Raw genomic sequence first — 57,671 nt, forward strand, 5'->3', positions numbered from 1 at the left:
ACTCTTAAGGGAGGGCGGGACCGTCGGGGGGCCGTCGGGGCCTTGGAAGGGGTCTCGGTGAGCGGTCGAGAAGGACCGTTCGCCGAATATGCGCACACGCCTCCTTCATTTGGGGAAGCCAAACCACAAGGGTCCGCAGGTCAGGACCCGGTGCCCGTCAGGCCCCCTAAAATCCTCCCTTGAATCTGGCAAAAAGTGTGCTTATATATCGAGTAACAAACGATTTGTTTGGCTTTCAAACAAAAAGTCGAATCCGCGTCAGAAAGACGCGGTGGATAGCGCGAAAGCGCGGAGGGGAGTCCTTCAGTGAGCGAGAAGATCCAGTGGGCCATCAACCAGATGCCCAAGAGCGATGATGCCCACCTCGGCATCATGTCCCTGGATAACGTTTCCAAGGCGCGTGCTTTCCACAAGAGCTTCCCCCAGTACTCCGTGACCCCGCTTGCCCGTCTTGACGGCCAGGCGGCTCGCCTGGGTCTGGGCAACCTCTGCGTCAAGGACGAGAGCTACCGCTTTGGCCTCAACGCGTTCAAGGTCCTGGGCGGCTCCTTCGCCATGGCCAACTACATTGCCGACGAGACCGGCAAGGACGTTGCCGACTGCACCTACGACTACCTGACCTCCGACGAGCTCGCCTCCGACTTTGGCCAGGCCACCTTCTTCACCGCCACCGACGGCAACCACGGCCGCGGCGTGGCATGGGCCGCCAACAAGCTCGGCCAGAAGGCCGTCGTGCACATGCCCAAGGGTTCCACCAAGCCCCGCTTCGACAACATCGCCGCCGAGGGCGCCACGGTGACCATCGAGGAGGTCAACTACGACGAGTGCGTCCGCATGGCGGCCGCCGAGGCCGACGCCTGCGAGCGCGGCGTCATCGTCCAGGACACCGCCTGGGAGGGCTACGAGAAGATCCCGTCCTGGATCATGGAGGGCTACGGCACCATGGCCTCCGAGGCTGCCGAGCAGCTCCGCGAGATGGCCATCAACCGCCCGACGCACGTCTTCGTGCAGGCTGGCGTGGGCTCGCTCGCCGGCGCCGTGGTCGGCTACTTCACCAACCTCTACCCCGACAACCCGCCCACCTTCGTCGTGGCCGAGTGCGCCCCTGCCGCCTGCCTCTACAAGGGCGCCGCTGCCGGTGACGGCGAGCCGCGCATCGTCGACGGCGACATGCCCTCCATCATGGCCGGCCTCTGCTGCGGCGAGCCCAACATCCTGGGCTGGGACATCCTGCGCAACCACGTGACCGCCTTCGTGTCCTGCCCGGACTGGGTCACCGCCCGCGGCATGCGCACCCTCGGCGCCCCCGAGAAGGGCGACCCGCGCGTCATCTCCGGCGAGTCCGGCGCCGTCACCACGGGCCTCGTCGAGACCCTCATGATGGACCCGGAGTACGCCGAGCTCAAGGAGGCCATCGGCCTGGACAAGACCAGCTCCGTGCTGTGCTTCTCCACCGAGGGCGACACCGACCCGGAGCAGTACCGCCGCATCGTGTGGGAGGGCGAGTACCCCACCTGCTAGCTACCTGCTGGGGGCGACAAGAACCTCTCGCCGCCGGAGAGGCAGTTGGGATAGTGCCGCCTGTAATGCCAAAATGTGTGTAAGAGTGGCCATCGAGAACAGAAAGGTTCAACAAAATGGCTAAGGATCTGGATTTCGAGCTCATCAAGAAGACCGCCCAGGACTATGGCAAGGACATGACCGCGTTCCTGCGCGCCATGATCTCCCACCCGTCCGAGTCCTGCGAGGAGGGCGAGGTCGTCGCCTGCATCAAGGCCGAGATGGAGAAGCTCGGCTTTGACGAGGTCAAGGTTGACGGCCTGGGCAACGTCATGGGCTTCATGGGCGACGGCGACAAGATCATCGCCATCGACTCCCACATCGACACCGTGGGCATCGGCAACCGCGACAACTGGGACTTCGACCCCTACGAGGGCTTTGAGGACGACCAGCTGATCGGCGGCCGCGGCGGCTCCGACCAGGAGGGCGGCATGGCCTCCGCCACCTACGCTGCCAAGATGATGAAGGACATGGACCTCATCCCCGAGGGTTACAAGGTCATGGTCGTCGGCACGGTCCAGGAGGAGGACTGCGACGGCATGTGCTGGCAGTACATCTACAACGTCGACGGCATCAAGCCCGAGTTCGTCATCTCCACCGAGCCCACCGACGGCGGCATCTATCGTGGCCACCGCGGCCGCATGGAGATCCGCGTTGACGTCCACGGCACCTCCTGCCACGGCTCCGCTCCCGAGCGCGGCGACAACGCCATCTACAAGATGGCTGACATCATCGCCGACGTCCGCTCCCTCAACAACAACGGCTGCGACGAGTCCACCGACATCAAGGGCCTCGTCAAGATGCTCGACCCCAAGTACAACCCCGAGCACTACGAGGACGCCCGCTTCCTGGGCCGCGGCACCTGCACCGTCTCCCAGATCTTCTACACCTCCCCGTCCCGCTGCGCCGTCGCTGACTCCTGCGCCATCTCCATCGACCGCCGCATGACCGCCGGCGAGACCTACAAGTCCTGCCTGGCCGAGGTCGAGAACCTGCCGTCCGTCAAGAAGTACGGCGACGACGTCAAGGTCTCCATGTACATGTACGACCGTCCGTCCTGGACCGGCGAGGTCTACGAGACCGAGGCCTACTTCCCGACGTGGATCAACAAGGAGTCCGCTCCTCACGTCAAAGCCCTCGTGGACGCCCACAAGGCCCTCTTCGGCGACGAGCGCATCGGCTGCGAGAAGTCCATGGACAAGCGCGCCGGCCGCCCGCTGTGCGACAAGTGGACCTTCTCCACTAACTGCGTCTCCATCCAGGGCCGCTACGGCATCCCCTGCGTCGGCTTTGGCCCCGGCGCCGAGTCCCAGGCCCACGCCCCCAACGAGGTGACCTACAAGCAGGACCTGCCGACCTGCGCCGCCCTCTACGTGGCCGCCCTCAACCTCTACGATCCCTCCCAGGCTGACGGCAACGCCACCACGTATCGTGCCGAGCTCACGGACAACGACATCCGCTAGCGTCACAATGAGGTTTGGCGGGGCCCGCACGGGCTGCGGGTCCCGCACCATCCGCAATTCCAACAAGGAGAGGAACAACATGAGCGAGATCCAGCAGTACATCGACGTGCTGAACGGCCTTGACTTCAAGGGCATGTACGGCAGCGACTTCCTGCACACCTGGGACAAGACCACCGACGAGCTGAAGGCCCTCTACGCCACCGCCGCTGCCCTGCGCAACCTGCGCGAGCGCAACATCTCCTCCAAGATCTTCGACTCCGGCCTGGCTGTGTCGCTCTTCCGCGACAACTCCACCCGCACCCGCTTCTCCTTCTCCAAGGCCTCCAACCTGCTCGGCCTCGAGCTTCAGGACCTGGACGAGAAGAAGTCCCAGATCGCCCACGGCGAGACCGTCCGCGAGACCGCTACCATGATCTCCTTCATGGCTGACGTCATCGGCATCCGCGACGACATGTACATCGGCAAGGGCGACGCCTACATGGCCGAGGTCTCCGAGTCCGTGCAGCAGGCCTACAACGACGGCGTTCTCGATCACCGTCCGACCCTGATCTCCCTGCAGTCCGACTCCGACCACCCCACCCAGTCCTCCGCCGACATGCTCTACCTCATCGAGGAGTTCGGTGGCCTGGAGAACCTCAAGGGCAAGAAGGTCGCCGTCACCTGGGCCTACTCTCCCTCCTACGGCAAGCCGCTGTCCTGCCCGCAGTCCCTCATCTCCCTGCTGCCACGCTTTGGCATGGACGTGACCCTGGCTCACCCCGAGGGCTACGACCTCATGCCCGAGGTCGTCGAGCGCGCCAAGGGCTACGCCGCCGAGAACGGCACCACCTTCAAGCAGGTCAGCACCATGGCCGAGGCCTTCGAGGGCGCTGACATCGTCATCCCCAAGTCCTGGGCTCCCTACGCCGCCATGGAGAAGCGCACCAACCTGTACGCCGAGGGCGACGACGCCGGCATCGCCGCTCTTGAGAAGGAGCTGCTCGCCCAGAACGCCACCCACAAGGACTGGTGCTCCACGACCGAGCTCATGGCCAAGACCGCCAAGGGCCAGCAGACCATCTTCATGCACCCGCTGCCTGCCGACATCTCCGGCGTCTCCTGCGAGCACGGCGAGGTCATGGCTGACGTCTTTGACATGCACCGCGACGGCATGTACAAGGAGGCCAGCTACAAGCCCTACGCCATTGCTGCCATGATGTTCCTCCAGAAGGTCGCCGATCCGGCCGCCACGCTGAAGGCCCTCGAGGAGCGCGCCACCGCTCGCTGGTACCAGGCCTAGTTCCAACGGGGCCTAGGGCCCAAAGAGATGGCTCCGCGGGCCCGTCCAAAAGCTCTTGCTTAGGGGCGGGCCCGCGTGTTTTTCCGGCGAGAAGAACGTGTTTCTCGCTGAACATCAATTGTTGAAGTAAAAGCGCCGCCACGGGGGAGGCTGGCGCGAGAGGAGAGATGGCCCCATGGGCAAGCGCATCGTCATCGCCCTCGGCGGAAACGCCCTCGGCAAGAACCTTCCTGAGCAGATGGAGGCGGTCCAGCACACCGCCCGCGCCATCGTTGACCTCATCGAGCAGGGCAACGAGGTCATCGTCGTCCACGGCAACGGCCCGCAGGTGGGCATGATCGCCAACGCCATGACCGAGCTCACCCGCTCCGACCCTCAGAAGTACATTCCGTGCCCGCTGTCCGTCTGCGGCGCCATGAGCCAGGGCTACATTGGCTACGACCTGCAGAACGCCCTGCGTGAGGAGATGGAGCGCCGCAACATCACGCGTGGCGTCGCCACCGTCCTGACGCAGGTCGAGGTCGACCCCGCCGACCCCGCCTTCCAGAACCCCACCAAGCCCATCGGCTCCTTCATGACCGAGGACGAGGCCGAGCAGCTCAAGCGCGACCGCGGCTATGACTTCGTCGAGGACTCCGGGCGCGGCTACCGCCGCGTCGTTGCCTCCCCCAAGCCTCGCCGCATCGTCGAGCTGGACACCATCTCCTCCCTCGTCGCGGCCGACCACGTGGTCATCGCCTGCGGTGGCGGCGGCATCCCGGTGCTGCCCACCGGCAACCACCACCTCAAGGGCGCCGCTGCCGTCATCGACAAGGACTTTGCCGCTGAGCTTTTGGCCGAGTCCTTGGACGCCGACTACCTCGTGATCCTCACCGCCGTGGAGAAGGTCGCCGTCAACTTTGGCAAGCCCGACCAGCAGTGGCTCGACGAGCTCACGCCCGAGACTGCCGGCAAGTACGTGGACGAGGGCCAGTTTGCCCCCGGCTCCATGCGGCCCAAGGTCCAGGCTGCCGTGAAGTTTGCCGAGTCCAAGCCCGGCCGCAGCGCGCTCATCACGCTTCTTGACCGCGCCGCCGACGGAATCGCCGGCAAGACGGGTACCATCGTTCGTGCGTAGCGTTTGCATGCCAGTTTGATCGAAAGGGGGCCGAGTCCTTTGAAGCCAGACCTGAGAGCGTACCTTCTGGGGTTCGAGGGTGCGCGCGTCTTTGGACCCGGCCCTCGCGAGCTCCTTGAGCGCGTGGAGTCCGAAGGCAGCCTTCGAGCTGCCGCCATCAGCATGGGCATGGCCTACACCAAGGCCAGCCGCATGGTGAAGGCGGCGGAGGCTTCCTTCGGATTTCCGCTTACGGAGCGCACCATCGGCGGCGTCGGCGGCGGCGGGAGCCGCCTGACCACCGAGGCGCGCGATCTTCTCGACCGCTACGAGGCCTTCGAGGCCGCTTGCGAGGACGACCTGCGCCGTAACTTCTCGGAGTGCTTCTCGGGCTTTGCCGACGTGCCGCGCATCGGCTGCGTGGTCATGGCCTCCGGCCTGGGGCGCCGCTTCAGGCATGCCGCCGGCGCCGCCCAGACCGATGCCCTGCCGGGCGCCGACGAGGACAAGCTCCTGCAGCCGCTCCTGGGCGTGCCGGTGCTGCAGCACACGCTCTCCTCGCTTCCCGAGAACATCCTCAACATCGTGGTGGTCACTCGCTCCGAGGCCGTCGAGGGCCTCTGCGAGGACCTTGGCGTGCGCTGTGTCCGCCACGCGGGCGCCTACCAGAGCGACACCATCCGCCAGGGCCTCCGTGCCCTCTCCGGCGTGCCCGGGTGCCTCTTCGTCCCCGGCGACCAGCCCATGGTCACCGAGGCCAGCGTGCGCGCCCTGGTGGGGGAGTACCAGCTTCACCCCGGCAGCATCGTCCGCCTGGCCTGGCGCGGCGTCCCGGCAAGCCCCATACTGTGGCCAAGCGAGGACCTGCCGGCCCTTGCCGCCCTGGAGGGTGACGCCGGCGGAAGCGCGCTTCTCGCCCGCCGAGAGGAGCTCGGGAGGAGGGTGCGCCTGGTCGAGGCTACCCACGAGCTGGAGGTTGCCGACGTCGACACCCCCGACGACCTGGAACGGATTGAGACACTGGTCCGAGATTGGGAGGAGCTGGTATGAGGATTCTTGCCAACGGAACGCTTGTCACGCCGGAGGGGCTGCGCCACGGCGACGTTGCCCTGGACGGCGACAAGATCGCCCGCATTGCCGCGCACATCGAGCCGGCCGACGGCGACGAGGTGGAGGACGTCCGCGGCTGCTGGGTGTTTCCCGGCTTCATCGACGGTCACACGCACATGCAGTGCTGGACCGGAATAGACTGGACGGCCGACAGCTTCGAGACGGGCACGCGTGCCGCCGCCTGCGGCGGAACTACGACCATCGTTGACTACGCCACGGCCGACCGCGGCGTGACCATGCCCGATGCCCTTGACGAGTGGCACCGCCGCGCGGACGGCACCTGCACGGCAAACTATGCCTTCCACATGGCCCTGGCCGAGTGGAACGAGCGCAACCGCGAGGACCTGGCCGTCATGCGCGAGCGTGGCGTCTGCTCCTTCAAGACCTACTTTGCCTACGACCACCTGCGCCTCGACGACGCCGAGACCCTGGCCGTCATGGAGAGCCTGGAGCCCCTGGGCGGCACGCTCTGCGTCCACTGCGAGAACGGCACCCTCGTCAACGAGCTGCAGCGCCGCGTGTACGACGAGGGCATCCACGGGCCTGAGGGCCACCCCCTGAGCCGCCCCGTCGAGTGCGAGGCCGAGGCCATTAGCCGCCTGCTCTACCTGGCGCACCTGGCCGGCGACGCCCGCGTGAACGTGGTGCACCTCTCCACCAAGATGGGGCTGGACGCCATCCGCGCCGCCAAGGCCCGCGGCCAGCGCAACATCTTCGTGGAGACCTGCCCGCAGTACCTGCTGCTTGACGACACCTGCTTCCTTGAGCAGGGGGAGGACGGCCTTGCGGGCCTGGCCTACGTCATGAGTCCGCCGCCGCGCAAGCCCGTCGACCGCGCCGCCCTGCGCGAGGCGCTCCTGGCCGGCGAGATTGACACCATCGCCACCGACCACTGCTCCTTCAACATCCACGGCCAGAAGGACCGCGGCGCCGAGGACTTCCGCAAGGTGCCCAATGGCGGCGCCGGCGTGGAGCACCGTCCCGCCCTGGTGGCCACCACCTTCGAGGGCCAGCTTGGCCCGGAGGACCTGTGCCGCCTCATGAGCGAGAACCCCGCGCGCGTCTTTGGGATGTTCCCGCGCAAGGGCGCGCTCGTCGAGGGCGCCGACGCCGACGTCTGCGTCTGGGACCCCAAGGCAACCTGGACCATCAGCGCCGCCACCCAGCACCAGAACGTCGACCACACTCCCTACGAGGGCTTCGAGTGCCACGGCCGCGCGCACTTGGTCTACGTCAATGGCGATCTTGCCGCCCGTGACGGCGAGCCCACCGGTGCCATGCCCGGCCGCTATGTGGCAAGATAGGTTCCACGCGCCCGCCGGCACGTGCCCGCGGGCGTCAAGATACGACTTCGCAAAGGAGAACAGCATGTCCAACAAGGCCATCGTCACCGAGAAGGCCCCCGCCGCCGTCGGTCCCTACTCCGCCGCCATCCAGGCCGGCAACTGCATCCACGTCTCTGGTCAGCTGCCCATCGACCCCGCCACCGGCGCCTTCGCCGGCGAGGACATCGCCAGCCAGACCCGCCAGAGCCTGACCAACATCAAGAACATCCTCGAGGCCGCCGGCGCCTCCATGGCCAACGTCGCCGAGGTCACCGTCCTTCTCGACGACATCAACGACTTCGGCGCCATGAACGAGGTCTACGGCGAGTTCTTCTCCGAGCCGTACCCCTCCCGCGCCGCCTTCGAGGTTGCCGCCCTCCCCAAGGCCGCCAAGGTCGAGATCAAGGCCGTCGCCTACCTGTAAGGGCAAGGCCTCACCTATCCGGGTCTCATCCGGGCTCCTGCGACACCTATGCGCCCCTCGCGGCCATAGGTGTCGCTTTTTGTTGGGTGAGCTGAATAATGGTGTCTGGAGCTACTCCTGTGGGAGCTCGCTTCCGCAGTGCGGGCAGCGGGTGGCGCCGGGCTTGTGCTCCTCCAGGCAGAAGGGGCAGACGGGCACGGGCTCCTCGGCGGCCTGCTCGGCTGCGGCCCCGGTGAGCTTCTCGCTGAGGTCCTTTGCCTTGTTGAGAGCCTTGACCAGGCAGAACACCACAAACGCAACAATCAGGAAGTTGATGCAGGCACTGATGAACGCGCCGAAGTCGATGTCGGTGCCGGGAACCACCAGTCCCGAGATCTCTCCCGCGCCGCCGCCCGCCACCACGCTGATCAGCGGGTTGATGATGTTGTTGGTGAGCGCCGTCACGATGGACGTGAACGCGCCGCCGATGATGACGCCGACGGCCATGTCCATGACGTTGCCGCGGTTGATGAACTCCTTGAACTCGTTGATGAACTTGCGCACGGGCGCTCCTCTCCCCATCCGGTGACCAAACCCCTCAAGTTTACGTCGCCCTCAACCCCGCCGCCTGGCGAGAAGCGCGCGCTTCTCGCCGCCCGAATCCCACCGCTCGCCCGAGCGTTGGGTCAATGCGGATATAACGCCAAACAAAAAGTATGGTCAAATCAAACCCAGTCTTGAAGCACGGTCGAGAGTGGAGGCGCAGACGTGCGCTTCTCGGCGCGGCTAGGGAAAGGAGAGGTATGGACCTCAAGAAGGAGAGGGTCGCCATCGTTGCCGCCGGCGCGGTCATCGGTGTCATTGCGGCCATGCTGGTGTTCTTCGGGAACCCGGCCAACATGGGCTTCTGCATAGCCTGCTTCATCCGCGACACGGTGGGTGGCCTGGGCCTTCACCGCGCCGAGGCCGTGCAGTACATCAGGCCCGAGATCGTGGGCCTCGTGCTGGGCAGCTTCCTCATCGCCATCGGAAAGGGCGAGTGGCAGGCCCGCGGCGGCTCCGCCCCGCTCACCCGCTTCGTGCTGGGCTTCTGCGTCATGGTGGGCTGCCTCATGTTCCTGGGCTGCCCCTTCCGCATGATCTTGCGCATCGCCGGCGGAGACCTCAACGCCGTCGTTGGCCTCGTGGGCTTTGCCTGCGGCATCCTGACCGGCACCTGGTTCCTCAACCACGGCTACTCGCTCGGCCGCACCTACAGGCTTCCCGCCTCCGAGGGCGCCGCGTGGCCCATCATCCAGGTCGCCATCCTGGTGCTGCTCGTCGTGGCCCCCGCGTTCATCTTCTTTAGCCCCGAGGGCTCCGGCCCCGGAGCCAAGCACGCCGCCATCGCCATCTCCCTGGCTGCCGGCGTCATCGTGGGCGCCCTGGCCCAGCGCACCCGCCTCTGCATGGTCGGCGGCATCCGCGACATGATCCTCTTCCGCGAGCCCAAGCTCCTCATGGGCTTCGGCGCCATTCTCGTTGGTGCCCTGGTGACCAACCTCGTGCTCACCGCCACCACCGGCAACGCCTACTTCAACCTGGGCTTCGAGGGCCAGCCCGTGGCCCACAACGACGCCGTCTGGAACTTCCTCGGCATGGCCCTGGCCGGCCTCGGCTGCGTCCTTCTGGGCGGCTGTCCGCTGCGTCAGCTCGTCCTTTCCGGCGAGGGCAACGGCGACTCCGCCATGGCCATCCTCGGCCTTGCCGTGGGCGCCGCGTTCTGCCACAACTTTGGCCTGGCTTCCAGCGCCAAGGGCGCCACGCCCGCCGGCCAGGTGGCCGTCGTCATCGGCCTCGTGGTGGTCGTCGCCATCGCCTGCGCCAACAGCATCTGCAAGAAGAAGGCCTAGGGGAGAAGAACATGGAGACTTTGGATGCACGTGGGCTTTCCTGCCCGGAGCCGGTTGTCATGATGCGCCAGGCGCTCTTCGAGAAGCCGGCGGCCGCCCGCATGATCGTGGACGCCGTCGCCGCGCGCGAGAACGTCACTCGCTACGCAAAGAGTCAGGGCTACGACGTCGCCGTCACCGAGGGCGACGGCGAGTGGACCCTCGACGTCACCCGCGTCTAGGACGGTTCCCTCACATGGCCAGGATAGCGACGTTCTTCTCGCACTTTGGCGCCGTGAGATTCCGGCGGCTGTGCCGGGCCCGTGGCGTCGAGGTGGAGCTCATGCCCGTGCCGAGGTCCCTCTCAAGCAGCTGCGGGACGTGTGCCCGCTTTGAGGGAGACCCACTCGCGCCGGGGGAGGCTTGGCCCGAGGAGGTCGAGCTCGTGGCGGAGGAGACCGGCTCCGCCGCGCTACCCTATGAGGTGACCTGGCGCGCTGAGGGCGCGTAACGCAAACAGACAAGTACCCAGCGGGGCGTCCGTCCAGGTGACGGGCGCCCCAAGCCAAAAAGGGAGAAAGACATGGACATGACGGGCGTGCGTCTGACCGAGCTGGTGGAGGCCGCCGGCTGCGCGGCAAAGATCGCGCCGGGCGCGCTGGCAAAGGTGCTGGGGGACCTTCCCCGCACGGAGGACCCCAACCTGCTCGTGGGCTTCGACGCCTCCGACGATGCGTGCGTCTATGACCTGGGCGACGGTCGCGGCCTGGTGCAGACCTGCGACTTTTTCCCGCCCATGGTGGACGACCCCTTCCTGTTTGGCCAGGTGGCGGCCGCAAACGCGCTTTCTGACGTCTATGCCATGGGCGGCGAGCCCAAGCTGGCGCTCAACCTGCTGTGCTTTCCCAACTGCCTGGGCATAGAGGTCGCGGGGCAGATCCTGGCCGGCGGCGCCGACCGCTGCCAGCTGGCGGGCTGCGTGGTCGCCGGCGGCCACTCCATCAACGACCACGAGCCCAAGTACGGCCTCTCCGTCACGGGCTTCGTCCAGCTTGACGGGCTTCTCGCCAACGCGGGGGCCAAGGTGGGGGACGCCCTGGTGCTCACCAAGGCCCTGGGCACGGGCGTCATCACCACGGCGTACAAGGGCGGCCTGCTTGACGAGGCCGGCGTCCGCGTGGCGACGGACTCCATGATCCGCCTGAACGACACGGTCGGCCGCGTGGGCGGAGACATCGTCCGCCACGCCTGCACCGACGTCACGGGCTTCTCGCTCATGGGCCACTCCTGCGAGATGGCCGAGGCCTCGGGCGTCACGCTCCAGATCGACGCCGACGCGGTGCCCATGCTTGACGGTGCGCGCGAGATGGCCCGCATGGGCATGCTGCCTGCGGGCGCCTACCGCAACCGCGACTTCTTTGGGCCGCGCGTTCAGATGGGTCCCGACGTGCCGCTTGACCTGGCGGACGTCCTGTTTGACCCCCAGACCTCCGGCGGCCTGCTGGTGAGCGTCGACGCCTCGCAGGCAGACGCGCTCGTCTCTCGCCTGCGCGACGAGGGCCTGCCTGCGGCCGTCATCGGCCAGGTGGCCGAGCGCGGTCAGAAGAGCGTCGAGGTCAGGTAGCCCATCTGGCCTGGCACGGCACCCGCGTCAGGTCAGCTTTTGCACAGAAATCCCCTTCGTGTGAGCATTTCGGAAAACTCTGTGCAGAAGCCCCCTTCGTGTGAGCCTGTTTTCGGCCTCGGTTGAGTAGCTCAAATTTGCCAACTGGCCTTTTGTCGGCGATTGGGTCTCAAAACCAGCAAAACCGGCAAAAATGGGCTCACACGAAGGGGGCTTCTGCACAAGATTTTCCGAAACACTCACACGAAGGGTGGTTCTGCGCAAGACGTGCGGCCCCAACGGGCCTGGGGCCGCCTCCAACCCCTTCTTGCTAGACTACTGGCGAGACAAAACACGCCCGCCATGCCTTGGCGGAGCCGAATGGGGGACCAATGGCCCAGAACGCAAACGACCTTCCCGAGCAGGCGACGCTCTTTGGAGGCGCCGCTCCCGCCGTGCCGGCAAAGAGCCCGCGCGCCCGCGCCGCGGAGCTCAACCGCCTGCTCAACACCTATGCCTACCAGTACTATGCCCTGGATGACCCGCAGGTCACGGATGCCGAGTTCGATCGTCTGCTCCGCGAGCTGCAGGCCATCGAGGAGGTCCATCCGGAGCTCGTGACCCCAGACTCCTACACGCAGCGAGTCGGCGGCTACGTCTCCGAGCAGTTCGAGCCCGTCCGCCACGCCCAGCGCATGTACTCCATCGACGACGCCATGAACCTCGAGGAGCTTGACGAGTGGCTCGCCCGCACGGACGAGCTCCTCGGCTCCACGCCGGAGCATCCCGTCGCCTACACCTGCGAGCTCAAGATCGACGGCCTGGGCGTTGCCCTCACCTACCGCGACGCCCAGTTCGTGCGCGCCGCGACGCGCGGCGACGGCACCACCGGAGAAAACGTCACCGCCAACGTCCTCACCATCGGCGACATCCCCCATGCCCTCGCGCAGGCGGGTCTCGCGCGCGTGGCCGACGGAGGCCTCGGCCAGTCCGTGGAGGTCCGCGGCGAGGTCTACATGCCCAAGCACAGCTTCGTCCGCCTGAACGAGGACGCAGACGCCGCCGGCCGCGAGCCCTTCGCCAACCCCAGAAACGCCGCCGCGGGAAGCCTTCGCCAGAAGGATCCCAAGGTCACGGCCGTGAGGGACCTGGAGACCTTCATCTACGCCGTGGCCGACGAGGCGCCCCTCGCCGTCACCACCCAGTGGCAGTTCCTCCAGTGGCTGCGCGACTGCGGCTTCAACGTCAACCCCAACGCCGCCCGCTGCACGAGTGCTCGCGAGGTCCACGAGTTCTGCGCCAACGCCCTTGCCCACCGCGAGGACCTCGACTACGACATCGACGGCGTCGTGGTGAAGGTCGACTCCTTCGACGGCCAGGCTGCCCTGGGCTTCACCGCCCGCGCCCCGCGCTGGGCCATTGCGTTCAAGTTCCCCCCAGAGGAGAAGCGCACGGTCCTTCGGGAGATTCGCGTCCAGGTCGGCCGTACCGGCGTGCTCACCCCGGTCGCGGAGTTCGATCCGGTGCTGGTCGCGGGCTCGACCATCGCCCGCGCCACGCTGCACAACATCGACGAGGTGCGCCGCAAGAACGTCCGCGTGGGTGATACCATCGTCGTCCACAAGGCCGGCGACGTCATCCCCGAGGTCGTGGGCCCCGTGCTTGAGCTGCGGCCCGAGGGCTCCGTTGACTGGGAGATGCCCTCTGCCTGCCCGTCTTGCGGGTCCCCCGTCATTCGCGAGGAGGGCGAGGTCGCCTATCGCTGCGTCTCCATCGACTGCCCCGCCCAGGCAACCGAGCGCCTCATCCACTGGGGCAGCCGCAACGCCATGGACATTGACGGCCTGGGAGACGAGATAGTCTCCCGTATGGTCGAGCAGGGCCTGCTCACCGACGTCGCCGACTTTTACGACAAGCTCACCGAGGAGGCCCTGTCCGAGGTGTCCTGCGGCCGGCAGACCGTGGACGGCGATGACATCGTGGTGGGCAAGACCATCGCCGCCAAGGTCATGGCCCAGGTCAACGAGTCGCGCGGCCGCGGCCTGGCCAGGGTCCTCTTCGGCCTGGGCATCCGTCACGTCGGCGCCAACGTGGCCCGCGCCCTGGCAACGCACTTCCGCAGCATGCAGGCCCTCATGACCGCCGCTCCCGAGGACATCGCCGCCATCGACGGCGTCGGTCCCAAGATCGCCGCCTCGGTCCACGAGTTCTTCTCCGTAAAGAAGAACGTCGCCGTCGTGGAGCGCCTGCGCGAGGCGGGCGTCGTCCTTGAGGAGGAGGTCGAGGAGCCCGACGCTCCCCAGACCCTTGCGGGGCTCACCTTCGTCCTCACCGGCACGCTCCAGAACTACAAGCGCACCGAGGCGGCCAAGCTCCTCGAGGCCATGGGCGCCAAGTGCACCGGCTCGGTCTCCAAGAAGACCAGCTACGTCATCGCCGGCGAGGCCGCCGGCTCCAAGCTCGCCAAGGCCGAGCAGCTGGGCGTCCCCGTCCTCGACGAGTCCGCCTTGGAGCAGATCCTTACCACGGGCCAGGTCCCCGCCCTTTAGCCAGGCGGCAAAGCCGATGGACAAAAGCAAGCCCCCTGGGTCTCTCGCCGGCAACATCCTCAGCCGCGCAAAGAGCGTCGAGGACTGAGTCGGCGAGAGGCTCAGGGGGGCAAGCCTCGCTATTTGCTGGTTACTAGTTGACGCTCACGCCGCCGTCGACCTTGACGCATGCACCCGTCATGAAGGACGCCTCGTCGCTGGCCACAAAGAGAACCGCCGCGGCGAGCTCCTCCGGCTTGCCGGTGCGAATCTCCTTGTCCAGGCCGGCCATGGCGCGGCCCATGCCAAACTGGTTGATGCCGCTGCCGGACATCATGGAGCCGCTGATCTCGGTCTCGACGCCGCCCGGGCAGATGGCGTTGCAGCGAATGCCCTCGTGCGCATACATGTAGCCGGTGTTCTCCGTCATGCCAACGAGCGCGTGCTTGGAGGCGGTGTACGCCGCGCCGGCGCGGGCTCCGTTGGTGCCGCCGATCGAGGCCACGTTGACGATGTTTCCGCGGGTCTTCTGGCCAAGCATCACCTGGACGGCCTTGCGCATGGCAAACATGGGGCCCTTGACGTTGACCGCAAAGACCTGGTCCCAGCGCTCGTCGGAGATGTCGCCGATGGCCTCAAAGCCGTCCATGATGCCGGCGTTGTTGACAAGGACGTCCAGCTTGCCGCACTTCTCCACGGCAAAGTCGATCATGCCCTCGTTGACCTCGCGGTTGCAGACGTCGCCCACGTAGGGGAGGACCTTGCCGGGGAGGCCGTCGGACTCGACCTGGCCCGCAAGCTCCTCGAGGCGCTCGGCGCGACGCGCCACGGCCACGACCGTCGCGCCCTCCTTGGCAAAGTCGTACGCAATCTGGCGACCCATGCCCGAGCTCGCACCGGTGACCACGACGCTCTTTCCCTCAAACCTCATGCAAATCTCCTCTCTGGTCAAAACTCAGCCCATACCCTCACGTATCCCCGCCAGCCTCGCCTCTTACCCAAGCCCCTCGGCTGGCGGCTCCCTTTCAACCCCAAACGGCCTTGCGCCCCCGTGACTTTTTGTCTTCACATCTTCTGCGCAACCCAAACTGGGATATTCGGAACCGGAATCTACAGTTCAGGCCATGGATGTGGAGACCAACAAAGCCATCGGCCGGTGCCTGCGCAACGAGCGCAAAGCGCGCAAGCTGCAGCAGCAGGACGTGGCTGCCGCCATGGGCCGCCCGCAGTCCTTTGTATCCAAGCTCGAGAACGGCGAGCGCAAGTTCGTCCTCGCCGAGATCTTTGCCTACGCCCGTGCCCTTGGCATGTCAGCGCACGATCTCCTCGACGACGTAGAGGGTGCCCTCACCCTGCCCGAGCCGTCCTCCAAGGTTTCCCCTGGCGGCGAGAAGGACCAGCGCTAGCATCTGGATCCCAAAGCAAAAAAGGCGGCACCGACCTGGGAATCACCCAAGGTCGGTGCCGCCTTCTTCGTGGCGTGACCAATGCCGTCCTCCTACGCGAGGTCAAGCTCCATCAGGCGCGCGATGGTCACGATGTAGATCTTGAGCGCACGCTTGAGGTCGTTCTCGGAGATGCCCTCGTCGGGACCGTGCTCCATGCCCACCCAGGCGGGCTCGTCCTCGTGCTCCTCGTGGGGACCAAAGGCGCAGGCGCGCTTAAAGTGGCGGGCGTAGGTGCCGCCGCCGATGCAGAACGCCTCGGCCCTCTTGCCGGTGTACTCGCCGTAGGTGTCGAGCAGGGTGCGAATCTCCGGGGAGGTCGGCTCGATGTAGAAGGGCACGGCGTCGCCCAGAAGGCGATAAGAGCATGCGTGCTCGGCGCCGATCTGCGTCATGCGCGCGGTGATAGCCTCGCCGGTCGTGGTGGTGGGGTAGCGGGAGTCCACGGTCTGCACGAAGCGGCCGTCCTTGGTGCGGACGGTGCCCGCAATGCAGGTGAGCGGACCAAACTTGTCGTCGGCGCTCTCGATGCCCGTGGCCTTTCCGCATGTGTCCTCGGTGAGAAGCGCCTGCAGCTCCAGGAACCGGCGCTGCTCGGGCGCGCAGAGGCCGTCCACCCCAAGCAGATAGCGGGCCAGGATGCCGATGGCGTTCACGGTGCCTGCGGGAAGGGACGCATGGCCTCCCTTGCCGTGCGCGCTCACGCGGACAAGGCCCTCACCGGCGTCCTCGAGGGTGATGCCCTCGCCGCAGGGCAGCTCGGAGGCTTCCGCCTTCACGAGTGCGCAGGCCAGGCCGGGGATGGCGTTGGCAACGGTGCCGCCGTCAAGCTCGACGAGCCTTCCGCCGGCAAGCGGCTCGGAGCAGAACTCGCCGTGATAGACGCCCTTCTCGCCGCAGATGACCGGGAAGTCGGCGTCGGGAGAGAAGCAGAACGCGGGCTCGGGGTAGCGGTCCAGGTAGTAGGGCACGTCACCCATGCCCGTCTCCTCGTTGTTGCCAATGATGCAGCGGAGGGTGTACGGGAGCTTCTCGCCCGTCTCCTCAACCTGACGGCGGAAGAAGTTGGCCGCGTAGAGGGAGAGGACGAAGGGGCCTTTGTCGTCCAGGACGCCACGGCCGATGAGGTAGCCGTCCTTGCGGGTGACGTCCAGCGCGGGGAAGGTCCAGCCCAGGCCAAGCGGCACGATGTCGGTGTGGGCGATGGTGGCTATATATGTGTCGGATTTGCCGGGCACGTCTCCAAAGCCGATGTAGCCGTCAAGGTCGGTGACCTCAAGGCCAAGACGGGAGGCAATGCCCTCGGCGGTAACGAGGGCCTCGTTTGCCTTGGGACCAAAGGGCTTGCCGGGCTCGGCCGCCTCGAGGTCCTCGACGGACTCGATCTTGACCAGGGAGCGGATATCCTCGACGACGTCCTCCCAGACCTCCTCGACATATTGGTCAACCTGCTGCTTTAGCTGCTCGTCAGCCATGCGCGTCCTCCTAGCGAAAATCCGGTAACTGCAGATCTCGCCAATCTTACCGCGCATCCACTACATATATGCCCACGCGGACCTGCTCCCACGGGTCCTTCTCGGGAGCCACCTGAAGCACGCGGCACTCAAAGACGCCCGTGTGCCCAAAGAAGGCGAGCGTGGAGATGAGCCCGTTCTTGTCGGCGGGAACGTAGCCGATCTTGACCCCATCTATATATAGAGCGATGGCCTCTGGGTCGTGGGGGTTGTCAAACTCGGGGACAAGGTCCAGCTGGCATCCGGGGGAGAGCTTGGAAAGGACGGTCGCTCCGTCCCAGTGCTGGAAGCCCGCAACATGGAAGGAGATGAGGTGGCGCGAGGGCTCGTAGGACTTCATGACAGCCTGCCTTTCAACGGTTGCTTCTCTATGGAAGAGACCCTAGCCCCGCCACCGGACAATAATCGGAGCCCTCCCCAGCCGAGAAGTGCATTGCGTCCCCGAGTTGTGTAGGAACCGTGAACCCGCCGATTCCCGCCCCGGCCCGGCGGGAGGGAGCGTATATTAACTCCTCGCGCGGCGGCGGGGCACAGAGCCCGGCACGAGCGCGGCGAACCTTGAAAACCGGATACCGCGGCCCGAGAGGGCCGACAACCAGGACAGACTATAGGACAGGTTCTTGATACATGAGTGGAGTGTCATATCACTCCCGTCGAGTTCCTTGTCCCAAGGGATCCGAGTTAAACGACATGGCGCTCACCGGCCGGGACGGCTCGAAGCGAAAACTTATCCAGGCCCTAGGCCTGGTTCTTTGAACGGAGAGTTCGATCCTGGCTCAGGATGAACGCTGGCGGCGCGCCTAACACATGCAAGTCGAACGGTTAAGGCGCCCTTCGGGGCGCGAATAGAGTGGCGAACGGCTGAGTAACACGTGGGCAACCTGCCCCCCGCACCGGGACAGCCTCGGGAAACCGTGGGTAATACCGGGTACTCCGCCACCCCCGCATGGGGGAGGCGGGAGAGCGTATGCGGCGGGGGATGGGCCCGCGGCCTGTTAGCTAGTTGGCGGGGCAACGGCCCACCAAGGCGATTATGGGTAGCTGGGTTGAGAGACCGACCAGCCAGATTGGGACTGAGACACGGCCCAGACTCCTACGGGAGGCAGCAGTGGGGAATCTTGCGCAATGGGGGCAACCCTGACGCAGCGACGCCGCGTGCGGGACGAAGGCCTTCGGGTCGTAAACCGCTTTCAGCAGGGACGAGGCCGCGAGGTGACGGTACCTGCAGAAGAAGCCCCGGCTAACTACGTGCCAGCAGCCGCGGTAATACGTAGGGGGCGAGCGTTATCCGGATTCATTGGGCGTAAAGCGCTCGTAGGCTGCCCGCTAGGTCCGGGGTCAAATCCGGGGGCTCAACCCCCGCACGCCCCGGATACCGGCGGGCTTGAGTCGGGTAGGGGAAGGCGGAATTCCAGGTGTAGCGGTGGAATGCGCAGATATCTGGAAGAACACCGGTGGCGAAGGCGGCCTTCTGGGCCTCGACTGACGCTGAGGAGCGAAAGCTGGGGGAGCGAACAGGATTAGATACCCTGGTAGTCCCAGCCGTAAACGATGGACGCTAGGTGTGGGGGGAGATGCCCTCCGTGCCGCAGCCAACGCATTAAGCGTCCCGCCTGGGGAGTACGGCCGCAAGGCTAAAACTCAAAGGAATTGACGGGGGCCCGCACAAGCAGCGGAGCATGTGGCTTAATTCGAAGCAACGCGAAGAACCTTACCAGCGCTTGACATTATGGTGAAGCCGGGGAGACCCGGTGGCCGAGAGGAGCCATAACAGGTGGTGCATGGCTGTCGTCAGCTCGTGTCGTGAGATGTTGGGTTAAGTCCCGCAACGAGCGCAACCCCCGTCGCGTGTTGCCAGCGGTTCAGCCGGGCACCCGCGCGAGACCGCCGGCGTCAAGCCGGAGGAGGGTGGGGACGACGTCAAGTCATCATGCCCCTTATGCGCTGGGCCGCACACGTGCTACAATGGCCGGCACAACGGGCTGCCACGCCGCAAGGCGGAGCGAATCCCCAAAGCCGGCCCCAGTTCGGACCGGGGGCTGCAACCCGCCCCCGCGAAGTCGGAGTTGCTAGTAATCGCGGATCAGCACGCCGCGGTGAATGCGTTCCCGGGCCTTGTACACACCGCCCGTCACACCACCCGAGTCGCCTGCACCCGAAGTCGCCGGCCCAACCCGCAAGGGGGGGAGGTGCCGAAGGTGTGGCTGGTAAGGGGGGTGAAGTCGTAACAAGGTAGCCGTACCGGAAGGTGCGGCTGGATCACCTCCTTTCTAGGGAGAGACAAGTCTCATCTAGAGAATCGATTATGACGACGGGCCGTCCCGTCAGGCCGAGGCGCCATGCCTCGGGTCCCTTCCGTCCCCTGGTTGCTCGCGGGCCTGCGCCCGCGCGGTGTCCGGTCCCCGGGGCTCGCCCTGGCCGTACCTTGAGAGCTGCATAGCGTGACCAACGAAGATTTTCTTCTAGAAGATCGCATCTCATGCAATATGACACCCAAGGCCCCACCAAGTGGGGCCGTATGAGTCGTTTAACCATACCGTCTGAGATAGAAGGAAGATGGTAAGGGCAGGCGGCGGATGCCTTGGCACAGGAAGCCGACGAAGGACGCGGCAAGCTGCGATAATCCGCGGTGAGGGGCACACGCCCTTTGACCCGCGGGTCTCCGAATGGGAAAACCCGGCGCGCCGTCGAGGCGCGTCGCCCTCCCCCCGAACACATAGGGGGGAGGGGGGCAACCCGGGGAACTGAAACATCTAAGTACCCGGAGGAAGAGAAATCAATCGAGATTCCCCCAGTAGTGGCGAGCGAACGGGGAAGAGGCCAAACCGGCCCGAGCGAAAGCCGGGCCGGGGTCGTGGGGCCGTCTACAGTGCGGTTACAAAGCGACGCGCGAGCGGAACCGGATGGGAAGCCGGGCCGAAGGGGGTTAGAGCCCCGTACGCGAAGCGCGACGCCCGCCTGACGGTGCCCGAGTACCGCCGGACACGTGAAACCCGGTGGGAAGCAGGGGGGTCCACCCTCCAAGCCTAAATACTCTCCTGTGACCGATAGCGCACTAGTACCGCGAGGGAAAGGTGAAAAGCACCCCGGGAGGGGAGTGAAACAGCACCTGAAACCGCCTGCCCACAAGCAGTCGGAGCATCGCCTTCGGGCGGTGTGACGGCGTGCCTTTTGTAGAATGAGCCAGCGAGTTGCGGCGCGTGGCGAGGCCAAGCCACGAAGCGAGCCGTAGCGACAGCGAGTCCGAACAGGGCGCTAAGTCGCGCGCCGCAGACGCGAAGCCGGGTGAGCTATCCATGGGCAGGCTGAAGCGGGGGTAAGACCCCGTGGAGGGCCGAACCCACCTAGGTTGAAAACTGGGGGGATGACCCGTGGATAGGAGTGAAAGGCCTATCAAACCCGGAGATATCTCGTTCTCCCCGAAATAGCTTTAGGGCTAGCCTCGGGCGTTTACCATGGGGGGTAGAGCACTGGACTGCCGCGGGGGCCTCACCGCCTACCAACGCAGACCAAACTCCGAATACCCATGGTCCACAGCCCGGGAGTCAGAACATGTGGGCTAAGCTGTGTGTTCGAAAGGGAAACAGCCCAGACCGCCCGCTAAGGCCCCCAAGTCGATGTTGAGTGGCAAAGGATGTGCGTCCGCCCAGACAACCAGGATGTTGGCTTAGAAGCAGCCACCCATTCAAAGAGTGCGTAATAGCTCACTGGTCGAGTGGACATGCGCCGACAATACACGGGGCTAAGCATCGCGCCGAAGCGGCGGACCGGAACCATGCGTTCCGGTGGTAGGGGAGCTTCCCGTGCGCGGGGAAGCCGGGGGACGACCCCCGGTGGAGCGCCCGGGAGTGAGAATGCTGGCATGAGTAACGAGAGCGGGGTGGAAAACCCCGCCGCCGTAAACCCAAGGTTTCCTGGGCGAGGCTAATCCTCCCAGGGTCAGTCGGGGGCTAAGGCGAGGCCGGAAGGCGTAGCCGATGCACAGCGGGCCGACATTCCCGCACCCCCGGAAGGGCGCTATAACCGATGGGGCGACGCAGGAGGGTAGCTGGACGGGGTTCTGGACGTCCCCGCGATGGCGCGTAGGGCGGCTCCCAGTGAAACGCGGGAGCCACGTGAGCCTGAGGCGCCGGACGAAGCCTTGTGGCGAAGCCAGTGAGCCCATGCTGCCGAGAAAAACCCCTAGGGAGCCCGACGGGGCCCGTACCGCAAACCGACACAGGTGGGTGGGTAGAGAATACCAAGGCGATCGGGAGAACTATGGTCAAGGAACTCGGCAAAATCGCCCCGTAACCTCGGGAGAAGGGGCGCCGGCCTGGGTGGGGGGACACGCTCCCCGAGCCCGGTCCGGCCGCAGCGAAAAGGTCCAAGCGACTGTTTACCAAAAACACAGGACTCTGCTGAAGTCGTAAGACGACGTATAGGGTCTGACGCCTGCCCGGTGCCGGAAGGTCACGAGGAGCCGTCAGCGCAAGCGAAGCGGCGAATCCAAGCCCCGGTAAACGGCGGCCGTAACTATAACGGTCCTAAGGTAGCGAAATTCCTTGTCGGGTAAGTTCCGACCTGCACGAAAGGCGTAACGATTTGGACGCTGTCTCGACCATAGGCCCGGTGAAATTGCACTAGTCGTGAAGATGCGACTTACCCGCGGAAGGACGGAAAGACCCCGTGAACCTTTACTGCAGCTTGGCATTGGCTGCCGGGGCGCCGTGTAGAGGATAGGTGGGAGACTTCGAACCCGGGACGCCAGTCCCGGGGGAGTCGCCCTTGGAATACCACCCTCGGCGCCTTGGCATCCTAACCTGCGGCCGTTATCCGGCGCAGGGACCGTGCCAGGTGGGTAGTTTGACTGGGGCGGTCGCCTCCTAAAAGGTAACGGAGGCGCACGTAAGGTCTGCTCGGGACGGTCGGCAACCGTCCTTGAGAGTGCAAGAGCGCAAGCAGGCTTGACTGCGAGACGGACAGGTCGAGCAGGTGGGAAACCAGGTTCTAGTGATCCGGCGGCTCAGAGTGGTATGGCCGTCGCTCAACGGATAAAAGGTACTCCGGGGATAACAGGCTGATCTTCCCCAAGAGTCCACATCGACGGGAAGGTTTGGCACCTCGATGTCGGCTCATCGCATCCTGGGGCTGGAGCAGGTCCCAAGGGTATGGCTGTTCGCCATTCAAAGCGGTACGCGAGCTGGGTTCAGAACGTCGTGAGACAGTTCGGTCCCTATCCTCCGTGGGCGCAGGAGAACTGATGGAGGCTGCCCCTAGTACGAGAGGACCGGGGTGGACGGACCTCCGGTGCACGGGTTGTCGACCAACGGCACCGCCCGGTAGCTGAGTCCGGTTCGGATAACCGCTGAAAGCATCTAAGCGGGAAGCCGGTCCAGAGATGAGTTCTCCCTTCGGTAAGGCCCCTCGTAGACCACGAGGTTGATAGGCCGCAGGTGGAAGCCCCGCGAGGGGCGGAGCCGAGCGGTACTAATCGGCCGAGCTCTTCCTTCGCGACCTTCTGGAGAGGCTTCGATCCCGGTCACGCTGTGCGGCCCTGAGGGCACGGCCACGCGGCCCGCCCGTAAATCGCAGAACGCCCCTTGGCGGCCGGCGGCCATGGCAGGGGAGGCACACCCGGACCCATCCCGAACCCGGAAGTTAAGCCCCCGAGCGCCGATGGTACTGCGGAGTAAGTCCGTGGGAGAGCAGGACGCCGCCGGCCACCAAGGGGCATTTTGCCAGGGGAGGCCCCCTCCGCGAGAGCGGAGGGGGCCTCTCTGCGTATGTGCGGAGTATCTTTCAGAGATTTGGGTTTCTCGCCTAGGAGGGCTGATGGAGGACTACCAGGACAAGAGGACTTCTGAGGCCAAGGCGGAGAGACGAAGCGTCAGGCGTTCGAAGAGGGAGTACTGCGAGTACCTCAAGAAGATCGGGCGCTGGGACGAGTATTACTCCTGCGCTAGGAAGCGCAGGTACCGGACTCGCTCCGAGGCCTTGGACAGCGCCAGGTGGCGCTCTGGCCAGATCAATTCTCCTTTGTATTGCTACGAGTGCAGGTACTGTGGTGGATGGCACGTCTCTCACAAGGATGGGCGCGACGGAAGGTACCAGCGCATGTTCAAGGAGCGCAAGTACAGAGGGGGAGTCGACCCTAATTCCCGCAAGGTGCAGCGCTCTGCCGCTTTTGGCGTTGGCGACTCCGTGCTTGATTCCCTGACGTGCGAGATATGCTCGATTGGGGACATCGACATGAGCCACGGAGAGACGCTCTATGGCCTTTACTCTACCGTTGACGCTGCTTGGGTTCGCTGGGCATCTGAGGGTGACCTTGAGCTTCTCTAGGGCTTTCTAGGACAGCTTTAGAAGGCGTAGAAGCTTGCTTCTGGTCAGCTGGTCGAATAAGACGACTACGCAGACGTCAGCCAGGCTCAATGCTATTCCGCACATAATCAGGGACGGCGCACCTCCTGCGAGGGCTGCCCTTGCACATGCGTGCTCGAATGCTGGCCGCCAAATGTCTGCGGTCATGGACTGCGAGATATAGAAGCCAAGAATGCTGGAAGCGGCTGCCAAGAGCCAGGACGGGGCATTTATCCGCACCCCGGTTGACTGCCTGGCGTAGGCCAGGGATGCTACGGCAAGAAGAAACGAGAGGAGCGACGTCGACTTGAATGACGTCGCCGCAACCAGGTCTGGACTGCCTGCCGCCGCCAGTCCCCCTTCAATGAAAGCGCTGGCCAGAATGCATCCAACGAGAAGCCGCTTTGCCTTGGCTGGTCTGGTCTGCTCATAGGAAAGCGCCGCGCCTGTTAGGTACGCAACAAGGTACGAGGCCGCACTCATGAGCTTTCTCCACTCAAGAAGGCCTCGGTCCACCTCTCCTGGAGAGACGAATGCGATGTAGGCGTTAAGGCCGAACACGACGCCTGCCAGAACCAGAACGGCCCTTCTCCACTGAGGAAGCTTCCTTGCCACTTGGGCCATGAGGGGCGTGAGGAGCACGAGGGCGAGGTAGACCCAGATGAACTCGAGGCCGCCAAGGAGCCATCCGGTTTGGTGCAGGGAGACGCTTTCCATTGTCACAATGCGCCCGAGCAGCAAGCTCAGAGTTGCGTAGAAAAGCACGGAGACCAGAATGACCATGACCTTGCGGCCGGTTCTTAGTGGCCTGCCGGAAATGGCCGAGGGCAGCAGGAAGTAGCCTGAGATGAGGTAGAAGACGTGGTTGCCGTAGGCGCCCAGCAGGTTGAGCCAGCCGAGAACTGCAAGACAGCCGGTGTTGCCCAACCATGGGAAGGACAAGGCAAGCTCCGAGCTTGCGTCCGCCGCTGCCGCAAACCAGGGCTGAAAGGTGTGGAAGACCGCGATGGCGACGATGGCCACAAGGCGAAGGGCCTCGATGCGCGGGTTGCGGGGCATTTTGACGGTCTTCTCTATGGCTTTTCTCCTTGGCCGTGTCTTCTCAACAAGGTCTTCTCAACAAGTATAGAGAAGGGCACGAACGGTCACTTGCGCGTCACAACTTACAAAAGCTGACAGACGCCTTACAAACGCCGCGCATTACCCCCATAATCGCAGGTAGGAATTACGGTATCCTTATCGAGCTTTTATGAGATTGTGACAAGTCCGTCGTGCCTTACAACTGAATGAGGTTGGGGCCTGCAGGGAAGAGAGAGCATTTGGTTACCCTTGCACAGTTCTTCGAGCTGCTCGCGTCAAATCCGTTCCTAGCGCTCGTAATTCTCCTGGTTCTTGGAACCATCTTCGTGAACGGCGCCACGGACGCCGCAAACGCCATCGCCGAGGTCGTGGGCACCCGCTCCATGGACATCGACTCGGCCATCACGATGAGCGTCATCTGCAACTTCATTGGCCTTATTGGCATGACGTTCATCTCTACCGCCGTTGCGGACACCATCTCTGGCATGGTGGACTTTGGCGGAGACTCTCACCTGGCCATGATCGCCCTTGCGGCGTCCACCGTGGGCATTGTCACCTGGGGCGTCGTGACCTGGATCTTTGGCATTCCCACGTCTGAGTCCCACGCGCTTATCGCCGGCCTTACGGGCAGCGCGCTTGCCGTCTCCGGCGGCCTTGACGGCGTCAACATGGGCGAGTGGGTCAAGGTCATCTATGGCCTGGTCTTCTCCACGGTCTTGGGCTTCCTGGCCGGCTGGGTTATTGCCAAGGTCATCCCCATTGCCTGCAAGGACTCCGACCGTCGCCGCGCCAACAACTTCTTTGGCAAGATGCAGATTGCCGGTGCCGCGGGCGTGGCCCTCATGCACGGCGCGCAGGACGGCCAGAAGTTCATGTCCACCGCCATGCTGGCCATTGCGCTCACCGTGGGCAAGTCCGTGGGCGACATGGGCGGCTTCCCGCTGTGGCTTGAGGTGCTCTGCGCCGGCGTGATGGCCATCGGCACCGCCATCGGCGGCAAGAAGATCATCAAGAAGGTCGGCATGGAGATGGTTCAGCTGGACAAGTACCAGGGCTTCTCCGCCTCCATCAGCGCCACGGTCTCCCTGTTCATCGCAACCGTGACGGGCCTTCCCGTCTCCACCACCCACACCAAGACGGCCGCCATCATGGGCGCCGGCGCCGCCAAGGACCCGCGCTCCGTCAACTGGGGCGTCTGCAAGGAGATGGTCCTCACCTGGATCTTCACCTTCCCCGGCTGCGGCCTCATCGGCTTTGTCCTGGCCAAGCTGTTCCTCGTGATCTTCTAGAACCACCGCACGCACTTCTCACCCGTTTGAAAGACCCCGAGCTAAGGAGCCCGAAATGGCACGCATCAAGAAGGAAGACGAGTTCTACACCCTGCTCAAGGAGTTTGCCGCCCTCATCGTGGAGACCTCCGAGGAGTACGCCGGCATCGTGCACGACTTCCCCCACTCCATGAGCCGCATCCCGCAGATGAAGGTCTTCGAGACCAACTGCGACGAGCGCGTGAAGACCATCATGGGCAAGCTCTACACCTCCTTCATCACGCCGCTTGACCGCGAGGACATCTCCGACCTGGCGCTTGCCATGGACAACGTGACCGACGCCATGTACGGCGTGACCATGCGCCTGGACCTCTTCAACCTGAGCGACATGCGCCTTGAGGCCGAGCAGATCGCCGACCTCACCGTGCGCGCGGTCAAGGAGATGCAGGAGATGATCAACCGCCTGCCCGAGTACAACAAGAAGCCCGAGCCGGTCATGGAGAAGGCCATCTCGCTGGGCGACATCGAGGACGAGGGCGATACGGTCTATCAGAACGCCCTGCGTCGCCTCTTCCGCGAGGAGGACGCTGCCGCCGATGGCAAGTACGCCGTGACCTGGCTGCGCATCTTCGACCGCATGGAGCAGGTCCTCGATGCCTGCGACGACGCGGCGGGCATCGTGCGTGCGGTCATCATGAAGAGCGCGTAGGCGAGAAGTTCACAGGCTCCGACGGGCCTCCCGCCCCTTTGCTGAAAACTCGAGCAGTCCTTTTCGCACGAAGGCCCCGTTTAGGGGCCTTCGGCTCATGCAGAACTCGTTTTCAGCAAAGGGGCGGGAGGCCCTGCTGCGTTGCGGCTCTTCTCGCCAAGCGCGGCGGGATGCCTAAATAGGGAAGAGGGCGTTGATACGGGCGCGCAAGTTGGGCTTCCAGCGGAAGCGAAAAGTGCGCAAGGGGTCTGAGGGCGCAGTTTGGCGTTCCAGTGGAAGCGGAAATTGCGCGGAAGTGCGGCGTGCGCAGAGGCGCGTTCCAGTGGATGAGAAATCTGCGCGCAAGAAGACCCCGTCTCGTCTAGGCCAGCGTCTTGGCGAGGGCCAGGAGCTCGTCGACGTCTGAGGGCTGGGTGGCCCAGGACGTGACGAAGCGGATGACGCGGCGGCCGTCGGGCAGGGTGAAGAAGGTCTCGCAGTTGCAGGCCGCCTCGAAGGCCTGCTGCTGGGAAGTGCTCACCGTGAAGAACTGCTGGTTGGAGTCGGAGTGACGGTAGGGCTCAAAGCCCAGCCCGACCATGCCGTCGCGCAGCTTCAGGGCGCAGTTGTTGGCGCTTCTGGCCAGCTGCCAGTAGAGGGCCTCGTCGCCGTCGGCGGGCTGGGCGAAGGCGGTCTCGAACTGGACGCCCAGCAGGCGGCCCTTGGCAAGCAGGCCGCCGCGCTCCTTCTGCACGTAGGGGAAGGCGGCCTTGAGCTTGGGGTCGGTGATGACCATGGCCTCGCCCATGAGCATGCCGTTCTTGGTCCCGCCCAGGTAGAAGGCCGAGCAGCGGGCTGCGATGTGCTCAAGCGTGAGGCCGTCCACCGCCGGCGAGGTGAGGCCGCTCGCGATGCGGGCGCCGTCGAGGAAGATCTTGAGGCCGCGCTCGTCTGCCCAGTCGCAGATGGCGTCAAAGCGCGCGAGGTCCCAGACGCCGCCAGACTCCGTGGTGTTTGAGATGTAGATGGCGCCGGGACGGGTCATGTGGCGGCCGCAGGAGGTCTGGAACTGCCAGACGCGCTCGGCCGCCTCGGGGGAGAGGAAGCCGTCGGCGTCGTCGGTGGGCAGCACCGTGCGGCCGCAGGCCGCCACGGCGCCGGTCTCGTGGACGTTGATGTGGCCGTCGGGCGTGCAGATGGCACCCTCCCAGTCCTCGAGGAGTCCGGTCACGCCGATGACGTTGGCCGAGGTGCCGCCGATGCAGAACTCGACGTCTACGTCATCGCGCCCGCAGGCGGCGCGGATGAGCTCGCGGGCGTGCTTGCAGTGGGGGTCTCCCTCGGTGTAGCCGACGCACTGCTCGCCGTTGGTGGCGAGAAGCGCGTCCATGATCTGGGGGCAGGCACCCTCGGAGTAGTCGTTCATGAACATGCGCATGGCTGGGCCTTTCTGTGGTGGTGTGACGTTGATAGGCTATCACGGGCGGGGCGTGCGGGTGGTGTGGCCGGAGCGAGCGGATCTGCGGGCTTCTCGCCGATTGCTCGCCGCCGGCCAATGTTAAAAGCTCGGCATAGCCCGGACGCGACCCGGCAATGCGTCCGTCAAAGGTCTAACCTAGCGCCTTACGTACCAGAAGGAACGACGGCGCCTGGCGCCAACGCAAGGAGATGTTCTCGCATGGAGAAGAAGGACCTGGACTGGGGCAACCTCAGCTTTGCTTACATGCACACGGACTACAGCTACGTGTGCAACTACAAGGATGGCGCCTGGGAAGAGGGCGGCCTTACCTCCGACCACACCGTCACGCTGTCCGAGTGCGCCGGCCTTCTCCACTACTGCCAGGAGGTCTTTGAGGGTCTGAAGGCCTACACCACCGAGAACGGCGACATCGTCTGCTTCCGTCCCGACATGAACGCCCAGCGCATGTACGACTCCGCTGCCCGCCTCGAGATGCCGAGCTTCCCCAAGGACAAGTTCGTCGAGGCCGTCGAGATGGTCGTCCGCGCCAACGCCGCCTGGGTGCCGCCCTTTGGCTCCGGCGCCACGCTCTACATCCGTCCGTTCATGTTCGCCACGGGCGACGTCATTGGCGTGAAGCCCGCCACCGAGTACCAGTTCCGCATCCTCGTGACCCCCGTGGGCCCCTACTACAAGGGTGGCGTCAAGCCCGTCAAGCTGCAGGTCCCCGAGTTCGACCGCGCCGCTCCCCACGGTACCGGCAACATCAAGGCCGGCCTGAACTACGCCATGTCGCTGCACCCCAGCGTCATCGCCCACTCCAAGGGCTACGCCGACAACCTCTTCCTTGACCCGCAGACCCGTACCTACGTCGAGGAGACCGGTGGCGCCAACGTGCTCTTCGTCAAGAAGGACGGCACCCTCGTGGTCCCGCAGTCCTTCACCGACTCCATCCTGCCCTCCATCACCCGCCGCTCCCTCGTGGACGTGGCCGAGAAGATGCTTGGCATGACCGTCGAGCAGCGCCCGGTGCGCTTTGACGAGATCGACCAGTTCGTCGAGTGCGGCATGTGCGGCACCGCCGCCGTCATCTCCCCGGTCGGTCAGATTGACAACGGCGACCAGAGCATCGTCTACGGCATGGAGCACGTCGGCCCCGTCATGAAGAAGCTCCGCGAGACCCTCACCGGCATCCAGTCCGGCGCCATCGAGGACCAGTTCGGTTGGGTCCACAAGATCGACGTGGAGTAGGTCGCGCGTAGGCGCGATTCCGCGAAACAGCTCCTCAACAGCTCTCGTAGGGGGCGTCCGTCTTTGGCGGGCGCCCCTTTTATGCATGCGTCTTCTAGTGGCGCGGGCTTCTCGCCGGGTTCTTCTTGACTGCAAGGTCTGCTGACCTTAGGCTTCGCGACGTTTATGGCGCCTCTGAGACGCATAGGTGTCGCGAAGTCTGAGCTTGATGGGGCTAGGCTACCCGGTGCCCGCAGCCGGGCATGTCCTTCTCGCCGCGCTATACTGAGAGTTTGACCAATTGAACCAAGCACGAGCGAGAAGGAGCCCAGGATGGGACAGAAGGTTCAGGGAACCGAGGACCTCTACGGCGGCTACATGCGCGCCTGGCAGCACATGCAGGACGTGGCGCGCGAGCTGTTTGGCGCCTACGGCTTCGACATGATCGAGACGCCGGCCATCGAGCAGGTGGACACCTTCGTCCATGGTATCGGCGAGTCCACCGACGTGGTTCGCAAGGAGATGTTCCGCGTGGTCTCCGGCGCCCTCTTCGGCGACCTTCTTGAGGCGGGCACCGAGGCGGGCCTGAAGCCGCGCCAGCGCATGGCCATGCGTCCGGAGGGAACCGCCGGCGTGGTTCGTGCCGCCGTGGAGAACAACCTGGTGCCGCAGGGCGCCGCGCCGGCCAAGCTCTGGTACGCCGAGGCCATGTTCCGCGGCGAGCGCCCGCAGAAGGGCCGCCTGCGCCAGTTCCACCAGGTGGGCGTGGAGTGGCTGGGCGCCTCGGACCCTGCGTCTGACGCCGAGTGCATCATCATGCTCATGGAGTTCTTCAAGCGCCTGGGCTTTGACCCCTCCAAGCTGCACCTCTACATCAACTCCATGGGTGACGGCGCGTGCCGCCCGGCCTACCGCGAGAAGGTCCGCCAGTTCATCCTCGACCACAAGGACGAGATGTGCGAGGACTGCCTCGAGCGCGCCGAGATTAACCCGCTGCGCGCCTTCGACTGCAAGAACCCGCACTGCCACGAGGTCATGGCCGGCGCGCCGCTGGTAAACGACCACCTCTGCGGCGACTGCGCGGAGCACTACGCCGCGGTCAAGCGCTACCTGGACGAGGCAGGCGTCTCCTACACCGAGGACCCCACGCTCGTGCGTGGTCTTGACTACTACACCCGCACTGTCTTTGAGGTCGAGGTTGCGGATGCCGGCGTCGGTGCCATCGGCGGCGGCGGCCGCTACGACGGCCTTATGGAGCTCGAGGGCGGCAAGCCCACCCCGGGCATCGGCTTTGCCGTGGGCTTCGAGCGCATTGCGCTGGCGCTGGCCTCCCAGGGCGTGGAGCTTGCCACGCCGGAGCCCACCTGCGTCTACGTTGCCGGCACGTCCGCCGAGGAGCGCGACGCCGTCTTTGCCGCCACGCTCGCGCTGCGCGGCGCTGGTATCCGTACCGAGGCCGACTATCAGGGTCGCAGCTTGAAGTCCCAGTTCAAGCAGGCCGACAAGCTGCACGCCACCTACTGCGTGGTGCTTGGTCCCGAGGAGGTGGCCGCCGGCGTGGCAACCATTCGCGACATGGCCACCCATGAGCAGGTGCAGGTCCCCATGGCCGACCTCGCCGCTGAGGTCGCCGCCCGCCTGGCGTAAGCTCGAGGCAACACGCGAACCGCCAACGAGACCCCCTGCCTTACGGCAGGGGGTTTCTTTGTATACAGCTGAACCAAATAAACCAGCCACTCACGACTTAATTCGGTTCTCTTGGTTCATTTCAATCCGCGTTGTGCCATTGTATCGTCGGAGGCCTTCCTTACAGACATTGAATCCGGAATTGGAGAGGGGTATTGAATTGATTGCTCACTATCGCGTGGACAGTCGTGTGGTGCATGGCCAGACGACAACGAGGGTGACGAAAGAGAACCCGGTCGATGACGTGATCATCGTCGATGATGAGATCTCTCGGGACAAGTTCATGCTCGGAGTCTTCGCAAACACGCTCGGATCCATTCGCGTGCTCGGTTTTTCTGTCAAGAAAGCTCTCGAGAAGCTGCCCCAGGCATCTGCGTCAAAGAAGCGCTATCTCGTGATCTTCAAGACGCCCGAGACTGCTCAGGAGCTCGTGGAGCAGGGCTTTGAGTTCGACGGCGTCCTCAACTGCGGTCCGCAGCCCAACTGTGACGGCGCAAAGCTCGTCGAAAAGATGTTGTACCTCACGGAGCCTCAGATCGATGCGCTGAATTATCTGGATTCCCGCGGCGTCAAGCTGATCATCAATCCTGCGTTCACTACCCCTGATCTTTCCTGGCCCGAGGCAAAGAGAAAGGCTGGCATCTAACATGGCTTATTTCGTTCAGGTACTTCTTGTCGCGCTTCTTTATCACCTCACAAATACGTTTGCTTCCTTCGGGGGAATGGTGTTCGGGCGCTATACGCTCCAGAGACCGCTTGTGGGAGGCCTCCTTGTGGGACTTCTTTTTGGCGATGTGCAAAAGGGCCTTGAGCTTGGAGTTGCGTTTCAGCTTGCCTACATGGGTGCCTTCGCGGTTGGCGGAGCAGTTTCCATTGACGTGGGCGTTGTTTCTTATCCTGTTATGGCCATCGCGATTATCAACGGTCTGGATACCGGTACCGCCCTTGCGATCGCGGCGCCGATCTCCATCCTTACCGCAAACCTTACTCACGTGATGCGTGCCTTCAACACGGTGTGCACCGGAATCGTCCGTAAGGGCATCGAGGAGGTCGACTACAAGAAGATCGAGCTCGGCAACGTCATTCTTCCTCAGGCATTCCTGGCGGCCATGAACTTCGCGGTCGTTTTCGTCCTGATGTACCTGGGCACCGGCGCTGTGGACAGCCTGCTTGCCGTCGTCCCGCAGAACGTCATGCACGCGCTTGGCCTTCTTGGAGGCGTCCTGCCCGCCGTCGGTATGGCCATGCTGCTCAAGTTCAACATTGTCGGCAACTGGATGTTCATCTTCTTTGTCCTGGGCTTCATGATGGTTTCCTCCATGGGCATGGGCTTCATCCCCATTGCCATCTTTGCCGCCGCCCTGGCGTTCCTGTACTGGAAGATCGACTCTCGTCCTGAGGCATCGACTGCAAGCGCAAGCGCGAACGTGTTCACCGACGATGACGAAGTGGAGCTGTAAACAATGAGCGACATCATCAAAAACGAGGCCGAGCAGAGCTCCGAGCCCATCTGCAGCGAGCCGTTGACCAAAGAAGAGCTCGACCGCCTCTTTTGGCGCTACCAGCTCAGGTATCTGACCTGCTGCAACCTCGAGAACTGGCACGGTAACTGCTATGCCTACGATATGGCCCCTCTTTACAAGAAGTACTACGACAAGGACGGCCAGCGCGAGGGCATGCTTCGCATGTTCGACTTCATCAACACCGAGCAGACGACGGCGAGCGTGCTGTGGGGAATACTCGTCGGCATGGAGGAGCAGAAGGCCCTGGGCAAGCCGGTAAGCGACGAGATGATCCGAACCGTTAAATCCTCGCTTATGGGCCCGCTCGCCGGCGTGGGCGATTCCCTTGTCCAGGCGACGATCCTTCCGCTGCTCACCACCATCGCCATCTCGCTTACCGGCGCGGGCGATGTCCTGAGCCCGCTTGGCGTCGTGCTCTTCATCATTGCGACCCCGATTCTGCTGTGGGCCTATGCGCGCGTCCTCTTCAACAACGGTTACACCCTCGGTAAGGACGCCGTTTCGACGCTGATGGGCACTGCGATGGACCGCATCAAGACCGCGGTCCAGCTCTTCGGAATCATCGTCATCGGCGCGCTGTCCGCGTCCTACGTGAAGCTGTCCACGCCGCTGTCGTTCGCGGCTTCCGCCGACGCAACGCCCGTGGTGTTGCAGGACGTCATCAACGGCATCTTTCCCAACCTGCTGAGCCTGCTTCTGGTCATCGGCTGCTGGTATTTGCTCTCCAAGAAGGGCATGTCCGTAACCAAGGTGATTTTCGGCCTTATGGGCATCGTCGTGGTGCTCGGCCTCGTCGGAATTCTGTAGCAGAGAGGGCAACCTATGGAGATAAGCAATCACTCCGTATACCGCATCGAGCCCCTGTACAAGTCCTTTGTGTGGGCAGGCCATAAGCTCATCGACCGCTTTGGCCTGAAGACCGATCTGGAAAACGTCGGCACGATCTACAGCGTTCTTGCGCTTCCCGGCGAGCTCGATAACCCGGTGACGGGCATGGGCATGACGCTCTCCGAGCTTTACCAGACGCACCGCGAGCTCTTCGGCTGCTCCGACGAGGTGTTCCCCGTAAGGATGACGATCACGTGCAACGAGGGCTTCCAGTCCTACCAGTCCCACCCCGGCGATGAATACGCCATGGCGCATGAAGGTTGTCGCGGAAAGGTCTCCGGCGCGATCACCCTGGACGAGTCCGACGAGAAGGGCATGTGGCTCTTTGGCCATAAGCCCATGGACGCTAAGGAGTTCAGGCGCTGCATCGACGAGAAGGACTGGGACGCGCTCTTCACGAAGCTCGAGGTCAAAGACGGCGACTTCGTCCACACGCCCGCCGGCGTGATCCATGGCGGCTGGGGCTCCGGCAAGGTCTCCGCGACCTTCGGCACGAACAGCGACATCACGTACCGTTTCTATGACAACGACCGCAACGACCCCGCCCGCCCGCTCAGCATCGACGACGTCTGCGCCTGCGCGAGCTTCCCGGAGCTCCCCTTTAAGGCGGAGCGTCCGGAGGGCGTCAAGAAGGACGGCGTGACTCGATTTGTGTATCACGACGTCCCCGGCGAATACGTCGCCCTGCGTTACAAGGTCGACGGCGAGGCGTCTTTTGAGCACGACAGCTTCCTCTTTGTGACGTGCGTTGGCGGGAACGGCACCGTGTGCGGCGAGCCCATCTCGTTGGGGGAGACGCTCTTCATCCCTGTTGGGTACGGCCCGCTTGTGCTTTCCGGAAAGATGGACTGTATCGCAATCAGCTATCACGAAAAGAATGAGTGCGTCAAATGAGAAAGGTGACGATCATCGGCGCCGGCCGCACAGGCCGAGGGACATTCGGCGAGCTGTTTTTCTCTGAGGGCGGATTCGATATCGCCTTTGCGGACATCAACGCCGACCTCGTGCGCGCTCTCTGCGAGCAGGGATACTTCGTCACCAAACAGACCAATCTTGACACGGGCACGTTTAAGCAGGTTCGCGTCGAGGGTTTTGAGGCATATGATGTCCGGGCGGACCGTGGGGCCTATCTGCGCAGGCTTGCCGACTCGGAGTTCGTTGCGGTTGCGGTCTTCCCCGCTTCCTTTGACGCCGTGGCTCAAGACCTTGCCGATATGATTCGCCTACGAATTGATGAGGGCATGGCCCATAAGGCGGCGGTGATCATCGGCGGCAACTTTGTCGGGCTTCGCAGCTATTTCGAGGGTGCCTTGGAGAAGCTGCTTGACGCAGACGAGCTCGCCGTGCTCGACGATCAAGTCGCCCTCATTACCTCAAAGGCCAACCGTAAGGTGACCTTCTCGTCCGACCCGGACGCGGAGCCGCTCGCCCTTGAGGGGGACGATAAGCCCATTCTTCCGGTCGAGGACCGCTTCTTCTTCGACGAGGGGTATGAGTACCCGTCCTTTTTCCAGCGCTCGAATGATGTCGAGCTGAGCATGGCCGAGAAGATCTGGAGCGAGAATCTCCTTCACTGCTCGCTTGGCTTCATGGGTGCTTACAAGGGCTGCGAATACCTTAACGACGCTGCGTCCGACGAGCTCTGCGCTGACCTTGCGGGAAAAGCCTGGAGAGAGGGAAGGCGAGCCCTTGAGGCTGAGTTCGGCATCCCCGTGCCGGACGACTCGCTGCTCGAGACCATGCTGGGCAAGTTCAGCAGCCCTTATTTCCGCGATCGCATCGAGCGCGTTGTTAGACAGCCCATCCGTAAGCTCTGCAGGGGTGAGCGCTTCCTCGGTCCTGCACTGCTTTGCTTGAAGCACGGCATCATGCCTTTCTTTATTCTTCGCGCCGCCGCCTATGGGTTCTTTGTTCCCAATACGGGCGACGAGCAGGCCGCAAAGATCGAGGAGATTCTCGCTTCGATGCCGCTCGAGAATGCAGTCGTCACTATTACGGGTTTGAATCCGTCCGTTCCCGACGAGGCAATCGCCTGCCGTCTCTTGGTCGGTTTTGTCCAGGAAATTCAATGTTTGGAGGGGGCTGAGAAGCCCAAGCCTGCAGAAGGAGAGATAACCCGATGAGATTGGTACTTGCTGGGCACGGGCATTACGCTTCGGGCGTTGCATCTGCCGTCGCTATGCTTTCTGGTAATGAGGAAGCTGTATCGTTTGCCGATTTCACCCCGGTCGACTCGCCGGATGAGTTCGGTTCCCGCCTGAGAAACATCGCAGAATGTGGCGAGGCGGTTGTGATTATCTGCGATCTGGTCGGCGGCACCCCCTACAACCGTGCCTGCATGATTGCGCATGAGAACGACCAGGTTAAGGTCGTTGCCGGAATGAACTTGGCTGCGATCCTGGAAGCGGCCCTGAGCATTGAGGATGGGCCGAAGGCTTCGGAAGTCGTGGACCTTCTTTGCGCGTCGGTTCCCGGAGGAGTCGGGTTTTTTGAGGAAAGCGCCGGCCGGTCGGATATGATTGATGAGGAAGAGGACCTCTAGCATTGCCTCTGGTAGTACGCCTATGCCGGGGAAGTCGATCTTCCCCGGCCTTTTTTATTTGGACGGTGATTGCGCTGTTCACCACAAGGGTCAAGAGTCTCTACCCTAAATTCACCATGGCGGAGAGAAAGGTCGCCGACTATCTCATCATGAACGGCGACGAGATTGAGGACGTGACCTCGCACGAGCTCGCGCGGCGTCTCGACGTGGGGCAGTCGACTGTCATGCGCTTCTCGAAAAAGATGGGGTACTCGATGTTCGGCGAGATGATCGCCGATATCAAAAGCTCCGGTGATTTGAGCACCGAGATACAGAATGACGACGGGTTATTCACCGTTATGAGCAAGATCGAAGCAAAGTATCACGAGCTTCTAAAAGGCGTCGTAAGAAGCAATACCGAGGATAATCTGGCCCAGGCGGCCCGTCTTGTCGATGGGGCGGACACCATCATTTGCTATGGATGCATGGAGAGCGGTTTGTTGACGTCCCGCTTGTGTTGGTCGTTGGTCGGGCTTGGAAAGAACGCCTACTGCGATGCTGAGATTATCCAGGTTAAGCGACGCCTGCGGACGCTCGACCCGAACAAAGATCTGCTGGTTGTCGTCTCAAAATCGGGAGACAAAGTCGAACCGGTGGGGGTGGCGAAGGCCGCTGTGGCCAAGGGAATCCCCGTGTTAGCAATCTGCGACGCGTCGGATAACCCTCTCTCGAGGCTTGCGACCTCGAGCCTGCGCGTTATCGAGGTCGCCGACCGCTCGACGCCGATGACGTCAATGGGAGTGGACGCGGGCGTGATGCTCATGACCGATACGCTGGTCGCAAGCGTTTATCAGCAAGACCGCAAAAAGTATGCCGCCGCGTATCGCGGGGGCATTGTGGCGGCGTTCTCCGAGCGCCGCGAATAGCCGTCCGCCTTCCCACAAACCTATCAAGAAGAATCAGCCCCTGCACGGCGGACGCATCGGGGCCGAAAAAGCCCGGAATGTATCCGCCGTGGGGGAGTTGGGCACAAGGAAGGGCGCCGACCGCGGCAGAGCGCCCTTCCTAGTTACTGGTAGCGCAGCGCCTCCACGGGGTCGAGGCGGGCGGCGCGCCGGGCGGGGTAGAACCCGAACAGCACGCCGATGCCGCAGCAGATGCCCGCCGCCAGAAGCGCGGTCTGCGGTGTGATCACGGGGACGAGGCTCTCGTAGCCGAGGCTCGACCCGGCGAAGCCCGCGAGCAGCCATGCCGCGCCGTAGCCCACGGCGACGCCGATGACGCCGCCCGCGATGCAGATCGCGATGCTCTCGAGCAGGAACTGCGCTGTGATGTCCGCTCGCTTGGCGCCGAGCGCCTTGCGCAGGCCGATCTCGCGGATCCTCTCGGTCACATTGGTGAGCATCATGTTCATGATGCCGATGCCGCCGACTAGAAGCGAGATTCCCGCCACGGCGAACGCCATCAGGCGGAAAGACGACATCGTGCTCTCCAGCTGGTCGAGCATAGACTGGGCCGTCGAGACGTGGCAGTAGCCCTCCTCCGAGCTGCCGCCCCCGTCCGGGTCGGCCTCGGGGATGTTGTACTTCGTGCGCAGGTACGAGTCGGTGCGCTCGGCCACCCTGTAGATGTCGGCGTTCTCGCGAGCAAAGCCGAAGATACTAAGCGCGGCGTCGTCCTGCTGGCCGATCAGGCGGACTTTGGCCGTGCGGTAGGGGATGTAGGCCACGCCCCAGTCGCCCTGCATGCTGTCCGACTCGAGCGTGCCAACCACGGTATAGGTGTCGTTGCCGATGCGCACCGTCTTTCCCACGGCATCGGCGTCGGCTTGCCCAAAGAGCTTCTTTACCGAGGCCCCGCCGAGCACGACCACCATCGAGGACTCCTCGTTCTCCTCGGCGGTGAAGACCCGTCCCTTCTGGGCCTTCAGGCCCCTCGCCTCAAAGAATTTCTCGTCGCAGGCTATGATCGTCATCTCCTCGGACGAGGAGGTCGGGCTCGACACGCTCGACCAGGCGTTGGCGCAGCAGGTTATGAAGTCGTAGTCGCCGGCGAGGTCGCGGGCCATGGTCTCGACGTCTGCCTCGGTGAGCTGTCGGTTGTTCGGCGGCCAACACGTGATCTCGACCGTGCGGGCGGCGTTGAGGCCGAGCTGGCCCACAATGGCCGCGCGCATGCCGTCGATGAGCGACGTGAGCGCGATCACGGCGGCGATGCCGATTACGATGCCGAGGATGGTGAGCAGGGTCCGCATCCGGTTGGCAAGAAGTGCCGAGCCTGTCTCGTAGGCGAGGTCGCGCGCTTTCATACGGTGGGTACCTCCTTGATTCGGCCGGGCGCGAGCCGAGCGCTTCCGACGCCGCCCGTAAGCTGCTCCTGGACGGCGCGCTCCTGTTCGTCGGTGAGCAGCCTACCGTCTCGGATGTGCACGGTTCGGTCGGCCCAGGCGGCCACCTCCGCGTCGTGGGTAATGAGCACGATGGTCTTCCCGCGCTTCTGGAGGCGGCGGAAGGTCTTCATCACGAGCTCGCCCGTGGCGGTGTCGAGGTTGCCCGTGGGCTCGTCGGCGAGGATGATCGCCGGGTCGTTCACAAGGGCGCGGGCGATGGCGACGCGCTGCATCTGGCCGCCGGAGAGCTCGTTGGCGCGGTGGAGGAAGTGTTCCTCGGGCAGGCCGACTGCGCGCAGGGCCTTCCATGCCAGCAGCTCACGCTCGCGCGGCGCGATGTCGGAGTAGACGAGCGGGAGCATCACGTTTCTGAGCACCGTGGCGCGCGGCATGAGGTTGAACGACTGGAACACGAAGCCAAGGCGAGAAGAGCGCACGTAGGCAAGGTCGTCCTCGGAGAGCTCGGAGACCTCCACGCCCTCGAGGCGGTACGAGCCAGCGGTCGGGCGGTCGAGGCAGCCGAGCGTGTTCATGAGCGTTGATTTGCCGGAGCCCGAAGGCCCCATGATGGCAAGAAACTCCCCGCGCGCGACCTGCAGCGAGACGCCGCGCAGCACGGTGGTGAGGCCGGCGGCGGACTCGTAGATGCGCCAGAGGCCGGAGATGTCGATGACGGGGGCGGCCATGGCGCTACGCCGCCGTATCCGCCGCGGCGGTAGGCTCGGCGCCGTCGTCGGACGCGGACCCCGCGGCGTTCTCTGCGACGGGCGCTTCGCCGTCGGTCGAGACGGGGCCCGAGCCGTCGTTGGTACCCATGTCGGGGTCGGGCACCGAGTACGGGTCAAGAAGGACCTTGTCGCCCTCGTCGACGTTGCCTTCGATGGCAGCGGTCGTCTGGTTCGATGCCCTGACGCTCACAGACCTGCGCTCGGCGGCGCCCGTCTCGTAATCGGTGACGACCATGACGTAGGAGCCGCCCGCCTCGTCCATAGCCACGCAGCTCAAGGGGACCATGAGGGTGTCGGGCACGCTTTGGAGCATGATCTGGACGTTGGCCGTCATGCCGGGCTTGAGCTCGGCGGCAGGCTGGGGGATGAGCAGGCTGACGTCGTAGGTCACGACGCCCCCGCCGTGGCCGGAGGAGTCCTCGCCGCTGCTCGCGACGGTCGCGATGCGGGTGACCTGAGCGTCGAGCTCGACGCCGGGCAAGGCAGAGAAGGTGACCTTGGCCATCTGCCCGACCGAGACCTTCGAGATGTCGACCTCGTTGACCTGGACCTTGACCGTCATCTGCGAGAGGTCGGCGATCTGGATGAGGCCGCCGGCGTTTGCGGCGGAGTCGGTCGAGGCGCCGACCTGCGCGTTCATGGCCACTACCGAGCCGCCCTTGGGCGCGCGCACCGTGCGCTTCTCGGCGTTTGCGACGGCGATGCTGTAGGCCTCCTGGGCGTCGGAGAGGGAGTTGTTGGCGGACTCTACGGCGAACGCGGCCGAGTCGACGTCGCGGCCCTCCGCGCCGCGTTTGTACTCGACGACGTTTCCTGCTTCGTCCTTTACCTCCTCGACCTTGTTGTACGCCTCGAGCGTCGTGGCGTAGGCCGACTGAGCCTGCGAGACGCCGAGCTTTGCGTTGCGCACGCCCATCTCCGCGTCGCGAATCGCCTTGTCCAGCTCGTCGTTCTTTACGGTAAGGAGCACGTCGCCCTCCTGGACGGTGTCCCCTTCCGCGACGTTCACGGACTCGATGGTGCCGCCGACCTCGGGGTTCACGACGACGGAGGTCACGGGCTTGACTGCGCCGGAGGTCTCGACCGCCTCGGTAAAGTCGCCGCGGTCGACGAAGGTCGTCATGAGCTGGGGCGAGTCGCCGCCCCCGGCGTTCCCTGTGAACCTCGAGATGCCCCACGCGACGGCGCCCACGAGCACGATCACGCCGACGATGCCTCTCACGATCAGCTTCTTGCGCCTGCGCGCGCGGCGATGGCGCATGAGGCTTTCCATGGCAAGGCGCGCCTCCATGTCCTCCTCGGACTCGCCGAGGGTCCCGTCCGGGCGCAGCGTCTGCAGCGTTTCCTGGCTATCGTCGGGGGAAGTTCTCATTTGCGCGGGGTGTCCTGGCATCGTGCATGGCGACCTCCTCGGTACCGAGCATTGATGAGGGAAGCATACTTTTGGCATCCCTGACGCGGTATGCTGAGTGCTTGGCCTTCGGCGGCGAGAGGACGGTATGGCGCCATGAACGGTATTTCTCACAAAAACATCGCCGTGGTCTACGAGGACGACGTCCTGCTCGCGGTGGACAAGCCGGCGGGCATCCTGGTGCACGGGGACGGCACCGGCACGCAGACGCTGACCGACCTCGTGGCGGACCACCTTGTCACGACGGGCCGTCCCGACGCGCGCCCCCAGGCCGTGCAGCGTCTTGACGTGGGCACCTCCGGCCTCGTGCTCTTCTCGCTAGACAAGGCCACGCAGCCGGCGCTTGACGCGCAGGTGGCTGGTCACGCCATGGCAAAGCGCTACCTCGCCGTGGTCCAGGGACGCTTTCCCTCTGGCGAGAAGGTCATAGAGCAGCCGCTCGGCCGCGACCGCCACGACGCGCGTCGCATGCGCGTCTGTGCCCCCGGCAGGGGAAAGCCCGCCCTCACGCGCGTGCGTCGCCTGGCCTACGCGAGCGGGCGCAGCCTCCTGGCCGTGGAGCTCGGCAGCGGCCGCAAGCACCAGATCCGCGTTCACCTTGCCCACCGGGGCTTTCCCATTGTGGGAGACACGCTCTACAACGGGGCGAGAAGTGCCTCGGGCCTCCTGCTCCACGCCTTCGAGGAGGAGCTCGAGCACCCGAGCACCCATGAGCGCCTGCGCCTGCGGACGGCCTGGCCCGCCCGCCTGGGTGCGTGGGACCCCGCGCTCTGGGGCTAGCGCCACGAGCGGCGCGGGCTTCTCGCATGCTGTGCCAATACGGTGCCGTTGTAGCCGCATGCCGTCAGTTTGGGCCATACTTGTGGGGTGCGGCCGCTTCTGAGGGGGAGCTCCGCCTGGCAAGAAAATCGCAACCAAAAGGGGAGAGGGATTTCACATGCCTGGCACTATGCGTGGTGTCTACACCAACCTTACCGAGATTCGCCGAAAGGTCTTTGCGGGCGTCGCCCGCATCGCCTACGAGCAGGGGGAGGACTCCGAGGGAGATCTCCAGCGCCTGCCCTACGAGATCGTCCCCGGCGAGATCGCGACCTACCGCGAGTCCGTCTTCCTTGAGCGCGCTATCGTGTCTGAGCGCATCCGCCTGGCCATGGGCCTGCCGCTGCAGGGCGTCGACAAGCCGCAAAGCATGACCGACGGCATCATCGACGCCTCGGTTCCCGAGACCTACTACCAGCCGCCGCTGATCAACGTCATCAAGTTTGCCTGCAACGCCTGCAAAGACAACGTCTATGAGGTGAGCAACGCCTGCCAGGGTTGCCTCGCGCACCCCTGCCGCGAGATTTGCCCCAAGGGCGCCATCACCTTCAAGGACAAGAAGGCCTATATCGACCAGGAGAAGTGCGTCCACTGCGGCCTGTGCGCCAAGACCTGCCCCTACCACGCCATCCACCACTTCGAGCGGCCCTGCGCCGCGGCGTGCGGCATGGGCGCCATCGGCTCCGACGAGCACGGCCGCGCAAAGATCGACTACGAGAAGTGCGTGAGCTGCGGCCAGTGCCTGGTCAACTGCCCCTTCGGCGCCATCGCCGACAAGAGCCAGATCTTCCAGGTGATCATGGCCATCAACGCCGGGGACGAGGTCATCGCCGAGGTCGCGCCCGCCTTTGTCGGCCAGTTCGGCGGCAAGGGCAACGTCGACAAGCTCCGCGAGGCCTTCAAGCAGCTCGGCTTCTCCGGCATGGAGGAGGTCGCTCTCGGCGCCGACCTGTGCACCATCCAGGAGTCCGAGGACTTCCTCGAGGAGGTGCCCGAAAAGATCCCGTTCATGGGCACTTCTTGCTGCCCGGCATGGTCGGTCATGGCAAAGAAGGAGTTCCCCAAGAACGCCGATTGCATCAGCATGGCCCTTACGCCCATGACGCTCACCGCGCGCCTTATCCGCAAGCAGCACCCCAACGCAAAGATCGTCTTTGTCGGGCCGTGCTCCGCAAAGAAGCTCGAGGCCATGCGCGAGTCCGTGCGCTCCGAGGTCGACTTCGTCCTCACCTTCGAGGAGATGGCGGGCATGATGAGCGCCAAGCAGATCGACTACACCAAGCTTGCGGGCGAGGGGGGCGACTTCGACGTGGCTTCCGCCGACGGCCGCGGCTTTGCCGTGGCGGGCGGCGTGGCGACGGCCGTGGCCAACGCCATTCACAAGCGCTACCCCGAGCGCGAGGTCAAGGTGGCCAACGCCGAGGGCCTCGAGGAGTGCCGCAAGCTGATGAAGGACGCCGTCAAGGGCAAGTACAATGGCTACCTGCTCGAGGGTATGGCCTGCCCGGGCGGCTGCGTCGCCGGTGCCGGCACCCTCACCGCGGTGAACAAGACCGCCGCCGCGGTCAAGCGCTACGCGAAGACCTCGCCGCGCAAGAACGCCAACGAGAACTCCTACCGCATGCTCATCCCGGCCCTCGAGCGCGACGCCGACGGCAAGCACGCCGCCGACATCGACGAGGTCGCCGAGACCTTCGAGGCGGCCACGCCCGCAAGCCAGAACCAGGATACGGAGTAGAACCACATGCTCAAGGTCAGTCAGGCAATCCTGCACGTCTTCGACTTCGAGGAGGGCTCCGCCTACCTCTCAGACCAGCCCCTGGACCTGGAGTCGCGCGCCACGCGCTCCTACGTCCAGAGGCGCCTGCGCCGCATCGTGGCCAACGCGGAGTCAAAGCACGGCGAGTTCTCCCCGGAGTCGGGCTTTGCCGGCGAGCTTGAGCACTACCTTGGCGGAGGCACGGACTTCGTGTCCTTCTCCACGCAGATCGCGCAGTGGTTCTGGGAGGAGCTGCGCCGCGCGGAGGAGCTCGAGCAGTGCGACCTCCTGGTGGCGGACTTCCGCGACACCGACGAGGGCAAGGTCGACGCCGCCTCCACCGACGAGCAGGTGGATGCCGCCTTTGACGGCCCCGCGGGCAAGCGCTTCTTTGCCGTGGTGCTGCTGCCGCGCAAGCAGGCCTTCATGCACGAGGTGGGCGGCTCCACCAACGACATCACGCGCGTGGACACCACGCTGCCCAGCCCCACCCAGAAGGTGGACTCCTACGTGCTCGTCGACTGCGAGGCCATGACCATAGACTTCCACGACAAGGAGCGCTCCATCGGCGGCGCCGCGTCCATGGTCATCCCCGAGAAGTTCCTCCAGTGCGTGTCCTCCGCCTCTAGCCACGAGGTCATCGACGAAGTCAGCGTCATTGTGAGCGACATTGCCGAGGAGTACGGCCTCACGCCGGCCGTGGAGGTCTCCCGCGCCAAGGCCTACGTCGCCGAGAAGGCCGACCAGGACGAGGTCATCGAGCCCGCCGAGGTCGGACGCCAGATCTTCGAGGACAGGCCCGACGTGCAGCAGGTCTACGAGGAGCGCGTCCGCGAGGCAAGGCTTCCCGAGGAGGCCCCCGTGCGCCGCGGCGTGGCAAACCGCCTGACCAAGAGCCACAAGATCCGCACGGACACCGGGGTTGAGATCAGCTTCCCGTCCGAGCTTGCCGACAAGCCCGGCTACCTCGACTTCACCACCGATTCAGAGGGCCGCATCACCATCAGCATCGGCAACGTGGCCCAGATAGAGAATCGCTAGCCGAGAAGGGCCTCGGACGCGCCAGCCCTTCTCCCGGCGTAGCGTGACGCGTGTTGCCATGGGCGTGTGGTTTTGGTCAAAGTGAGTCTTCTCGGCTAGAATTGGAACGCATTCAGCTCAACCACACGCAGCTTCACCGTATCCAAGGAGACCGAATGTCGCGCAAGCGTATTGACTCTTCCGAGGTCGGACTGACCCCTAGGACCGTTACCCGCAGGGACGCCCTGCGCATCCTCATTGGCGCCGGCATGTGCGCCGTCCTTTCTCCCGCCATCGCCCGCGCCGCCACCACGCAGGAGAAGCTCGACGCGGCGCAGCTGAGCTACGACGAGGCCCAGTCAAAGCTTGACCAGATTGGCCAGGAGTACTCGGCCATTGCGGACCAGCTGAGCCAGACCCAGGCCCAGGTGGGGGACCTCTCCTCGCAGATTGACGCCAAGCAGGCCGAGATCGAGCAGAAGCAGACCGAGATTGACGCCAAGCAGGCCGAGGTCGAGGCAAAGCAGCAGCAGCTGGGCGAGCGCATGTGCTCTGCCTACAAGTCCGGCGGCTCCTCCGTGCTGGACATCCTGCTCTCCTCCGCGACCTTTGAGGAGCTCACGAGCAACATCTACTACCTCGACAAGATCAGTGCCGCCGACCAGGCCATGATCTCCGAGGTCAAGGACCTGAAGGCAGAGCTCGAGAGCCAGAAGAGCTCGCTTGAGACCGAGAAGGCCGAGCTCGAGAGCCAGAAGAGCGAGCTGGAGACCCTGCAGGCCCAGCAGGAGCAGCAGCTCGAGGAGGCCCAGGCCAAGCAGGCCGAGGCCCAGGAGCTGGTGAGCAACCTCAGCTCTGAGGTCAAGGAGCTCATGGCCCAGCGTGACGCCGAGCTCCTGGCCGCCCAAAAGGCCGCCGAGGAGGCCGCCCGCCAGGAGGAGCGCAGGAAGGCCGCCGCCGCGGCTGCCGCGAACAAGAACAACGGAAGCTCCGGCGGCTCCAGCTCCGGCGGCTCCAGCTCGGGCGGTAGCCAGACCATCACGGGCAACGGTAGCCTTGCCGCCGTGCAGTCGGCCGCCTACTCCGTGCCGTCCCCGGGCTCCGGCCTGTGCGCCGCATGGGTCACGCGCGTGTTTGCCGCGGCGGGCCTGAATGTCGGCGGCGGCAACGCATGCGACATGTACAACTGGTACTGCTACACGTCCGTCTCCAACATCCAGCCGGGCATGATCGTCGCATGCCCGTCCGCCCCGTACAGCTCTGCGGCCGTGATCTACGGTCACGTGGGCATCTACCTGGGCAACAACACGGTGCGCGACAACGCGAGCGGCCGTCTGCGCACGAGCAGCCTCTCTGCCTGGGTGAGCGAGTACAGCGTCACGTCCACCGTGCGCTGCGGCTGGCTGGGCGGCGTGGCGCTCTCGTAGCCCTCCCAAAAGGTTCGCACGACTCGGACGGCCCGAGCCCCTGCTGGTGGCTCGGGCCGTTTGCCGCAACTCGCGTGCCTTATCTCGCCGGGCGCTTGCATATGGCCCCCAGACCATTTACGGTGGCAGAAGACTTGAGGTTTCCCGAAAGGACCGGGCCGCCTTCCCGCAATCGACCCAAGAACTGGAGCAAGGGAAATGTCAGTGAGAAGAGCCGACCGCCGTGGCACGCCGCGCGGAAGGGACGGGCATGTGGCGCGCGTCGCTGCTGCGGCGCTTGTCGCCGTCTTGGTGCTGGGAGTGTGCGCCGGCGTGGCCGTTGCCGTGTCCGCGTCCTTCTCGGCTGCGCCTCCGGCGTCGGGCAACGGAGGCGGTAGGGAAGTGGTGAGCGACAAGGCGCAGCCCGAGGAGCCGGAGGCTCCCGCCGCCGATGACAGCTCCGGCGAGCAACAGCTTCCCTCCGACGACGAGCGCGCCGCCGACCTCGCCCTTGACCCCAACCGCCAGACCGACTGGCTCGACCACAGCAACGGCGAGAAGACCCTCTACCTCACGTTTGACGACGGCCCCTCCGCCAACACCGAGAAGGTCCTGGACATCCTTGACAAGTACGGCGCCAAGGCGACGTTCTTTGTGACGGGGCACGAGCCGGAGTATCGCCCGATGATCGCGGAGGCGTACCGCCGCGGCAACACCATCGGCATGCACTCCTACACGCATGACTACGCCACCATCTACCAGTCCGAGGACGCCTTCTTCGGCGACCTCTCCCAGGTGGCGGATGTGGTCAAGGAGCAGATTGGCTACGTGCCGTACCTCACGCGCTTCCCCGGTGGCGTCTCCAACACGGTGTCCGAGTCCTACTGCCCGGGCATCATGACGGCGCTTGCCTCCGACCTGCAGGCCAAGGGGTACCAGTACTATGACTGGAACGTGAGCTCGAGCGACGCCTCGGGCAACCACGTGCCCGTCGACACCATCGTGCAGTCCTCCTGTGCCTACGGCAGCTTCACCAACGTGATCTTGCTCTGCCACGACTCCGGCGCAAAGACCACCACCGTGGAGGCCCTGCCGCAGATCATCGAGTACTATCAGTCCCAGGGCTTCGTCTGCAAGGCCATCGACCGCTCGACCGTCGTGGTACACCATCACATCAATAACTAGCGAACCCAAAACGTGCGGGAAGGCGGGTCCGAGAGCCTTGCTCCGCGCGTTTTGGGTTCGGGAAATCGCGCGTGTCCGGCGCAATCCTGGGCCTATGTCAGCCGGAAGTTCAAGCCCCGAACCCAAATCGATATCCGTTTTGGGTTCGGGGCACTTTCATGCACGAAGAAACATTCATACCTTGATATGTACCAAAATTGTTGTTCCAACGCCGCCCAGTGGGCGCCGTTTGGCGCCAAACGGTATGCAATATCAAGATAGCAAATAAAAAATGAGATTCACTCTGATGGATTTACCACCGTTTAGCTGCTAAATCATCGTTTGCTGTCAAACATCCGTCAGCGTTCTGAAAGCTTGCCGCAAGGGTCTCGGCGGCGGGAAGACGCCGATTCCGCTAGGCTCTTCCCATGTCGATTCTTGTCTCACATACCAGCGCGTTGCAGCTCATGAGGCTGCGTGGGTACCCCGCCCGGGTCAAGGAGTGGAGCGAGTCAACCTCCTATGTTCCTCCCAAGCTGCCGGGGCACCAGAAGGTCATGCGCATCATCTCAGCCGACGACCTTCTGCGTGAGCTGCCCATGCCGCTCGATCTTCTCGTTCGCACCGACAACAACAGCCATACAACCGCCTTGGCCGACAAGCACGTGACGAGAAGCGCCTTCCCCCGCGATGCATTCGTGCGCCTCTCCGAGGACCTCTACTGCGTCGCGCCCGAGCTCATTGCCTTCCAGATGGCAAGGGGAGCTAGTGTCGAGCAGGTTGCCCTGTTACTCTACGAGCTCGTTGGCACCTATGCGCTTGATTGCGGCTCTTCCTATGGCATGACGCAGAGAAAAGAGCCACTGACAACCATCGAGGCGATATCCGAAATGCTGCTCAGGAGAGGTTCCACTCATGGCTCGAGGAAGGTCGGCGCGGCGCTGCCCCTCGTCGCCCCGGACTCGGGATCGCCGATGGAGAGCAAGCTTGCGCTGCGCATCAAGGCGCCCGTCGACCAGGGCGGGTGGGGCATGCAGTTTACCTCGATGAACCACAGCATGTGGCTTGGGCGGCTCTCCGGGCGCTTCGAGGAGCTCAAGCTGAGAAAGCCGGACATCCTGTTTTGCGGTACTCGAGAAGGCTCGGGGCCGAGGTTCGTTGCGCTCGAGTACCATGGAGCTTGGCACCTGCAGGACGAGCAGGTCAAAAAAGACGAGGTCAGGCGTAACGAATTTGCCGCAAACGGCATAAAGGACTACACGATCTTCAAAGATCAGTACGATGACCTCGACTACATGGACTGGCTGATTTCCCAGATAGGGGAGGAGCTGGGCATCTGCATGGACTATCTTGCCTGGGGCAAGAACCTGCGCGAGGACCTTTACCAGCGCCTCGAGAAAGCCCGTCCCCTGGGCCTTGCCGACGATTCCGCGGTGCGCCTCTCCGCGTAGGCGCCTGTCTGGGCGCCATTTTCACGTTTTGGGTTCGGCGCTGTGGCCAAGCGACAAAGACTCATTTGCAAAACTGCAGGTAGAGCAGTTGCTCGCTAATCGGCGGGATGCCTCTCTCCCGAAGCGCGAACCCAAATCGATATCTGAATTGGGTTCGTGGGCGGGGTGCAAAGAGAAAAGCCGCAGGAGAGACAAGGTCTCTACCTGCGGCTTTGTTGTGAGCGCTGTTGGCTGGGGTCAAAATCGCGAACCCAAAACGCAACGGAGGCGCAAATGAGGCCCCAACCTCTACGCGGCGTCCTCGAACTGGGAGTTGTAGAGCTCCGCGTAGAAGCCGCCCTTGGCGAGAAGCTCCTCGTGGGTGCCCTTCTCCACGATGTCGCCGTCGCGCAGCACGAGGATGACGTCGGCGTTGCGGATGGTGCTCAGGCGGTGCGCGATGACAAAGCTCGTGCGGCCGCGCATGAGCTCGTCCATGGCGCGCTGGATGAGCTCCTCGGTGCGGGTGTCCACGTTGGACGTGGCCTCGTCCAGGATGAGGGCGGGGCGGTCGGCCAGGATGGCTCGCGCGATGGTTACGAGCTGGCGCTGGCCCTGGGAGAGGTTGGTGCCCTCCTCGTTGATCACAAAGTCGTAGCCGTCGGCCAGCGTGTGGATGAAGTGGTCGCAGCGCGCGGCCTTGGCTGCGGCCTCGACCTCGGCGTCGGTGGCGTCGGGGCGGCCGTAGCGGATGTTCTCGCGGATGGTGCCGTTGAACAGCCACGTGTCCTGCAGGACCATGGCAAACTCCTTGCGCAGCGCCGCGCGGTCCCAGTCGCGCACGTCGATGCCCTCGACGCGCAGGTTTCCGCCGTCCACGTCGTAGAAGCGCTGGAGCAGCTTGATGAGCGTGGTCTTGCCGGCGCCCGTCGGACCCACGATGGCCACGGTCTGGCCGGGCTCGGCCACGCAGCTGAAGTCGTGGATGATGGTCTGGCCGGGCACGTACCCAAAGCGCACGTGGTCGAACTCCACCAGGCCGGGGCGCTCCTCGGCCACCTGGGCGTCTGTCGCCTGCTCCTCCTCCGGCGCAGCGAGAAACTCAAAGACGCGCTCGGTGGCGGCAGCCATGGACTGCAGCGTGTTGCCCACGTTGCCGAGCTGCTGGACCGGCTGGGTGAAGTTGCGGACGTACTGGATGAAGGACTGGATGTCGCCGGGGGTGGCGTTGCCCGTGAGGGCCAGCTGCGCGCCCACCACGACGACGCCCACGTAGCCCATGTTGCCCACCAGGGACATGAGCGGCATCATCAGGCCGGAGAGGAACTGCGACCTCCAGCCGGAGATGAAGAGGCGGTCGTTCTTCTCGTCGAACTCGGCCACGGCGGCGTCGGCGCGGTCAAAGACCTGGATGACGTTCTGGCCGGCGAAGTCCTCCTCGATGATGCCGTTGACGGCACCCAGGACCTGCTGCTGCTCGCGGAAGTACGGCTGCGAGAAGTGAATCATGACCATCATGATGATGGCGGCGGCCGGAAGCGTCAGCACGGTCACGCCGGTGAGCGGCAGGCTGATGGAGAGCATCATCACGAGCACGCCGAGGATCTGCGTGACCGAGGTGATGAGCTGCGTGATGGACTGGTTGAGGGACTGGCCCAGGGTGTCCACGTCGTTGGTGATGCGGCTGAGCACGTCTCCCTTGCTGTGGCCGTTGAAGTAGCTCATGGGCACGACGGAGATCTTGTGGGCGATCTCCTTGCGCATGCGGTAGCAGATCTTCTGCGTGACGCCGGTCATGAGCCAGCCCTGCACGAGGTTGCACGCGGAGCTCGCCAGGTAGAGGCCGAGCAGGAACAGCAGGGTCTTGCCGATCCAGTCAAAGTCCACGGCTCCGGTGCCGCTCACCTTGGCGACAAGCCCCTCGTAGAGCTTGGTAGTAACCTGGCCCAGCACCTTGGGGCCCACGATGTTGAAGATGACCGAGCAGATGGCAAAGGCAATGCCGAAGAGCACGGCCACCTTGTGCTGGCCCACGTAGCCCAGCAGCTTCAGCATGGTGCCCTTGAAGTCCTTGGCCTTCTCGACGGAGCGTCCGCCGCCAAAGCCGCGGCCGCCCATGGGGCCGCGCTGGCGCTGCTTGGGCATGACGGTCTTGGAGTTCTCGTCTGCCATTAGCGGCTACCCCCTTCCATGACCGCCGTAATCTCTTCCTGCGTGAGGCCGAGCTCCTTGGCGGAAAGCTGTGACTGTGCGATCTCCAGGTAGGCGGGGCAGCTGCGCAGGAGCTCCTCGTGCGTGCCCTGGCCCACCACCTGGCCGTCGTCCAGGACGACGATCTGGTCCGCATGCATGATGGTGGCTATGCGCTGGGCCACCACCACGATGGCGGCCTCCTTCTGCGTGCGTGCGAGCTCCTCGCGCAGGCGGGCGTCGGTCTTGTAGTCAAGGGCGCTGAAGGAGTCGTCAAAGACCACGACCTCGGGGCGCTTGGCCAGGGCGCGCGCGATGGAGAGGCGCTGGCGCTGGCCGCCGGAGACGTTCCCGCCGCCCTGGCTGATCTCGGAGCCAAAGCCGCCCTCGCGCTCCTCGATGAAGTCGGTGGCCTGGGCGATTGCCGCCGCCTCGCGCATGGCGTCGTCGGTCACGGACTCGCCGGCAAACTTGAGGTTGGACTCCACGGTGCCAGAGAAGAGCATGCCCTGCTGGGGCACGTAGCCCACGCGGCGGCGCAGCTCGGAGAGGGGAAGGTCGCGGACGTCGATGCCGTCCAGGGTGACCTTGCCTCCCGTGACGTCGTACAGGCGCGGGATGAGCTGCACGAGCGTGGACTTGCCGCAGCCCGTGGAGCCGATGACGCCCAGCGTCTGGCCGGCGTGCACGGTGAAGCTCACGCCGCTGATGACGTCCTCGCGGGCGTCGGGGTACTGGAAGCTGACGTTCTTGAAGGCCAGCTCGCCGCGAGGGGCGTCGGCGGCGAGAAGCTGCGGGCGCTTGGGCTCCTTGATGGAGCTCTGGGTGGAGAGGACCTCCTCCACGCGCTCGGCGGCCACCTCGGCGCGCGGCAGCATGACGGAGACCATGGTGAGGATCATGAACGCCATGACGATCTGCATGGTGTAGGAGATGAAGGCCATCATGTCGCCGACCTGCATCACGCCGTCGCTGACGCCGTGGGAGCCGGCCCATACGATAAGCACGGTGACGCAGTTCATGACCAGCATCATGAGCGGCATCATGAAGCTCATGGCGCGGTTGGTGAAGAGCTGGGTGTCCATGAGGTCGCGGGAGGCGTCGTCAAAGCGCTCGAGCTCGTGGTCCTGGCGGCCAAAGGCGCGGATGGGCATGACGCCGTCGAGCATCTCGCGGGCGACGAGGTTCACGCGGTCCACGAACTTCTGCATCTTCTTGAACTTGGGCATGGTGAGGCCCATGAGCACGCCCACCACGGCGCACACGGCGATGACGGCCACGCCGATGGTCCACTCCAGGCCCGTGTGGGTGGCAAGCACGCGCATGACGGCCACGACGCCCATGATGGGGGCCATGAGCACCATGCGGATGAAGAGGGTCGTCGCCATCTGGATCTGCTGGATGTCGTTGGTGCAGCGCGTGATGAGGGACGCCTGGCTGAACTTTCCGACCTCTGCCGGCGAGAAGTGCATCACGCGGTCGAAGGTCTGGCGGCGCAGGTCGCGCGCGATGGTGCAGGCAGTGTGGGAGGCCACGGCGCCCGTGAGGATGGTGGCCACCAGCGAGACGGCGCACAGGCCGAACATCTTGAGCGACATGCTGGCAAGGTAGGAGTTCTGCACGTCGGTCAGGCTGATGCCCTGGGCCTCGTACTCCTGCTGCACGTAGGTGACGGCGCGCTGCTTGACGATGGAGCCGCCCATGCTGCCCATGGAGTCGCTCATGGCGCTGGCGGCCTCGACGAGCTTCTCCTTGGGGATGATGCCCGCCTCGCAGGCGCCGCGGACGGTCTGCATGTCAAGCGTGCCCGTCATGCCGTCCGTCACGGTCGAGGCGTCCACGCCCTGCTCGAGGGAGAGGACTACGGTCTCGGGCAGGCTGATGGCGTCGCTGACGGCGCCGTCCTCGGCGCGGTCTGCCTCGGAGCCCACGTAGGTGCGGATGCCCTCTGCATCGGGCTCGGAGTAGGCGGCCTCGACGGTTGCCATGTCGTCCTCGGGCATGAAGAGCTCCAGGTCAGACAGGGACTCGGCGCGGATGGTGTCGGGCGCCGGGCCCTCTATGCCTCCCTGCTGGATGCCCACGTCCACGATCTCGCTCATGTAGGTGGGCAGCGCGAGGTCCGCGTTGCAGCTGATGACGATGAGCGCCACGGCGCACACCAGCGCAAGCACGTGGTTCTTAAAGAGCTTGACGATCCTCATGCGGCTGGCCTCCCTTCCTCTCTTGGTCTTGTTTGTCGGCGGCCTGCCGGGCCGCACGGTTGCCGTCTATGGTCTGGTTCACGCGACGGAGGATGCGCAGCATCTCCCGGGTGTCCTTCTCGCCGAGCTGGGCGAGAAAATCGCTGGCCAGCTCCTCGAACTCCGCCTTGTGGCGCTTGTCTTCCGCCCGTCCGGCCTCGGTGAGGCTTACGGTGACGCGACGGCGGTCGGCCTGGGAGTGCTCCCGGGTGACGAGGCCCTTCTCCTCAAGGGAGCGCAGCACGTTGGCCACGCGGGCGGAGGAGAGGTGGCCCAGCGCGGCAAGCTCGCTCGGGGTGAGCGGGCTTGCGGAACAGGCGAGCGCATGTATGACGCCATGCTCTCCGCGGCGGGCGTTTTGCATCCTCGAGCCCATGCGGCGGCCGAGCGCCCCGAACTCCTCCAGGACCTCCTGCGCCAGTGCGCGGAAGTCCTCGGAATTCCCTTCCACTGAAACCTCCTAATACTAGAAGCAAATAACGGTGTTAGATATTGCCTCGGCAGAGTGCCGCTAGTCCCGTGGCGCGCCCTTCTCCACGGGTCCCTCACATAGATGAAGGGCACCGTCCGGTCGCCGTGCGCCTCTATGTCACGCGTTTCTTGCAATTTGGGTGGTTCGCTGGGGACACCTGGCCTTAATGGACGTGTAACAATGGGCAACTAGAGTTTTCTCCCGTAAGCCAAGCACGCCAAACTACTAGACGGAAAGAGGCGCACATGGGCAAGGACAAGGTCACCGAGGAGTACGGAAGCCTCCTGTTCACGGATGCCGTGATGCAGGAGAGGCTTCCCAAGCCTACCTACAAGGAGCTCAAGCAGGTCATCGAGGAGGGCAAGAAGCTCGACCTGAGCATCGCCAACGAGGTGGCCCACGCCATGAAGGAGTGGGCGCTGGAGAAGGGCGCGACGCACTACGCGCACTGGTTCCAGCCGCTGACGGGCATCACCTCCGAGAAGCACGACAGCTTCATCACGCCCAAGGACGACGGCAGCGTCCTCATGTCGTTCTCGGGCAAGGAGCTCATCCAGGGCGAGCCGGACGCCTCCTCCTTCCCCTCCGGCGGCCTGCGCGCCACCTTCGAGGCCCGCGGCTACACCGCCTGGGACCCCTCCAGCCCCGCCTTCATCAAAGACGAGGTCCTATGCATCCCCACGGCCTTCATCTCCTACACCGGCGAGGCGCTTGACAAGAAGACCCCGCTGCTGCGCTCCCAGGTGGCCCTTGAGGGCCAGGCCAAGCGCGTGCTGGAGCTCTTCGGCCGTCCCGCCAAGCACGTCATGACCACCGTCGGCCCCGAGCAGGAGTACTTCCTCATCAAGGAGGAGGACTTCCAGAAGCGCCCGGACCTCATCATGTGTGGCCGCACGCTCTTTGGCTGCGAGCCGGTCAAGGGCCAGGAGCTCGAGGAGCACTACTTCGGCGCCATCCGCCCGACGGTCAACGCCTTCATGAAGGAGGTCGACGACGAGCTCTGGAAGCTCGGCGTCCCCGCCAAGACCAAGCACAACGAGGTCGCCCCCGGCCAGCACGAGCTCGCCCCCATCTTCGAGCAGGGCTCCCTTGCCATTGACGACAACCTCCTGACCATGGAGAAGCTCAAGCTCCTGGCCACCCACCACGGCCTGGCCTGCCTCGAGCACGAGAAGCCCTTCGACTACGTCAACGGCTCCGGCAAGCACAACAACTGGTCCATCTGCGCCGACGGCAAGAACCTGCTCGAGCCTGGCGCCCAGCCCAACGAGAACCTGCAGTTCCTCGTCTTCCTGGCCGCCCTCATCGCCGCCGTCGACACCCACGCCGACCTGCTGCGCATGAGCGTCGCCTCCGCCGGCAACGACCACCGTCTGGGCGCCAACGAGGCGCCCCCGGCCATTGTCTCCGTCTTCCTGGGTGATGAGCTGGACGAGATCGTCGAGGCCCTCATCCATGACGAGGCCACCGAGGCTCACGGCCGCACCCGCATCGACCTGGGCGTTCCCTCCCTGCCCACGGTCCTGCAGGACACCACGGACCGCAACCGCACGTCTCCCTTCGCCTTCACCGGCAACAAGTTCGAGTTCCGCATGTGCGGCTCCCAGCAGAACCTGTCCGACCCCAACGTGGTACTGAACACCGCCGTGGCCGAGCAGTGCGACGAGTTCGCCTGCGCCATGGCCGGCAAGACCGGCGACGAGTTCACCGCCTGCGCCCTGGCCTGGGTCAAGCAGACGCTCAAGGATCACCACCGCATCATCTTCGAGGGCAACGGCTACTCCGAGGAGTGGGAGCAGGAGGCCGAGCGCCGCGGCCTGCCCAACCTCAAGACCACGCCGGACGCCCTGCCCACCATGGTCAAGCCCGAGAACGTCGCCTTCTTCGACAAGTACGGCGTCCTCAACGAGGCCGAGGTCCACGCCCGCTACGTCTCCAAGGCCGAGCAGTACTCCAAGCTGCTCAACATCGAGGCCAACACCATGGTCTACATGGCCCGCTCCCTCTACCTGCCCGCCCTCTTCGACTACTCCGGCGACATTGCCACGAGCGTTGCCACCAAGGCCGAGCTGGGCATCGAGGCCACGGCCGAGAAGGAGCTCGTCAAGACCCTGACCAACGGCATCAACGCCATCTACGAGGCCACGGCTGACCTCGAGTCCAACAACGCCGACGCCCGCGCCATCGAGGACCCGCAGGCCCAGTGCGACGCCTACCGCGACTCGGTCATCCCGAGCATGGAACACCTGCGCGCCTCCGTCGACGCCATGGAGAAGATCTGTGGCGCCGACTACTGGCCCGTCCCCAGCTACAACAGCCTGCTCTTCTGGGTGTAGCCCCACGGCCCCATAGTCCATAGCACGACCCCCTGCGGGCGGCGAGAAGCGCGTTCTTCTCGCCGCCCGCCTCTCAAATTGGGGACGTGTTCGTTTTTGCGCAAAAGGGGGACAGGTTGCCACGCGTAAACCCCCTAGGGGTATACTGCTTGCAGTAAGCCGAGGCTAACTACTAGGGGAGAAACCAATGGGTCCAGCAGACATTGCCATCATCGCGGTCGTTGCCGTCATTGTCGTCGTGGCGGTCGTGCGCCTGGTGGGTACCACCAGGGGAACGCGCGACTGCTGCAGCGGCGCCAAGAAGGGCGCGGCCTCCGGTGGGTGCAGCTTCCCTGCCGTCGAGGTTGCCGACAAGGACGAGTCCCACTACCCCTACTCGGCCGAGCTCGGCATAGGCGGCATGTCCTGCGAGCGCTGCGTGGCCGCGGTGGCAAACGCCCTGGACTCCCTCGACGGCGCCTGGGCCACCGTCGAGCTTGCCGGCGGCCACGCCCACGTATGCTCCAAGGCGCCCCTCACCGAGCAGGCCTGCCGCCAGGTCGTCGAGCAGGCCGGCTACCGCCTCGTCTCCTTCCGCCAGGTAACAGGTAAATAACAACGTCCCTATTAACTGGTGGCGATGAGGCGGGGGAGGGCCGGCGCGAGGTCGGACATGCGGCCGCTCCAGATGGCGCGCTTGGGGCGGGCGTGACCCACGTAGATGGTGCGCAGGCCGCACTCGGGGTGGGCAAAGTCGCGCCGGGCGTCGTTTCCAACCATGAGGCACTCGTCGGGAGCCACGCCGAGCTTGCCGCAGAACTCCTCGTAGTAGCCGGCCCATGGCTTTGATCGCGTGCTGTTCTCGGCGCAGGAGATGAGGGCAAAGTCGTCCTCGTCAAAGCCCGCCCAGTGCAGGCGCGCGACGTCGCAGGCGCGCGAGACCACCGGGTTGGTTGCCAGCGCGCAGACAAGCCCCAGGTCATGGACGCAGTCGACGGCCTCGTGCGCCCCGGGCATGGGCTGGGCGCGCACGATGCCGCCACCCATGCGCGGCACCACGGTGCGCTCGTAGCAGCAGATCATGTCCGCGATGGCCGGGTCGTCCAGGGGAATCCCCGTCTGCTCGAAGACGATCTTGTTGATGAGCTGCTCGTTGGTGAGCCTGTCTCGGCGCGTCTCCGCCTCCACAGCAAGCCAGGCCCGGGCGTAGGCAGCCATGATGTTCACGCGCACCTTGCCGCTTGCCCGGCACAGCAGCCCTGACGCCCCGTTTACGTACCGGGCGAGAAACGCGGTGAGGTTGAGGCTCAGGAGGGTGTTGTCCAAGTCAAAGAGAACGGCGCGAATCACGTGCGGGCCACCTTTCCCAACATGCGAAGTACCTGCGAAGAAGGACAAAAAACACAAAAGCGAACCTTGAAAAGAGCGTACCCATAACGTTACTCTAGAACGCGTGTGGGCATAGGGTCCGCACAAACGTATCTGTCGGCCCCCGAGAGCATGCAAGTTTCCGAGTAGACGCCACACGGCACTGCAGGCAGCGACCATGACGACCGGGGCCCCGTTGTTCGAAAGGGGTCCACCTTTGAGTGAGATTCAGAACTCGTCCATCTTTGCGTTGGATGACATTTCCGACGAGGAGATGAACAACCTCATCGACGGCACCGTCACCGACTTTGATGAGGGCGATCTTGTCACCGGCACCGTCGTCAAGATCGAGCGCGACGAGGTCCTGCTTGACATCGGCTACAAGTCCGAGGGCGTCATTCCTTCCCGCGAGCTCTCCATCCGCAAGGATGTCAACCCGGCTGACGTCGTTGCCATGAACGACGAGATCGAGGCTCTGGTTCTCCAGAAGGAGGACAAGGAGGGCCGTCTCGTCCTCTCCAAGAAGCGTGCCGAGTACGAGCGCGCCTGGAACGCCGTCGAGGAGAAGTTCAACTCCGGCGAGACCGTCGAGGGCGAGGTCATCGAGGTCGTCAAGGGCGGCCTGATTCTCGACATCGGCCTGCGCGGCTTCCTGCCCGCCTCCCTCGTCGACCTCCGTCGCGTCAAGGACCTCAACGCCTACATGGGCACCCGCATCGAGGCCCGCGTCATCGAGATGGACCGCAACCGCAACAACGTCGTCCTCTCCCGCCGCGTCGTGCTCGAGGAGGCCCGCAAGGCCGAGCGCCAGGAGATCCTCTCCAAGCTCAAGGTCGGCATGCGCCTCAAGGGCACCGTCTCCTCCATCGTTGACTTCGGTGCCTTCGTGGACCTCGGCGGCATCGACGGCCTGGTTCACATCTCCGAGCTCTCCTGGAACCACGTCAACCACCCCTCCGAGGTCGTCAAGGTCGGCCAGGAGGTCGAGGTCCAGGTGCTCGACGTCGATCTGAACCGCGAGCGCATCTCCCTCGGTCTCAAGCAGACCACCGAGGATCCTTGGCGCACCCTCGTC

47 protein-coding genes and 3 rRNA genes (1 of these 50 running past the window's edge) are annotated in these 57,671 nt (G+C 64.5%); 37 read left to right on the forward strand and 13 right to left on the reverse strand.

Annotation, left to right across the window (positions count from 1 at the left end; genetic code table 11):
• Positions 1-306 precede the first annotated feature (306 nt).
• From dpaL to DXV50_RS01460, 7 genes are all read left to right on the forward strand, one after another.
• The gene (dpaL, locus tag DXV50_RS01430; protein WP_117204448.1) at positions 307-1,521 is read left to right on the forward strand and encodes a diaminopropionate ammonia-lyase; all 1,215 of its coding nucleotides are present in this window, start codon (positions 307-309) and stop codon (positions 1,519-1,521) included.
• 116 nt (positions 1,522-1,637) lie between these two features.
• Complete coding sequence (locus DXV50_RS01435) at positions 1,638-3,023, forward strand: YgeY family selenium metabolism-linked hydrolase (protein ID WP_198666373.1); 1,386 nt, start codon at positions 1,638-1,640, stop codon at positions 3,021-3,023.
• A gap of 79 nt (positions 3,024-3,102) precedes the next feature.
• Positions 3,103-4,302 carry a knotted carbamoyltransferase YgeW gene (gene ygeW / locus DXV50_RS01440; RefSeq protein ID WP_117204449.1) on the forward strand — a complete coding sequence of 400 codons (1,200 nt, stop codon included), beginning with the start codon at positions 3,103-3,105 and terminating at the stop codon, positions 4,300-4,302.
• Between the two features lie 175 nt (positions 4,303-4,477).
• The gene (gene arcC, locus DXV50_RS01445) at positions 4,478-5,419 is read left to right on the forward strand and encodes a carbamate kinase (protein ID WP_117204450.1); all 942 of its coding nucleotides are present in this window, start codon (positions 4,478-4,480) and stop codon (positions 5,417-5,419) included.
• Between the two features lie 39 nt (positions 5,420-5,458).
• Positions 5,459-6,448 (forward strand): NTP transferase domain-containing protein, encoded by a 990-nt coding sequence (locus DXV50_RS01450; RefSeq protein WP_117204451.1) that lies wholly within the window; start codon positions 5,459-5,461, stop codon positions 6,446-6,448.
• Positions 6,445-7,812, forward strand: a complete 1,368-nt coding sequence (hydA, locus tag DXV50_RS01455; RefSeq protein WP_117204452.1) for a dihydropyrimidinase — start codon at positions 6,445-6,447, stop codon at positions 7,810-7,812. Before DXV50_RS01450 ends, hydA begins: the two co-directional genes overlap by 4 nt.
• Positions 7,813-7,876: 64 nt before the next feature.
• The gene (locus DXV50_RS01460) at positions 7,877-8,257 is read left to right on the forward strand and encodes a RidA family protein (RefSeq protein WP_117204453.1); all 381 of its coding nucleotides are present in this window, start codon (positions 7,877-7,879) and stop codon (positions 8,255-8,257) included.
• A 111-nt stretch (positions 8,258-8,368) separates the two neighbouring features.
• On the opposite strand, the gene mscL is transcribed toward DXV50_RS01460, so the two are convergent.
• Positions 8,369-8,800: a large conductance mechanosensitive channel protein MscL gene (mscL, locus tag DXV50_RS01465; protein ID WP_198666374.1), complete on the reverse strand. Its 432-nt coding sequence runs from the start codon at positions 8,798-8,800 to the stop codon at positions 8,369-8,371.
• 239 nt (positions 8,801-9,039) lie between these two features.
• On the opposite strand from mscL, the gene yedE reads away from it, so the two are divergent.
• From yedE to ligA, 5 genes are all read left to right on the forward strand, one after another.
• On the forward strand, positions 9,040-10,128 hold the full coding sequence (gene yedE, locus DXV50_RS01470; protein ID WP_117204455.1) for a YedE family putative selenium transporter: 1,089 nt from the start codon (positions 9,040-9,042) through the stop codon (positions 10,126-10,128).
• Between the two features lie 11 nt (positions 10,129-10,139).
• On the forward strand, positions 10,140-10,349 hold the full coding sequence (locus tag DXV50_RS01475; protein WP_117204456.1) for a sulfurtransferase TusA family protein: 210 nt from the start codon (positions 10,140-10,142) through the stop codon (positions 10,347-10,349).
• 14 nt (positions 10,350-10,363) lie between these two features.
• Positions 10,364-10,618, forward strand: coding sequence for a DUF3343 domain-containing protein (locus tag DXV50_RS01480; protein ID WP_117204457.1), 255 nt, complete (start codon positions 10,364-10,366; stop codon positions 10,616-10,618).
• Positions 10,619-10,696: 78 nt separating this feature from the next.
• On the forward strand, positions 10,697-11,731 hold the full coding sequence (gene selD / locus DXV50_RS01485; protein ID WP_117205948.1) for a selenide, water dikinase SelD: 1,035 nt from the start codon (positions 10,697-10,699) through the stop codon (positions 11,729-11,731).
• Between the two features lie 371 nt (positions 11,732-12,102).
• Positions 12,103-14,259 carry an NAD-dependent DNA ligase LigA gene (gene ligA, locus DXV50_RS01490; protein WP_117204458.1) on the forward strand — a complete coding sequence of 719 codons (2,157 nt, stop codon included), beginning with the start codon at positions 12,103-12,105 and terminating at the stop codon, positions 14,257-14,259.
• A gap of 133 nt (positions 14,260-14,392) precedes the next feature.
• Here ligA and DXV50_RS01495 read toward each other — a convergent pair whose 3' ends face one another.
• Positions 14,393-15,169, reverse strand: a complete 777-nt coding sequence (locus DXV50_RS01495) for a glucose 1-dehydrogenase (RefSeq protein ID WP_117204459.1) — start codon at positions 15,167-15,169, stop codon at positions 14,393-14,395.
• 199 nt (positions 15,170-15,368) lie between these two features.
• Here DXV50_RS01495 and DXV50_RS01500 point away from each other — a divergent pair, with 199 nt between their 5' ends.
• A complete protein-coding gene (locus DXV50_RS01500) occupies positions 15,369-15,644 on the forward strand; it encodes a helix-turn-helix domain-containing protein (RefSeq protein ID WP_157966946.1) in 276 nt (91 codons plus the stop codon).
• 92 nt (positions 15,645-15,736) lie between these two features.
• On the opposite strand, the gene DXV50_RS01505 is transcribed toward DXV50_RS01500, so the two are convergent.
• Both DXV50_RS01505 and DXV50_RS01510 read right to left on the reverse strand, forming a co-directional pair.
• Positions 15,737-17,158, reverse strand: a complete 1,422-nt coding sequence (locus DXV50_RS01505) for a Sapep family Mn(2+)-dependent dipeptidase (RefSeq protein WP_117204461.1) — start codon at positions 17,156-17,158, stop codon at positions 15,737-15,739.
• Positions 17,159-17,204: 46 nt separating this feature from the next.
• Positions 17,205-17,537: an HIRAN domain-containing protein gene (locus DXV50_RS01510; RefSeq protein WP_117204462.1), complete on the reverse strand. Its 333-nt coding sequence runs from the start codon at positions 17,535-17,537 to the stop codon at positions 17,205-17,207.
• A 413-nt stretch (positions 17,538-17,950) separates the two neighbouring features.
• On the opposite strand from DXV50_RS01510, the gene DXV50_RS01515 reads away from it, so the two are divergent.
• The 4 genes from DXV50_RS01515 (at position 17,951) to DXV50_RS01530 (ending at position 23,521) form a co-directional block, all read left to right on the forward strand.
• Positions 17,951-19,467: ribosomal RNA gene (locus DXV50_RS01515) — 16S ribosomal RNA — on the forward strand.
• Positions 19,468-19,746: 279 nt separating this feature from the next.
• A 23S ribosomal RNA gene (locus DXV50_RS01520) occupies positions 19,747-22,690 on the forward strand.
• A gap of 95 nt (positions 22,691-22,785) precedes the next feature.
• Positions 22,786-22,901, forward strand: a 5S ribosomal RNA gene (gene rrf / locus DXV50_RS01525).
• Together the 16S, 23S and 5S rRNA genes form the textbook arrangement of a ribosomal RNA operon.
• A gap of 110 nt (positions 22,902-23,011) precedes the next feature.
• Complete coding sequence (locus DXV50_RS01530; RefSeq protein ID WP_117204463.1) at positions 23,012-23,521, forward strand: hypothetical protein; 510 nt, start codon at positions 23,012-23,014, stop codon at positions 23,519-23,521.
• A 6-nt stretch (positions 23,522-23,527) separates the two neighbouring features.
• On the opposite strand, the gene DXV50_RS01535 is transcribed toward DXV50_RS01530, so the two are convergent.
• A complete protein-coding gene (locus DXV50_RS01535) occupies positions 23,528-24,598 on the reverse strand; it encodes an acyltransferase family protein (protein WP_117204464.1) in 1,071 nt (356 codons plus the stop codon).
• Positions 24,599-24,858: 260 nt separating this feature from the next.
• Between DXV50_RS01535 and DXV50_RS01540 the strand changes: the two genes are divergently transcribed.
• Positions 24,859-25,908, forward strand: coding sequence for an inorganic phosphate transporter (locus tag DXV50_RS01540; protein WP_117204465.1), 1,050 nt, complete (start codon positions 24,859-24,861; stop codon positions 25,906-25,908).
• A gap of 55 nt (positions 25,909-25,963) precedes the next feature.
• Entirely contained in the window at positions 25,964-26,596 is a 633-nt protein-coding gene (locus tag DXV50_RS01545) for a DUF47 domain-containing protein (protein ID WP_117204466.1), read from the forward strand.
• Between the two features lie 361 nt (positions 26,597-26,957).
• Here DXV50_RS01545 and DXV50_RS01550 read toward each other — a convergent pair whose 3' ends face one another.
• The gene (locus DXV50_RS01550; RefSeq protein WP_117204467.1) at positions 26,958-28,013 is read right to left on the reverse strand and encodes a threonine aldolase family protein; all 1,056 of its coding nucleotides are present in this window, start codon (positions 28,011-28,013) and stop codon (positions 26,958-26,960) included.
• Between the two features lie 240 nt (positions 28,014-28,253).
• Here DXV50_RS01550 and DXV50_RS01555 point away from each other — a divergent pair, with 240 nt between their 5' ends.
• The 9 genes from DXV50_RS01555 to DXV50_RS01595 all read left to right on the forward strand — a co-directional run bounded on the left by DXV50_RS01555 (position 28,254) and on the right by DXV50_RS01595 (position 36,808).
• Positions 28,254-29,285 (forward strand): branched-chain amino acid aminotransferase, encoded by a 1,032-nt coding sequence (locus DXV50_RS01555; RefSeq protein ID WP_117204468.1) that lies wholly within the window; start codon positions 28,254-28,256, stop codon positions 29,283-29,285.
• Between the two features lie 312 nt (positions 29,286-29,597).
• Complete coding sequence (gene hisS / locus DXV50_RS01560) at positions 29,598-30,911, forward strand: histidine--tRNA ligase (protein ID WP_117204469.1); 1,314 nt, start codon at positions 29,598-29,600, stop codon at positions 30,909-30,911.
• 199 nt (positions 30,912-31,110) lie between these two features.
• Complete coding sequence (locus tag DXV50_RS01565) at positions 31,111-31,596, forward strand: PTS sugar transporter subunit IIB (protein WP_117204470.1); 486 nt, start codon at positions 31,111-31,113, stop codon at positions 31,594-31,596.
• A gap of 1 nt (position 31,597) precedes the next feature.
• Entirely contained in the window at positions 31,598-32,410 is an 813-nt protein-coding gene (locus DXV50_RS01570; RefSeq protein WP_117204471.1) for a PTS sugar transporter subunit IIC, read from the forward strand.
• Positions 32,411-32,413: 3 nt separating this feature from the next.
• Complete coding sequence (locus tag DXV50_RS01575; RefSeq protein ID WP_117204472.1) at positions 32,414-33,280, forward strand: PTS system mannose/fructose/sorbose family transporter subunit IID; 867 nt, start codon at positions 32,414-32,416, stop codon at positions 33,278-33,280.
• Positions 33,281-33,295: 15 nt separating this feature from the next.
• Entirely contained in the window at positions 33,296-34,255 is a 960-nt protein-coding gene (locus DXV50_RS01580) for a class I mannose-6-phosphate isomerase (RefSeq protein ID WP_117204473.1), read from the forward strand.
• A complete protein-coding gene (locus DXV50_RS01585) occupies positions 34,252-35,484 on the forward strand; it encodes a mannitol dehydrogenase family protein (protein WP_117204474.1) in 1,233 nt (410 codons plus the stop codon). The genes DXV50_RS01580 and DXV50_RS01585 overlap by 4 nt, the downstream gene beginning before the upstream one ends.
• Positions 35,481-35,903: a PTS sugar transporter subunit IIA gene (locus DXV50_RS01590; protein ID WP_117204475.1), complete on the forward strand. Its 423-nt coding sequence runs from the start codon at positions 35,481-35,483 to the stop codon at positions 35,901-35,903. Before DXV50_RS01585 ends, DXV50_RS01590 begins: the two co-directional genes overlap by 4 nt.
• Positions 35,904-35,905: 2 nt before the next feature.
• Entirely contained in the window at positions 35,906-36,808 is a 903-nt protein-coding gene (locus DXV50_RS01595; protein WP_117204476.1) for a MurR/RpiR family transcriptional regulator, read from the forward strand.
• 143 nt (positions 36,809-36,951) lie between these two features.
• Here DXV50_RS01595 and DXV50_RS01600 read toward each other — a convergent pair whose 3' ends face one another.
• Genes DXV50_RS01600 through DXV50_RS01610 form a run of 3 tightly spaced genes read right to left on the reverse strand, consistent with a single transcriptional unit; the run spans position 36,952 to position 40,371 of the window.
• Complete coding sequence (locus DXV50_RS01600; protein WP_117204477.1) at positions 36,952-38,190, reverse strand: ABC transporter permease; 1,239 nt, start codon at positions 38,188-38,190, stop codon at positions 36,952-36,954.
• Positions 38,187-38,957: an ABC transporter ATP-binding protein gene (locus DXV50_RS01605; protein WP_117204478.1), complete on the reverse strand. Its 771-nt coding sequence runs from the start codon at positions 38,955-38,957 to the stop codon at positions 38,187-38,189. The genes DXV50_RS01600 and DXV50_RS01605 overlap by 4 nt, the downstream gene beginning before the upstream one ends.
• Positions 38,958-38,961: 4 nt before the next feature.
• Entirely contained in the window at positions 38,962-40,371 is a 1,410-nt protein-coding gene (locus DXV50_RS01610; RefSeq protein ID WP_157966948.1) for an efflux RND transporter periplasmic adaptor subunit, read from the reverse strand.
• A gap of 135 nt (positions 40,372-40,506) precedes the next feature.
• Between DXV50_RS01610 and DXV50_RS01615 the strand changes: the two genes are divergently transcribed.
• The 6 genes from DXV50_RS01615 to DXV50_RS01640 all read left to right on the forward strand — a co-directional run bounded on the left by DXV50_RS01615 (position 40,507) and on the right by DXV50_RS01640 (position 48,029).
• Complete coding sequence (locus tag DXV50_RS01615; RefSeq protein ID WP_117204480.1) at positions 40,507-41,190, forward strand: RluA family pseudouridine synthase; 684 nt, start codon at positions 40,507-40,509, stop codon at positions 41,188-41,190.
• Between the two features lie 157 nt (positions 41,191-41,347).
• Positions 41,348-42,967: a 4Fe-4S dicluster domain-containing protein gene (locus DXV50_RS01620; RefSeq protein WP_117204481.1), complete on the forward strand. Its 1,620-nt coding sequence runs from the start codon at positions 41,348-41,350 to the stop codon at positions 42,965-42,967.
• A gap of 6 nt (positions 42,968-42,973) precedes the next feature.
• Entirely contained in the window at positions 42,974-44,029 is a 1,056-nt protein-coding gene (locus tag DXV50_RS01625; RefSeq protein ID WP_117204482.1) for a nucleoid-associated protein, read from the forward strand.
• Positions 44,030-44,184: 155 nt separating this feature from the next.
• Positions 44,185-45,435 (forward strand): coiled-coil domain-containing protein, encoded by a 1,251-nt coding sequence (locus DXV50_RS01630; protein WP_117204483.1) that lies wholly within the window; start codon positions 44,185-44,187, stop codon positions 45,433-45,435.
• Between the two features lie 204 nt (positions 45,436-45,639).
• Positions 45,640-46,599, forward strand: coding sequence for a polysaccharide deacetylase family protein (locus DXV50_RS01635; RefSeq protein ID WP_157966949.1), 960 nt, complete (start codon positions 45,640-45,642; stop codon positions 46,597-46,599).
• Positions 46,600-47,006: 407 nt separating this feature from the next.
• Complete coding sequence (locus tag DXV50_RS01640) at positions 47,007-48,029, forward strand: hypothetical protein (RefSeq protein WP_117204485.1); 1,023 nt, start codon at positions 47,007-47,009, stop codon at positions 48,027-48,029.
• A 288-nt stretch (positions 48,030-48,317) separates the two neighbouring features.
• On the opposite strand, the gene DXV50_RS01645 is transcribed toward DXV50_RS01640, so the two are convergent.
• Genes DXV50_RS01645 through DXV50_RS01655 form a run of 3 tightly spaced genes read right to left on the reverse strand, consistent with a single transcriptional unit; the run spans position 48,318 to position 52,892 of the window.
• On the reverse strand, positions 48,318-50,180 hold the full coding sequence (locus DXV50_RS01645) for an ABC transporter ATP-binding protein (RefSeq protein WP_117204486.1): 1,863 nt from the start codon (positions 50,178-50,180) through the stop codon (positions 48,318-48,320).
• Positions 50,180-52,402, reverse strand: a complete 2,223-nt coding sequence (locus DXV50_RS01650) for an ABC transporter ATP-binding protein (RefSeq protein WP_117204487.1) — start codon at positions 52,400-52,402, stop codon at positions 50,180-50,182. The genes DXV50_RS01645 and DXV50_RS01650 overlap by 1 nt, the downstream gene beginning before the upstream one ends.
• Positions 52,380-52,892, reverse strand: a complete 513-nt coding sequence (locus DXV50_RS01655; protein WP_117204488.1) for a MarR family winged helix-turn-helix transcriptional regulator — start codon at positions 52,890-52,892, stop codon at positions 52,380-52,382. The genes DXV50_RS01650 and DXV50_RS01655 overlap by 23 nt, the downstream gene beginning before the upstream one ends.
• Positions 52,893-53,158: 266 nt before the next feature.
• Here DXV50_RS01655 and DXV50_RS01660 point away from each other — a divergent pair, with 266 nt between their 5' ends.
• Together DXV50_RS01660 and DXV50_RS01665 are read left to right on the forward strand one after the other, a co-directional pair.
• Positions 53,159-55,249, forward strand: a complete 2,091-nt coding sequence (locus DXV50_RS01660; protein WP_117204489.1) for a glutamine synthetase III family protein — start codon at positions 53,159-53,161, stop codon at positions 55,247-55,249.
• 187 nt (positions 55,250-55,436) lie between these two features.
• Positions 55,437-55,844 carry a heavy-metal-associated domain-containing protein gene (locus DXV50_RS01665; protein ID WP_117204490.1) on the forward strand — a complete coding sequence of 136 codons (408 nt, stop codon included), beginning with the start codon at positions 55,437-55,439 and terminating at the stop codon, positions 55,842-55,844.
• 11 nt (positions 55,845-55,855) lie between these two features.
• On the opposite strand, the gene DXV50_RS01670 is transcribed toward DXV50_RS01665, so the two are convergent.
• Positions 55,856-56,578, reverse strand: coding sequence for an HAD family hydrolase (locus DXV50_RS01670; RefSeq protein ID WP_117204491.1), 723 nt, complete (start codon positions 56,576-56,578; stop codon positions 55,856-55,858).
• Positions 56,579-56,813: 235 nt separating this feature from the next.
• On the opposite strand from DXV50_RS01670, the gene rpsA reads away from it, so the two are divergent.
• On the forward strand, positions 56,814-57,671 hold the 5' portion of the coding sequence (gene rpsA / locus DXV50_RS01675; protein ID WP_117204492.1) for a 30S ribosomal protein S1. The gene runs 321 nt beyond the window's last position; the window shows 858 of its 1,179 coding nt (coding positions 1-858); the start codon lies at positions 56,814-56,816; its stop codon lies beyond the right edge, outside the window.

The sequence above is a fragment of the Paratractidigestivibacter faecalis genome (assembly GCF_003416765.1).
GTDB lineage: Bacteria > Actinomycetota > Coriobacteriia > Coriobacteriales > Atopobiaceae > Paratractidigestivibacter > Paratractidigestivibacter faecalis.

Bases quoted from the DNA above. Each gene is read 5' to 3' on its own strand.
- DXV50_RS01570 (WP_117204471.1), top strand. From the start codon at position 31,598: ATGGCTTATTTCGTTCAGGTACTTCTTGTCGCGCTTCTTTATCACCTC.
- arcC (WP_117204450.1), top strand. From the start codon at position 4,478: ATGGGCAAGCGCATCGTCATCGCCCTCGGCGGAAACGCCCTCGGCAAG.
- DXV50_RS01545 (WP_117204466.1), top strand. From the start codon at position 25,964: ATGGCACGCATCAAGAAGGAAGACGAGTTCTACACCCTGCTCAAGGAG.
- DXV50_RS01585 (WP_117204474.1), top strand. From the start codon at position 34,252: ATGAGAAAGGTGACGATCATCGGCGCCGGCCGCACAGGCCGAGGGACA.
- DXV50_RS01625 (WP_117204482.1), top strand. From the start codon at position 42,974: ATGCTCAAGGTCAGTCAGGCAATCCTGCACGTCTTCGACTTCGAGGAG.
- DXV50_RS01605 (WP_117204478.1), bottom strand. From the start codon at position 38,957: ATGGCCGCCCCCGTCATCGACATCTCCGGCCTCTGGCGCATCTACGAG.
- hydA (WP_117204452.1), top strand. From the start codon at position 6,445: ATGAGGATTCTTGCCAACGGAACGCTTGTCACGCCGGAGGGGCTGCGC.
- yedE (WP_117204455.1), top strand. From the start codon at position 9,040: ATGGACCTCAAGAAGGAGAGGGTCGCCATCGTTGCCGCCGGCGCGGTC.
- DXV50_RS01575 (WP_117204472.1), top strand. From the start codon at position 32,414: ATGAGCGACATCATCAAAAACGAGGCCGAGCAGAGCTCCGAGCCCATC.
- selD (WP_117205948.1), top strand. From the start codon at position 10,697: ATGACGGGCGTGCGTCTGACCGAGCTGGTGGAGGCCGCCGGCTGCGCG.
- DXV50_RS01480 (WP_117204457.1), top strand. From the start codon at position 10,364: ATGGCCAGGATAGCGACGTTCTTCTCGCACTTTGGCGCCGTGAGATTC.
- DXV50_RS01645 (WP_117204486.1), bottom strand. From the start codon at position 50,180: ATGGCAGACGAGAACTCCAAGACCGTCATGCCCAAGCAGCGCCAGCGC.
- DXV50_RS01530 (WP_117204463.1), top strand. From the start codon at position 23,012: ATGGAGGACTACCAGGACAAGAGGACTTCTGAGGCCAAGGCGGAGAGA.
- DXV50_RS01660 (WP_117204489.1), top strand. From the start codon at position 53,159: ATGGGCAAGGACAAGGTCACCGAGGAGTACGGAAGCCTCCTGTTCACG.
- DXV50_RS01610 (WP_157966948.1), bottom strand. From the start codon at position 40,371: ATGAGAACTTCCCCCGACGATAGCCAGGAAACGCTGCAGACGCTGCGC.
- DXV50_RS01650 (WP_117204487.1), bottom strand. From the start codon at position 52,402: ATGAGGATCGTCAAGCTCTTTAAGAACCACGTGCTTGCGCTGGTGTGC.
- ligA (WP_117204458.1), top strand. From the start codon at position 12,103: ATGGCCCAGAACGCAAACGACCTTCCCGAGCAGGCGACGCTCTTTGGA.
- DXV50_RS01615 (WP_117204480.1), top strand. From the start codon at position 40,507: ATGAACGGTATTTCTCACAAAAACATCGCCGTGGTCTACGAGGACGAC.
- DXV50_RS01475 (WP_117204456.1), top strand. From the start codon at position 10,140: ATGGAGACTTTGGATGCACGTGGGCTTTCCTGCCCGGAGCCGGTTGTC.
- DXV50_RS01630 (WP_117204483.1), top strand. From the start codon at position 44,185: ATGTCGCGCAAGCGTATTGACTCTTCCGAGGTCGGACTGACCCCTAGG.
- hisS (WP_117204469.1), top strand. From the start codon at position 29,598: ATGGGACAGAAGGTTCAGGGAACCGAGGACCTCTACGGCGGCTACATG.
- DXV50_RS01555 (WP_117204468.1), top strand. From the start codon at position 28,254: ATGGAGAAGAAGGACCTGGACTGGGGCAACCTCAGCTTTGCTTACATG.
- DXV50_RS01550 (WP_117204467.1), bottom strand. From the start codon at position 28,013: ATGCGCATGTTCATGAACGACTACTCCGAGGGTGCCTGCCCCCAGATC.
- DXV50_RS01665 (WP_117204490.1), top strand. From the start codon at position 55,437: ATGGGTCCAGCAGACATTGCCATCATCGCGGTCGTTGCCGTCATTGTC.
- DXV50_RS01590 (WP_117204475.1), top strand. From the start codon at position 35,481: ATGAGATTGGTACTTGCTGGGCACGGGCATTACGCTTCGGGCGTTGCA.
- ygeW (WP_117204449.1), top strand. From the start codon at position 3,103: ATGAGCGAGATCCAGCAGTACATCGACGTGCTGAACGGCCTTGACTTC.
- DXV50_RS01580 (WP_117204473.1), top strand. From the start codon at position 33,296: ATGGAGATAAGCAATCACTCCGTATACCGCATCGAGCCCCTGTACAAG.
- DXV50_RS01640 (WP_117204485.1), top strand. From the start codon at position 47,007: ATGTCGATTCTTGTCTCACATACCAGCGCGTTGCAGCTCATGAGGCTG.
- DXV50_RS01535 (WP_117204464.1), bottom strand. From the start codon at position 24,598: ATGCCCCGCAACCCGCGCATCGAGGCCCTTCGCCTTGTGGCCATCGTC.
- DXV50_RS01510 (WP_117204462.1), bottom strand. From the start codon at position 17,537: ATGAAGTCCTACGAGCCCTCGCGCCACCTCATCTCCTTCCATGTTGCG.
- DXV50_RS01435 (WP_198666373.1), top strand. From the start codon at position 1,638: ATGGCTAAGGATCTGGATTTCGAGCTCATCAAGAAGACCGCCCAGGAC.
- DXV50_RS01495 (WP_117204459.1), bottom strand. From the start codon at position 15,169: ATGAGGTTTGAGGGAAAGAGCGTCGTGGTCACCGGTGCGAGCTCGGGC.
- DXV50_RS01505 (WP_117204461.1), bottom strand. From the start codon at position 17,158: ATGGCTGACGAGCAGCTAAAGCAGCAGGTTGACCAATATGTCGAGGAG.
- DXV50_RS01600 (WP_117204477.1), bottom strand. From the start codon at position 38,190: ATGAAAGCGCGCGACCTCGCCTACGAGACAGGCTCGGCACTTCTTGCC.
- DXV50_RS01620 (WP_117204481.1), top strand. From the start codon at position 41,348: ATGCCTGGCACTATGCGTGGTGTCTACACCAACCTTACCGAGATTCGC.
- DXV50_RS01460 (WP_117204453.1), top strand. From the start codon at position 7,877: ATGTCCAACAAGGCCATCGTCACCGAGAAGGCCCCCGCCGCCGTCGGT.